Annotated in this window: 55 protein-coding genes and 1 riboswitch (1 of these 56 cut by a window edge); of the genes, 21 read left to right on the top strand and 34 right to left on the bottom strand. The window is 72.4% G+C overall.

What is annotated here, in order from left to right:
- Positions 1-132 precede the first annotated feature (132 nt).
- Together ACFMQL_RS26755 and ACFMQL_RS26750 are read right to left on the bottom strand one after the other, a co-directional pair.
- Positions 133-480, bottom strand: a complete 348-nt coding sequence (locus ACFMQL_RS26755) for a hypothetical protein (protein ID WP_364055461.1) — start codon at positions 478-480, stop codon at positions 133-135.
- Positions 481-811: 331 nt separating this feature from the next.
- Complete coding sequence (locus ACFMQL_RS26750; RefSeq protein ID WP_364055464.1) at positions 812-1,492, bottom strand: TetR/AcrR family transcriptional regulator C-terminal domain-containing protein; 681 nt, start codon at positions 1,490-1,492, stop codon at positions 812-814.
- 84 nt (positions 1,493-1,576) lie between these two features.
- Between ACFMQL_RS26750 and ACFMQL_RS26745 the strand changes: the two genes are divergently transcribed.
- Positions 1,577-2,815, top strand: a complete 1,239-nt coding sequence (locus tag ACFMQL_RS26745) for a hypothetical protein (RefSeq protein ID WP_364055467.1) — start codon at positions 1,577-1,579, stop codon at positions 2,813-2,815.
- 13 nt (positions 2,816-2,828) lie between these two features.
- Here ACFMQL_RS26745 and ACFMQL_RS26740 read toward each other — a convergent pair whose 3' ends face one another.
- Positions 2,829-2,960, bottom strand: coding sequence for a hypothetical protein (locus tag ACFMQL_RS26740; RefSeq protein WP_364055470.1), 132 nt, complete (start codon positions 2,958-2,960; stop codon positions 2,829-2,831).
- Positions 2,961-3,096: 136 nt separating this feature from the next.
- Here ACFMQL_RS26740 and ACFMQL_RS26735 point away from each other — a divergent pair, with 136 nt between their 5' ends.
- Positions 3,097-3,225: a hypothetical protein gene (locus ACFMQL_RS26735; protein ID WP_364055473.1), complete on the top strand. Its 129-nt coding sequence runs from the start codon at positions 3,097-3,099 to the stop codon at positions 3,223-3,225.
- Positions 3,222-4,022: an ABC transporter permease gene (locus ACFMQL_RS26730; protein WP_378787586.1), complete on the top strand. Its 801-nt coding sequence runs from the start codon at positions 3,222-3,224 to the stop codon at positions 4,020-4,022. Before ACFMQL_RS26735 ends, ACFMQL_RS26730 begins: the two co-directional genes overlap by 4 nt.
- 12 nt (positions 4,023-4,034) lie before the next feature.
- Here the strand turns inward: ACFMQL_RS26730 and ACFMQL_RS26725 are convergent, their stop codons facing one another.
- The 3 genes from ACFMQL_RS26725 to ACFMQL_RS26715 form a co-directional block, all read right to left on the bottom strand.
- Positions 4,035-4,640 (bottom strand): TetR/AcrR family transcriptional regulator, encoded by a 606-nt coding sequence (locus tag ACFMQL_RS26725; RefSeq protein WP_364055479.1) that lies wholly within the window; start codon positions 4,638-4,640, stop codon positions 4,035-4,037.
- A 129-nt stretch (positions 4,641-4,769) separates the two neighbouring features.
- Positions 4,770-6,332: an MFS transporter gene (locus ACFMQL_RS26720; protein WP_378787584.1), complete on the bottom strand. Its 1,563-nt coding sequence runs from the start codon at positions 6,330-6,332 to the stop codon at positions 4,770-4,772.
- Positions 6,333-6,543: 211 nt separating this feature from the next.
- Positions 6,544-7,884 carry an MFS transporter gene (locus tag ACFMQL_RS26715; RefSeq protein WP_364055485.1) on the bottom strand — a complete coding sequence of 447 codons (1,341 nt, stop codon included), beginning with the start codon at positions 7,882-7,884 and terminating at the stop codon, positions 6,544-6,546.
- Positions 7,885-8,016: 132 nt separating this feature from the next.
- Between ACFMQL_RS26715 and panB the strand changes: the two genes are divergently transcribed.
- Positions 8,017-8,868, top strand: coding sequence for a 3-methyl-2-oxobutanoate hydroxymethyltransferase (gene panB / locus ACFMQL_RS26710; RefSeq protein WP_364055488.1), 852 nt, complete (start codon positions 8,017-8,019; stop codon positions 8,866-8,868).
- Here the strand turns inward: panB and ACFMQL_RS26705 are convergent.
- Together ACFMQL_RS26705 and ACFMQL_RS26700 are read right to left on the bottom strand one after the other, a co-directional pair.
- Positions 8,859-9,791 carry a serine/threonine dehydratase gene (locus ACFMQL_RS26705; protein ID WP_378787582.1) on the bottom strand — a complete coding sequence of 311 codons (933 nt, stop codon included), beginning with the start codon at positions 9,789-9,791 and terminating at the stop codon, positions 8,859-8,861. The two genes, panB and ACFMQL_RS26705, sit on opposite strands and share 10 nt — an antisense overlap.
- A gap of 29 nt (positions 9,792-9,820) precedes the next feature.
- The gene (locus ACFMQL_RS26700) at positions 9,821-10,996 is read right to left on the bottom strand and encodes an aminotransferase class I/II-fold pyridoxal phosphate-dependent enzyme (RefSeq protein ID WP_364055494.1); all 1,176 of its coding nucleotides are present in this window, start codon (positions 10,994-10,996) and stop codon (positions 9,821-9,823) included.
- A gap of 223 nt (positions 10,997-11,219) precedes the next feature.
- Between ACFMQL_RS26700 and ACFMQL_RS26695 the strand changes: the two genes are divergently transcribed.
- The 5 genes from ACFMQL_RS26695 to ACFMQL_RS26675 all read left to right on the top strand — a co-directional run bounded on the left by ACFMQL_RS26695 (position 11,220) and on the right by ACFMQL_RS26675 (position 15,598).
- The gene (locus ACFMQL_RS26695; RefSeq protein WP_364055497.1) at positions 11,220-11,918 is read left to right on the top strand and encodes an alpha/beta hydrolase; all 699 of its coding nucleotides are present in this window, start codon (positions 11,220-11,222) and stop codon (positions 11,916-11,918) included.
- Positions 11,919-11,963: 45 nt separating this feature from the next.
- Positions 11,964-12,881, top strand: a complete 918-nt coding sequence (locus ACFMQL_RS26690; RefSeq protein ID WP_378787579.1) for an ATP-binding cassette domain-containing protein — start codon at positions 11,964-11,966, stop codon at positions 12,879-12,881.
- Positions 12,882-12,942: 61 nt separating this feature from the next.
- Positions 12,943-13,656 (top strand): ABC transporter permease, encoded by a 714-nt coding sequence (locus ACFMQL_RS26685; RefSeq protein ID WP_378787578.1) that lies wholly within the window; start codon positions 12,943-12,945, stop codon positions 13,654-13,656.
- A 10-nt stretch (positions 13,657-13,666) separates the two neighbouring features.
- A complete protein-coding gene (locus tag ACFMQL_RS26680; protein WP_378787576.1) occupies positions 13,667-14,779 on the top strand; it encodes a sensor histidine kinase in 1,113 nt (370 codons plus the stop codon).
- Positions 14,780-14,992: 213 nt separating this feature from the next.
- Entirely contained in the window at positions 14,993-15,598 is a 606-nt protein-coding gene (locus tag ACFMQL_RS26675) for a response regulator transcription factor (protein ID WP_364055508.1), read from the top strand.
- Positions 15,599-15,741: 143 nt separating this feature from the next.
- Here the strand turns inward: ACFMQL_RS26675 and npdG are convergent, their stop codons facing one another.
- Both npdG and ACFMQL_RS26665 read right to left on the bottom strand, forming a co-directional pair.
- Positions 15,742-16,395, bottom strand: a complete 654-nt coding sequence (gene npdG, locus ACFMQL_RS26670; protein WP_364055511.1) for an NADPH-dependent F420 reductase — start codon at positions 16,393-16,395, stop codon at positions 15,742-15,744.
- Between the two features lie 65 nt (positions 16,396-16,460).
- The gene (locus tag ACFMQL_RS26665; RefSeq protein WP_364055514.1) at positions 16,461-17,603 is read right to left on the bottom strand and encodes a lipase family protein; all 1,143 of its coding nucleotides are present in this window, start codon (positions 17,601-17,603) and stop codon (positions 16,461-16,463) included.
- A gap of 172 nt (positions 17,604-17,775) precedes the next feature.
- On the opposite strand from ACFMQL_RS26665, the gene ACFMQL_RS26660 reads away from it, so the two are divergent.
- The gene (locus tag ACFMQL_RS26660) at positions 17,776-18,354 is read left to right on the top strand and encodes a hypothetical protein (RefSeq protein WP_364055517.1); all 579 of its coding nucleotides are present in this window, start codon (positions 17,776-17,778) and stop codon (positions 18,352-18,354) included.
- Positions 18,355-18,457: 103 nt separating this feature from the next.
- On the opposite strand, the gene ACFMQL_RS26655 is transcribed toward ACFMQL_RS26660, so the two are convergent.
- Complete coding sequence (locus ACFMQL_RS26655) at positions 18,458-19,426, bottom strand: LysR family transcriptional regulator (protein ID WP_364055520.1); 969 nt, start codon at positions 19,424-19,426, stop codon at positions 18,458-18,460.
- Positions 19,427-19,502: 76 nt separating this feature from the next.
- On the opposite strand from ACFMQL_RS26655, the gene ACFMQL_RS26650 reads away from it, so the two are divergent.
- The gene (locus ACFMQL_RS26650; RefSeq protein ID WP_364055523.1) at positions 19,503-19,778 is read left to right on the top strand and encodes a hypothetical protein; all 276 of its coding nucleotides are present in this window, start codon (positions 19,503-19,505) and stop codon (positions 19,776-19,778) included.
- On the opposite strand, the gene ACFMQL_RS26645 is transcribed toward ACFMQL_RS26650, so the two are convergent.
- Positions 19,763-19,939, bottom strand: a complete 177-nt coding sequence (locus tag ACFMQL_RS26645; protein ID WP_364057596.1) for a hypothetical protein — start codon at positions 19,937-19,939, stop codon at positions 19,763-19,765. The genes ACFMQL_RS26650 and ACFMQL_RS26645 overlap by 16 nt on opposite strands.
- Before the next feature lie 32 nt (positions 19,940-19,971).
- Here ACFMQL_RS26645 and map point away from each other — a divergent pair, with 32 nt between their 5' ends.
- On the top strand, positions 19,972-20,820 hold the full coding sequence (gene map, locus ACFMQL_RS26640; protein WP_364055526.1) for a type I methionyl aminopeptidase: 849 nt from the start codon (positions 19,972-19,974) through the stop codon (positions 20,818-20,820).
- A 35-nt stretch (positions 20,821-20,855) separates the two neighbouring features.
- Here map and ACFMQL_RS26635 read toward each other — a convergent pair whose 3' ends face one another.
- The 4 genes from ACFMQL_RS26635 to ACFMQL_RS26620 form a co-directional block, all read right to left on the bottom strand.
- The gene (locus tag ACFMQL_RS26635) at positions 20,856-21,257 is read right to left on the bottom strand and encodes a sensor histidine kinase (RefSeq protein WP_378787571.1); all 402 of its coding nucleotides are present in this window, start codon (positions 21,255-21,257) and stop codon (positions 20,856-20,858) included.
- 504 nt (positions 21,258-21,761) lie between these two features.
- Complete coding sequence (locus ACFMQL_RS26630; RefSeq protein ID WP_364055532.1) at positions 21,762-23,738, bottom strand: cytochrome c oxidase assembly protein; 1,977 nt, start codon at positions 23,736-23,738, stop codon at positions 21,762-21,764.
- Positions 23,735-24,352, bottom strand: coding sequence for a copper resistance CopC family protein (locus tag ACFMQL_RS26625; protein ID WP_364055535.1), 618 nt, complete (start codon positions 24,350-24,352; stop codon positions 23,735-23,737). The genes ACFMQL_RS26630 and ACFMQL_RS26625 overlap by 4 nt, the downstream gene beginning before the upstream one ends.
- Before the next feature lie 409 nt (positions 24,353-24,761).
- Positions 24,762-26,045 carry a tetratricopeptide repeat protein gene (locus tag ACFMQL_RS26620; protein WP_378787569.1) on the bottom strand — a complete coding sequence of 428 codons (1,284 nt, stop codon included), beginning with the start codon at positions 26,043-26,045 and terminating at the stop codon, positions 24,762-24,764.
- Positions 26,046-26,564: 519 nt separating this feature from the next.
- Here ACFMQL_RS26620 and ACFMQL_RS26615 point away from each other — a divergent pair.
- On the top strand, positions 26,565-29,546 hold the full coding sequence (locus ACFMQL_RS26615) for a BTAD domain-containing putative transcriptional regulator (RefSeq protein WP_378787567.1): 2,982 nt from the start codon (positions 26,565-26,567) through the stop codon (positions 29,544-29,546).
- Positions 29,547-29,583: 37 nt separating this feature from the next.
- Here ACFMQL_RS26615 and ACFMQL_RS26610 read toward each other — a convergent pair whose 3' ends face one another.
- Entirely contained in the window at positions 29,584-31,077 is a 1,494-nt protein-coding gene (locus ACFMQL_RS26610; RefSeq protein ID WP_364055544.1) for a helix-turn-helix domain-containing protein, read from the bottom strand.
- A 95-nt stretch (positions 31,078-31,172) separates the two neighbouring features.
- Between ACFMQL_RS26610 and ACFMQL_RS26605 the strand changes: the two genes are divergently transcribed.
- The 3 genes from ACFMQL_RS26605 (at position 31,173) to ACFMQL_RS26595 (ending at position 35,055) form a co-directional block, all read left to right on the top strand.
- Entirely contained in the window at positions 31,173-33,347 is a 2,175-nt protein-coding gene (locus ACFMQL_RS26605) for a molybdopterin cofactor-binding domain-containing protein (RefSeq protein ID WP_364055547.1), read from the top strand.
- Positions 33,348-33,369: 22 nt separating this feature from the next.
- Entirely contained in the window at positions 33,370-33,603 is a 234-nt protein-coding gene (locus tag ACFMQL_RS26600) for an EF-hand domain-containing protein (protein ID WP_364055550.1), read from the top strand.
- A 72-nt stretch (positions 33,604-33,675) separates the two neighbouring features.
- Positions 33,676-35,055 (top strand): NCS2 family permease, encoded by a 1,380-nt coding sequence (locus ACFMQL_RS26595; RefSeq protein ID WP_364055553.1) that lies wholly within the window; start codon positions 33,676-33,678, stop codon positions 35,053-35,055.
- On the opposite strand, the gene ACFMQL_RS26590 is transcribed toward ACFMQL_RS26595, so the two are convergent.
- Positions 35,052-36,092: an excalibur calcium-binding domain-containing protein gene (locus tag ACFMQL_RS26590; protein ID WP_378787563.1), complete on the bottom strand. Its 1,041-nt coding sequence runs from the start codon at positions 36,090-36,092 to the stop codon at positions 35,052-35,054. The two genes, ACFMQL_RS26595 and ACFMQL_RS26590, sit on opposite strands and share 4 nt — an antisense overlap.
- 163 nt (positions 36,093-36,255) lie before the next feature.
- On the opposite strand from ACFMQL_RS26590, the gene ald reads away from it, so the two are divergent.
- Positions 36,256-37,371, top strand: coding sequence for an alanine dehydrogenase (ald, locus tag ACFMQL_RS26585; RefSeq protein ID WP_364055559.1), 1,116 nt, complete (start codon positions 36,256-36,258; stop codon positions 37,369-37,371).
- Between the two features lie 19 nt (positions 37,372-37,390).
- Here the strand turns inward: ald and ACFMQL_RS26580 are convergent, their stop codons facing one another.
- A complete protein-coding gene (locus ACFMQL_RS26580; protein WP_364055562.1) occupies positions 37,391-38,101 on the bottom strand; it encodes a DUF3105 domain-containing protein in 711 nt (236 codons plus the stop codon).
- A 133-nt stretch (positions 38,102-38,234) separates the two neighbouring features.
- Between ACFMQL_RS26580 and ACFMQL_RS26575 the strand changes: the two genes are divergently transcribed.
- Positions 38,235-38,861, top strand: coding sequence for a DUF305 domain-containing protein (locus tag ACFMQL_RS26575; protein WP_378787561.1), 627 nt, complete (start codon positions 38,235-38,237; stop codon positions 38,859-38,861).
- A gap of 12 nt (positions 38,862-38,873) precedes the next feature.
- Positions 38,874-40,442 carry a phytoene desaturase family protein gene (locus ACFMQL_RS26570; RefSeq protein ID WP_378787559.1) on the top strand — a complete coding sequence of 523 codons (1,569 nt, stop codon included), beginning with the start codon at positions 38,874-38,876 and terminating at the stop codon, positions 40,440-40,442.
- Between the two features lie 54 nt (positions 40,443-40,496).
- On the opposite strand, the gene ACFMQL_RS26565 is transcribed toward ACFMQL_RS26570, so the two are convergent.
- From ACFMQL_RS26565 to ACFMQL_RS26535, 7 genes are all read right to left on the bottom strand, one after another.
- The gene (locus ACFMQL_RS26565; protein WP_364055571.1) at positions 40,497-41,552 is read right to left on the bottom strand and encodes a low specificity L-threonine aldolase; all 1,056 of its coding nucleotides are present in this window, start codon (positions 41,550-41,552) and stop codon (positions 40,497-40,499) included.
- The gene (locus ACFMQL_RS26560) at positions 41,549-42,178 is read right to left on the bottom strand and encodes an SDR family NAD(P)-dependent oxidoreductase (RefSeq protein ID WP_364055574.1); all 630 of its coding nucleotides are present in this window, start codon (positions 42,176-42,178) and stop codon (positions 41,549-41,551) included. The genes ACFMQL_RS26565 and ACFMQL_RS26560 overlap by 4 nt, the downstream gene beginning before the upstream one ends.
- Positions 42,175-44,241, bottom strand: coding sequence for a DUF6421 family protein (locus ACFMQL_RS26555; RefSeq protein ID WP_378787556.1), 2,067 nt, complete (start codon positions 44,239-44,241; stop codon positions 42,175-42,177). The genes ACFMQL_RS26560 and ACFMQL_RS26555 overlap by 4 nt, the downstream gene beginning before the upstream one ends.
- Positions 44,242-45,119: 878 nt before the next feature.
- Entirely contained in the window at positions 45,120-45,425 is a 306-nt protein-coding gene (locus tag ACFMQL_RS26550; RefSeq protein WP_378787554.1) for a hypothetical protein, read from the bottom strand.
- A gap of 5 nt (positions 45,426-45,430) precedes the next feature.
- Entirely contained in the window at positions 45,431-46,804 is a 1,374-nt protein-coding gene (locus ACFMQL_RS26545) for a serine/threonine-protein kinase (protein ID WP_378787552.1), read from the bottom strand.
- A complete protein-coding gene (locus ACFMQL_RS26540; RefSeq protein WP_378787550.1) occupies positions 46,804-48,267 on the bottom strand; it encodes a hypothetical protein in 1,464 nt (487 codons plus the stop codon). The genes ACFMQL_RS26545 and ACFMQL_RS26540 overlap by 1 nt, the downstream gene beginning before the upstream one ends.
- Before the next feature lie 53 nt (positions 48,268-48,320).
- Complete coding sequence (locus ACFMQL_RS26535; RefSeq protein WP_364055586.1) at positions 48,321-48,458, bottom strand: hypothetical protein; 138 nt, start codon at positions 48,456-48,458, stop codon at positions 48,321-48,323.
- Between the two features lie 93 nt (positions 48,459-48,551).
- Here ACFMQL_RS26535 and ACFMQL_RS26530 point away from each other — a divergent pair, with 93 nt between their 5' ends.
- Positions 48,552-48,947: a hydantoinase B/oxoprolinase family protein gene (locus tag ACFMQL_RS26530; RefSeq protein WP_364055589.1), complete on the top strand. Its 396-nt coding sequence runs from the start codon at positions 48,552-48,554 to the stop codon at positions 48,945-48,947.
- Here the strand turns inward: ACFMQL_RS26530 and ACFMQL_RS26525 are convergent, their stop codons facing one another.
- The 7 genes from ACFMQL_RS26525 to ACFMQL_RS26495 form a co-directional block, all read right to left on the bottom strand.
- The gene (locus tag ACFMQL_RS26525) at positions 48,948-49,370 is read right to left on the bottom strand and encodes a Uma2 family endonuclease (RefSeq protein ID WP_364055592.1); all 423 of its coding nucleotides are present in this window, start codon (positions 49,368-49,370) and stop codon (positions 48,948-48,950) included.
- Positions 49,367-49,531, bottom strand: a complete 165-nt coding sequence (locus ACFMQL_RS26520; protein ID WP_364055595.1) for a hypothetical protein — start codon at positions 49,529-49,531, stop codon at positions 49,367-49,369. The genes ACFMQL_RS26525 and ACFMQL_RS26520 overlap by 4 nt, the downstream gene beginning before the upstream one ends.
- Before the next feature lie 64 nt (positions 49,532-49,595).
- On the bottom strand, positions 49,596-50,237 hold the full coding sequence (locus tag ACFMQL_RS26515) for an adenosylcobinamide amidohydrolase (RefSeq protein ID WP_364055598.1): 642 nt from the start codon (positions 50,235-50,237) through the stop codon (positions 49,596-49,598).
- Positions 50,234-51,007 (bottom strand): ABC transporter ATP-binding protein, encoded by a 774-nt coding sequence (locus tag ACFMQL_RS26510; RefSeq protein ID WP_364055601.1) that lies wholly within the window; start codon positions 51,005-51,007, stop codon positions 50,234-50,236. Before ACFMQL_RS26510 ends, ACFMQL_RS26515 begins: the two co-directional genes overlap by 4 nt.
- On the bottom strand, positions 51,004-52,032 hold the full coding sequence (locus ACFMQL_RS26505) for an iron ABC transporter permease (RefSeq protein ID WP_364055604.1): 1,029 nt from the start codon (positions 52,030-52,032) through the stop codon (positions 51,004-51,006). Before ACFMQL_RS26505 ends, ACFMQL_RS26510 begins: the two co-directional genes overlap by 4 nt.
- Before the next feature lies 1 nt (position 52,033).
- Entirely contained in the window at positions 52,034-53,008 is a 975-nt protein-coding gene (locus tag ACFMQL_RS26500) for an ABC transporter substrate-binding protein (RefSeq protein WP_378787543.1), read from the bottom strand.
- Positions 53,009-53,045: 37 nt separating this feature from the next.
- Positions 53,046-53,166: riboswitch (adenosylcobalamin-variant (AdoCbl-variant) riboswitch) on the bottom strand.
- Between the two features lie 41 nt (positions 53,167-53,207).
- A complete protein-coding gene (locus tag ACFMQL_RS26495; protein ID WP_364055610.1) occupies positions 53,208-54,071 on the bottom strand; it encodes a Gfo/Idh/MocA family oxidoreductase in 864 nt (287 codons plus the stop codon).
- A 254-nt stretch (positions 54,072-54,325) separates the two neighbouring features.
- Between ACFMQL_RS26495 and ACFMQL_RS26490 the strand changes: the two genes are divergently transcribed.
- Complete coding sequence (locus ACFMQL_RS26490; RefSeq protein ID WP_364055613.1) at positions 54,326-54,907, top strand: histidine phosphatase family protein; 582 nt, start codon at positions 54,326-54,328, stop codon at positions 54,905-54,907.
- A gap of 104 nt (positions 54,908-55,011) precedes the next feature.
- Here the strand turns inward: ACFMQL_RS26490 and ACFMQL_RS26485 are convergent, their stop codons facing one another.
- Positions 55,012-55,181, bottom strand: the 3' portion of a protein-coding gene (locus tag ACFMQL_RS26485) for a sigma factor (protein WP_364055616.1). Its footprint extends 94 nt past the window's final position; the window shows 170 of its 264 coding nt (coding positions 95-264); the start codon falls outside the window, past its right edge; the stop codon is at positions 55,012-55,014.

The raw sequence follows: 55,181 nt of genomic DNA, 5'->3' as shown, positions 1-55,181 counted from the left end.
GGCCGGAGTCACAAGCGCAGGAAGAGGCCGTCGGCGGCGGGTGGCCTGGATGACCGGCGCGTGGACAAGACAGCATCGAGCGGCCCGGGTCACGGGCGCATGGGCAGGACGCCGGTTTCGAGCGGGCCAGGGCTACAGCTGCAGGGACAAGGCGTCGGCTTCGGGGAGGCCGGTGCGGGCGGCGAGGCGGCGGCGGGCGCGGACCTGGGCGCTCGTCCGCGGCCGGGGCTTGGGCTGCCGTCCGCATCCGCAGGGCTCGAAGCCGTCGTAGCGCAGGCCCGCCTCCAGCACCGCTTCGACGGCGCGCCACCGGCGCTCGTCGCCACGGCGAGGCGCGGCGAAGTCGTGCCCGGCGTAGCGCATCGGGCGCGCGCAGCGGGGACAGCGTGGTTCCTGCCGTCGCCTGGGCTGCTTGAAGCTGCGGCGGCACGGCACGCACACGTAGTGGACCTTGTAGTCGACAAACGCGTAGGTGCACATGATTCCGCCAGCCTAACGCGCAGGCGATCATCCGCGCGGGCACCGGGCGCTCGGTCAAGCCCGGCCTGAAGTCCGGGTGGCCCGGACAGGGCGCTTAGGCAGGCCGGCCACGAAGCGCTCGTGCAGCCCGGCCACGAGACGGTCGCGCGGCCGGGGCGCGAAGTGCTTGTGCGGCGCGGTCGCGAGGCGCTCGTGCAGGCCGGCCACGAAGCGCTTGTGCTACCCGGCCGCGAGGCGCTCGTGCAGGCCGGCCACGAAGCGCTTGTGCTACCCGGCCGCGAGGCGCTCGTGCAGGCCGGCCACGAGACGCCTGCGACGACGAAGGGGGCGCTCAGGGGGTGTCTTCGGGGAGGCGGGCTGCGATGCCGTCGAGGATCAGGTTGAGGCCGAGCAGGAAGTGGGTGTCGAAGTCGGCGTCGTCCACCCTGGCCTGGTGGCCGAGCTCTGCCTCGTGCGCGAGCAGGTGATCGGTCACGCGGGCGCGGAGTTCGGCGTCGGCGGCGGGCGTGCGGACGGTGGCCCACCAGGTGTTCTCGGAGGCGACGAAGCCGTACAGGTAGGAGGAGAGCGTGCCGATCGCGGCGGTGAGCTCGGGCGGGCGCAGGCCCTCGCGGGCGAGCGCGCCGTAGACGGCGCGGGAACCGGCGAGCGCGTTCGGGCCGAGCAGGGGGCGGGTGGCGATGAGGGCGGGCATCCACGGGTGGCGGCGCATGACGGCCCTGCTGCGGGTGAGGTGCCCGGTCAGGATCTCGCGCCACGTGCCGTCCGCCGAGGGTTCGCCGATCTCGCTGAAGACCTCGTCGAGTGCGAGGTCGAGGACGTCTTCCTTGCTCCGTACGTACTCGTAAAGGGACATCGTGCCGGCCTGCAGGCGGGCGGCGAGGGCGCGCATGGAGAACCCGGTCACGCCCTCGGCGTCGAGCAGCCCGACGGCGGCGGTGACGATGCGCTCGCGGGACAGGCGAGGGCGGCGCGGGCGGGCGTCCTCGCGGAACCAGATGGACTCCGGCATCTCCCTCCTTCCGTGCACTGTACGGAAATCCGTACAGGTAGCTTAAGCCGCCCGCTGAGGTTCAGACGGAAGGGAAGTGACGTCATGGACTGGGATCGCGAGCATGCCCTGCTGGCCCTGCGGCTCAATCGGCTCATGACCGGCGGCGCGACGGGCACCGCGCTCATCTACGACGGCCCTGCCGAGTGGAGCGAGCAGGTCGCGAACGAGCCGCCCGCGACGGCGGGCGCGCTGAAGGAGGAGGCGGAGCGGCTGCTGGAGCGGGCACCGGACGCCTACGCGGCCGCCCAGGTACGGGCGATGCGCGCGGCCGCGGGTCACCTGGACGGTGAGCGGCGTCCGCTGGCCGAGTACGCGAGCGAGTGCCTCGGCATGGAGGTCCGGTGGGTGCCCGAGGAGGTGTTCGAGCAGGCGCACGACGAGCTGGACCGGGCGCTGCCGAAGACACGGGGTTCACTGGAGGAGCGGTGGCGGGCCTGGCCGGCGGCGTACACGCTGGACCCGATCGAGCGGCTGCCCGAGTTCGCAGAGCCGGCGGTGGCCGAGACGCGGGCGCGGACGAACGCCCGTATCGTGCCGCTGCCGGATGACGAGGTGGTCGAGTGCCGGCTGGTGCAGGGCGTGACGTACCACGGCGCGGGCTCATACGAGGGCGGGCACAAGTCGACGATCCACATCAACAACGACATTCCATTCAACCTGGCCGACCTGCTGTATCTCGTCGCCCACGAGGGTCATCCCGGGCACATCGCCGAGTCGATGCTGAAGGGCGAGAAGGTGCGGTTCATGCTGTCGCCGTCGTTCGCGCTCAGCGAGGGTCTCGGGCTGGTGGCCGAGGAGGTGATCTTCCCGGGGAACGAGGCCCGCGACTGGCTGAACGCGAACATCCTGCCCAAGGTGGGGCTGGAGCCGATCGACGCCGATCTGGCGGCCGTGCACCACGCGAAGAACGTGCTGTGGGGCGTCTGGGGGAACGTCGCGCTGATGGCGGACGAGGGGCGCGGCGAGGCGGAGCTGACCGGCTACCTGCGGCGCTGGGCGCTCGCCGGCGAGGAGGAGGCCGCGGCCGCGCTGGGCATCCTCCGGCCGTCGCCGATGAGTCCGTACATCTTCGGGTATTTCCACGGATGGGAGCTGGTGCGCCGCTGGGTCACCGAGCCTGAGCGGGTCACCGCGCCTGACCAGCCCACCGGTCCTGAGCGGGTCACCGCGCCTGAGCGGGTCACCGCGCCTGAGCGGGCCACTGCGCATCAGCGGGGCACCGGGTCTGAGCGCGTGCGGCGGCTGATCACCGAACGGCTGATCCCCGCCGACCTCACCTGACCCGCAACGGACATCAGCCGGAGTCGCCCTGCGCCGACCGCCGGGCGATGAGCTGCTCCACGCCGTCGAGCAGCAGGTCGAGGCCGAAGGTGAAGTCGGCGTCGTCGATCCACCCGGTGGCGCCGCGCATGACACCGCTGCGCATCGCGGCCGACAGCGCCGGGTACGCATCGGGGTCGAGCAGCTCGGCGAGCAGCTCGCCGTAGTCGGCCGCGCCCTCGACACCGGCCTGGTCAAAGCCGGGGAACCCGGACGCGGCGGAAGGCGAGCTGACGCTGGCCTTGCAGGACCCCGACCACCTGCGCCGCGCCCTGGACGCGCTGCACCGGGCCGGCGTCGCGGTCGAGCGCGTACGGCTGCGCACCCCCACTCTGGACGACGTCTTCATCGAGCTGACGGCGGCGGCATGAAAGCGCTCATCGCACCCGGGATCAGCGCCGCCGGAGACCTGCGCCGCCTGGTGCTCCGCGACCTGCGCCGCGAACTGCGCGTGCTCGACGGCCTCATCATCAGCACGGCCATGCCCGTGATGATCATGGTTCTCTTCGTGTACGTGTTCGGCGGCGCGATCACCACCGGATCGAGCGGCCTCGCCTACATCGACTTCGTGGTGCCCGCCGTGCTGGTCATGTCCGGCGGTTACGGGGCCGCGCTCACCGCCGTGGCGATGTGCGAGGACATGACGGCCGGCATGATCGACCGCTTCCGCACCCTGCCGATCGGCGGCTGGGTGGTGCCCGCGGGGCACGTGGTGGCCTCGGTGATCCGCAACGTGGGCGCATCGGCCATCGCGCTGGCCGTGGCGCTGCTGCTCGGGTTCCGCCCGGACGCCTCGCTCGCCGGCTGGGCACTGACGCTGGCCCTGGTGACGGGTCACGTGCTGGCGGTGTCGGCGCTGGCGGCCGTGTGGGGGCTGCTGGTCAGGTCGACGCAGGCGGCGGGCGCGTTCAGCTTCGTGGTGTTGTTCCTGCCGTACGTGTCGGACGGTGTCGTGCCCGCCGAAACGATGCCGGGCGTGCTGCGGGACTTCGCCGCCGCGCAGCCGTACACGCCGATCGTCGCGGCCCTGCGAGGGCTGCTCCTGGACATGCCCGTGGGGGCGTCGGGCACGGTGGCGGCGGCGTGGCTGGCGGGCGCGGTGGCGCTGGGCGTGCCGGCGGCTGCGCTGTTGTTCCGCCGCAGGACGGCCGGCCGTTCGCCGGCCTGAACGCCGGGACGGTCAGGGGGCCAGGCCGTCGAGGATCGCGTCGACGACGCGCGCCCCCACGTCGGGGTCGAGGCCGAGGCCGAGGCCCGGCCCCCACTTGTTCAGGTACATCATCGTGCCCTGGATCATGGCGAGCGCCAGGTGCGGGTCGAGGTCGCTTCTGAGCTCGCCGGTGGCGATGCCGCGCTCGATGACGCCGAGCACGGCCTTCCTGCGCGGCTCGATGGCGCGTTTGACGAAGCGCTCCATCAGGCGCGGGTAGCGGTCGGCCTCGCTCATCGCGATGTTCATGACGCGGCGGTTGCGGGTGTCGGCGTCGCTGCTCATGCTGTCGACCAGCGCGATGAGATCGTCGCGTACGGACGAGCCGGGCAGCGGCGGCACGGGCCGCTTGAGCGTGGACAGCGCGTCGGCGACCAGCTCTTCCTTGTTGGCCCAGCGCCGGTAGATGGTGGTCTTGCCGACCCCCGCCCGCGCCGCGATCGCCTCGATGCTCAGCTCGGATACGCCCATGCCCTCGGCGATCAGGTCAAGGGTCGCCTCGATGATCGCCTTCTCGGCCTTCTCACTGCGCGGACGGCCCGCGGGGCGGGCGGTCACTGTCTGCTGGTTCGACATCGCGGCCTCACCATACATCTCCGGCGCGGACGGCATCCGCACCATGCCGCCACAGGGGCTCGGAGGCGGCGCGGACGCCTCCTCCCGTGCGCTCCCGTGATGAACGGTATGTGCCCACCGGCATGGCCGTCACCCTCTCGACGACGACAGCACCGGCTCCCTCTTTTCAGCGTGCTTGGCGTTGCGTTGCTTCCCCGGCATCCACCGGGCCACCGCGAAGATGCCGGCCAGAGTGATCGCGGCCGAGACCAGCGCGGTGACGTGCATGCCGTCGATGAAGGCGGTGAACGCCGGCTGGATGAGCGCCTGTCCGCGAGCGCCCAGCTCCTGGGCCACGCCCATCGTGGCCATGATGGACTCGCCCGCGGCGTGCTGGGCACCGGCGGGCAGCCCGGCGAGCGCGGGCGCGATCTCGCCGCGGTAGCTGGACGACAGCACCGAGCCGAGCACGGCCACGCCGAGCGCGCCGGCGACCTGGCGGACGGTGTTGCTCATGGCCGAGCCGACGCCGGCCTTCTCCCTGGGCAGCGACTCCATGATGGCGGTGGTGGCCGGCGGCATGATGTTGGCCATCGCGGCGCCCTGCACGAAGAAGACGATCTCGATCAGCACGATCGGGGTGTTCTGGTCCATCAGGGCGTAGCTACCGAGCGCGAACGTGATCAGGATCATGCTCAGGGTGGCCGACAGCTTGGCTCCCAGACGCTGCGTCACCCGCTGGCTGAGCGGGGCGAAGATGAGCTGCGCCGCCGCGAACGGGATCATCAGCGCGCCCGCCTGCACCGGCGTGTAGCCCAGCACGATCTGCAGGTAGAACGTCAAGAAGAACATCCCGCCCATCATCGCGAAGAAGACGATGCCCATCATGCCGATGGCCGAGCTGAAGCGGATGTCGGCGAAGCTGCGCACATCGAAGACCGGGTGGTCGATGCGCCGCTCCCACCACACGAAGACGCCCAGCACCGCCAGCCCGAACAGGGTCGGGACGAGCACCTCGGCGCCGGCGAACGTGGCCAGCTCGCCGCCGCGGATGATGCCGTACACGACGGCCACGAGCCCGATGATCGACAGCACCACGCCGACGGGGTCGAGCTTGGACGGCTTGGGGTCGCGCGACTCCGGCACGAGGGTCGTGATGAGGATGGTGGCGACGATCACGATCGGCACGTTGATGAGGAAGACCGACCCCCACCAGAAGTGCTCGATGAGCAGGCCGCCGGTTATGGGACCGATCGCGACGGCGAGGCCCACGCCGGCCGCCCACACGCCGATCGCCCTTCCTCGCTCACCCGGCGGGAACACGTTGGAGATGATCGCCAAGGTGGCCGGCATGATGGCCGCGCCGCCGATGCCCATCGCCGCCCTGGCCAGGATCAGCTGGGTCGGGTCCTGGGCGTAGGCGCTGGCCAGCGAGGACAGGCCGAACAGCACCATGCCGATGATCAGCATGCGCTTGCGGCCCGTCCTGTCGCCGATCACGCCGAAGGTGAACAGCAACCCGGCGAACACCAGCGTGTAGGAATTGATGGCCCACTCCAGCTCGCTCTGGGTGGCGCCGAGGCCGGCGGTCTCGTCGGCGATGGTCTTCATCGCGACGTTCAAGATGGTGTTGTCCAGCACGACCGCCAGCAGGCTGAACACCAGGACACCGAGGATGCCCCATCGGCGCGGATGTCCCGTCATCGGATCCATTGGCACAGTTCCTTAATTTCGATACGACCAAGTTTCGCAACGCGACCGTATCGCTTGGTATTCCGATACGCAACGGTCTCGTTTCGTAACTCCGCGGTGAACGGAGGCGCTCAGCACGCCGAACGATGCGGTGAAGCCGCAGGTCAGCGCCACAAAAGGGCGCGGCCGGGGTTCGCGCGAACCCCGGCCGCGGCGACGAGCGTGAGACGGCTCACATCGGATCGGACTCCGCCGCGCCGGCCTTCCCGGCGGCAGGAGCCGCACCCGTCTTCCCAGCGGCAGGAGCCGCGCCGGCCTCCCCGGCCGCGGGAACGGCCGCCGCCTTCTCGACGGGCGCATTCATGGCGGCATCCACCGGCGGCTCCGCGGCGGGCGTCCAGGAGCGCTCGGCCGGTCGGCGGCGCCAGAACGGCAGCGCGACCAGCACCATGGCCACACCGGTCAGCCCGGCCACCGCGAAGGCCCAGGACGGCCCCGTACCGTCGATGACGGAGCCCGCGATGGGCGCGGAGACGGCGCCGCCGATCAGCAGCGCCGTGCCGTGCAGGCCCATCGCCTCGCCCCTGGCCGCGCTCGGCACCCACCGGCTGATCGCGTCGACCGTGGACGACAGCGACGGCGCGCACAGGATGCCGGACGGCAGCAGCGCCAGCACCAGCCAGTGCCAGCCGCCGCCGACCAGGCCGACGGGGATGGTCAGCGCCCCCATGCCGCCGATCAGCAGCAGCGGCGAGAAGCCCCGCGACAGGCCGCCGTAGATGAGGCCGCCGACGAGCGAGTAGCAGCTCCAGATGGCGACCGCGAGGCCCACCCACTCGGTCTGGCCCGCCTCGTTCATGGTGGCGACCAGGGACAGCTCGGTCGCGGTGAGCACGAACGTGGCGGCGGCGATCGTGCCGAGCAGCGCCGCGAACCCGGGTGTGAGCCACTGCCGCCGCGGCACCTTCACGCCCTGCTCGTTGTCCTCCTCCTCGGACCTGATGGGCGGGTTGAGCAGGATCATCCCCAGCCCCGCGATCGTCATGCCGGCGCCGATGGCCAGCATGGTCGCCGTGCTGCCCGCCGTGGTCAGGCCCGCGACGGCCAGCGCGGGACCCACCATGTAGGACAGCTCGACAAGTACGGAGTCGAGCGCGAAACCGCTGCGCCGCTGCTCGACCGGCACCATCGCGGCCAGGCACTGCCGGGTCACGCTGAACACCGGCATGGCGAGCAGCCCCGCCAGCCCCGCCGCGACGACCAGCGCGGGGAACGGCAGCGCCCACGCGCACGACCAGAAAGCCGCCTGGGCCAGGGTGGTGACGATGAGCACGGGACGCAGCCCGTGACGATCGACGAACCTGCCCGACAGCGGGGACCCGACCGCCATGCCGATCGTGTTGACCGCGGTGATCACCCCGGCCTTGCCGTACCCGAGGTCGAGTGTGTTGGCGACGTGGAGCGTCAGCGTCATCGCGGTGGCCGTGGTCGGCACCCGCGCGAGCAGCCCCACCAGGAGCAGCGTGGGCACGCCGGGGATCTTCAGCAGTCTTCGGTAAGGGTCGAGAGCCATGTACGTTCGTTACCTCCGCACCGATTGTGGCAAAGCCCTCCGACGTTTTCGCCACCGGTTTTCCGCGTGCCATCATCAAGAGAGTCCGGGGACGCACCAGGGCGCCTCGAGACGTTTCTGGAGGGTTGTCACATGTCCTCTTCAACCACCCCATCCACCTCTTCAACGACGCTGTACGGCGGCGCGTCCGGACGCCGCGTCACCGTCCGCGACCTCGCCGCCGCCAAGGAGCGCGGAGAGCGGTGGCCCATGGTCACCGCCTACGACGCCATGACGGCCAAGGTGTTCGACGCCGCCGGCATCCCCGTCCTGCTGGTGGGCGACTCGGCGGCGATGGTCGTCTACGGCTACGACTCCACGCTGCCGGTCACCGTCGGCGACCTGCTGCCACTCACGGCGGCCGTGGTACGCGGCTCGTCGCGGGCGCTCGTGGTGGCCGACCTGCCGTTCGGCTCGTACCAGGGCTCGCCGCAGCAGGCGCTGGAGTCGGCGGCCAGGTTCATGAAGGAGGCGGGGGCGCACGCGGTCAAGCTGGAGGGCGGCCGCCGGGTGCTGCCGCAGGTCGAGACGCTGGTCTCGGCCGGTGTGCCGGTGATGGCGCACCTCGGGCTGACCCCGCAGTCGGTCAACGTGATGGGCGGCTACCGCGTCCAGGGGCGCGGCCAGGCGGGTGCCGAGCTGATGGCGGACGCCAAGGACCTGGAGCGGGCCGGGGCGTTCGCGGTGGTGCTCGAATGCGTGCCCGCCGACCTCGCGCAGCGGGTGACGACCTCGCTGGCGATCCCCACGATCGGGATCGGCGCGGGGGCGGCGACGGACGCGCAGGTGCTGGTCTGGCAGGACCTCATGGGGCTGACGCCGCGCCCGGCCAAGTTCGTCAAGCGGTACGCCGACCTCGGGGCCGAGCTGGACCGGGCGGTGCGGGCGTTCGCCGACGACGTGGTCTCGGGCGCCTTCCCGGCGCCCGAGCACACCTACGGCTGACTCCCGGAGACGAGCGTGGCGGGGTCGGTGTTGGCTCCGCACACCACCACCGCCACGCGCTCGCCCGGCTCGGGCCGGTACGCGCCCGACAGCAGCGCCGCGTAGGCGGCCGCACCGGCGTGCTCGGCCGCCACCCGGTGGCGCTCCCAGAGCGTACGCCGGGCCGCGACGATCGCCTCGTCGCTCACCAGCACGCTCTCCACCCGGGGGCCGGACAGGATCTCGAACGCGAGCCCGCCGATCATGCTGGCCCCCAGCGCGTCGGCCGCCATGCCGCCGACCTCCACCTGCACCCGCTCGCCCGCCCGCAGCGCCGCGTTGAGCGTGGGGATGCGCTCGGGCTCGACGGCCACGATGCGCGGCCCTGACACCGACGTGCCCAGCGTGACGCCGGCCGCGAAGCCGCCGCCGCCCACGGCCACCAGCACGGTGTCGACGCCGCCCGTCTGCTCGATCAGCTCGAGCCCGGCCGTGCCCTGCCCGGCCACCACCTCGGGCTGGTCGTAGGCGTGCACGGACAGCGCGCCGGTCTCGGCGGCCCGCTTGGCCGCGGCCTCGGCCGCCTCGGCGTAGATGGCGCCCGTCTGCGTGATGCGCGCGCCCAGCCGCTCCAGCCCGGCCACCTTCACCGGGCTGGTCACCGTAGGGACGAAGATCTCCGCCCGCACGCCGAGCGCCCGCGCGGCGAACGCCACCGCGAGCCCGTGGTTGCCGCCGCTGGCCGCGATCACCCCGGCAGCGGGCAGGTCACCCGCGGACATGATGCGGTTGAAGGCCCCGCGCACCTTGAAGGACCCGCTGTGCTGCAGCTGCTCCAGCTTCAGCCAGAGCCGCGGCGCGACCTCGATCACGGGTGTGCGCAGGACATGCCCGGAGATCCGGGCGGCCGCCGCCGTCACATCGTCATAGGTGACTGTGGTCACGTCTCCCCCTCAGATCGTCGCGATCCAGGCTATGCCAGCGCTCGCGCGAGATCCGCCCACAGATCCTCGGGGTGCTCGATGCCGACGGCGACGCGGACCGTGCCCTCGCCGATGCCGCAGCGGCGCAGCTCCTCGGCGCTGAGCGCACGGTGCGAGGTGGTCGCCGGGTGCAGGACCAGCGTCTCCACGCCGCCCAGCGAGGGGGCGAGCAGCGCCAGGCGTACGGAGCTCATGAACCGCTCCCCCGCCTCCCGCCCGCCGGCCAGGTCGAACGAGAACACGCCACCGCACCCGGACAGCAGCTTGCCCGCCAGCTCATGCGAGGGGTGCGAGGCCAGCCCCGGATAGTGCACGGCGGTGACCGCCGGGTGCTCCTGAAGCCTGGTCGCCAGGTGAAGGGCGTTGGAGCAGTGGCGTTCCATGCGCAGCGCCAGCGTCTGCATGCCGCGCAGCGTGAGCCAGGCGGCGAACGGGTCGGGCGAGGCGCCCAGCTCGATCGCGAAGTGCCAGACCCGCTCGTACAGGGCGGCGTCGGCGAAGACCGCGATGCCGCCCACGATGTCGCTGTGGCCGCCCAGGTACTTGGTCGAGGAGTGGACCACGATGTCGGCCCCGTGCTCGATCGGCCGGCACAGCAGCGGCGAGGCGAACGTGTTGTCCACCACCGACAGGATGCCCAGCTCGCGGGCCACCGCGCACATGCCGGGCAGGTCGGCCACCAGCGTCATGGGGTTGCTGATGGTCTCCAGGTAGACGAGCCTGGTCTGCGGCCGTACGGCGGCGCGCAGCGCGGCGGGGTCGTTCTCCGCCACGTACGTGACCTCGATGCCGAACCTGTCGATCAGCTCGTTGAGCATGGCGGCGGTGCCGCCGTACAGCGAGTTCTGGGCCACCAGGTGATCGCCGGGCTTGAGCAGGCCGAGCAGCACGGTGTTGATGGCGCCCATGCCGGAGCCGGTGGCCACGGCGGCCGCGCCGCCCTCCAGGCCGGCCACGGCCTGCTCGAGCGAGCGCACGGTGGGGTTGCTGTAGCGCCCGTAGACGAACGACTTGTCGGGGTGGCCCATCGACTCGGCCATCACGGCCGGGTCGTCGAAGGAGAACCCCGAGGTCTGGTAGATCGGCACGGCGATGGGGCGGCTGCCCTCGATGGGGACGTGCGGCACGTGCACGGTCCTGGTCTCCGGCCGCGTTTCGGACGACATCTCGGATGTAGCGCCGGATAGTGCGTGGGACTGCGCCTCGGGGCGGAAATCGTTCATACCAGCAGGATCCCTTGTCGGCCGTCCACATGGCAGACCCGGGTACCGAGATGTGGAACACGCTGGGCCCGCCGTCTCTTTCGCGAGCGGTGAACACCCGGCCTGCGCTGGGCCTCCGCCGACGCGGCGGCGGCGCGGGCTCCCGCGGTCTGCGAGGGTGGAGGGCATGCAGACGACGTTCGCACTCGTGCACAGCCCCTCCGTCGGCCCCTCGACGTGGGCGCCCGTGGCCGAGGCATTGGAGCGGCGCGGGCACGCGGCCGTGGTGCCCGACCTGACCGGAATCAGCGCGGGCGGCGCCCCCTATTGGCCGCGCGTGGTCGAGGCCGTACGCGCCGAGCTGGCGGCGAGCGCGCCCGAAGGGCCGGTCGTGCTGGTCGCGCACAGCAACGCCGGGTTCTTCCTCCCCGTGATCAAGGAAGGGCTCGGCGACCGGGTCGTGGCCTGCGTGTTCGCCGACGCGCACGTGCCGCCCGCCGACGGGCTGATCACGACGGCCGAGGAGGAGTTCCTGCCGTTCCTGCGCGACCTGGCCGGCCCCGACGGCGTGCTGCCGCGCTGGACCGACTGGTGGGACGAGGAGGACGTCGTGGCCATGCTGCCCGACCCGGCCGTGCGCGTCCGCGTGGCCGGCGAGCAGCCCCGCCTGCCGCTCGACTACTACACCCAGCCCGTCCCCGTCCCCGCCGGGTGGGACGAGGTCAGGTGCTCGTGCCTGTGGTTCAGCCCCGGCTACGCGGACGCCGCCGAGCGCGCGGCCCAGCGCGGCTGGCCCGTGACCCGGCTGCCCGGCCTCCACCTGCACCAGCTCATCGACCCCGAGGGCGTCGCCGGCGCGCTGCTCGGCTTGTCCAGGAAGTCGTGAATTCTTCACTGCCGTCCGCGGCCGCGCTTCGCGACAGTGGAGCGCATGACAGCGATCGACGTACGCGGGCTGCGCAAGAGCCATCAGGGATTCGAGGCGGTGAAGGGCATCTCGTTCGAGGTGGCGGAGGGGGAGATCTTCGCGCTCCTCGGCAGGAACGGCGCGGGCAAGACCACCACGGTGGAGGTGCTGGCCGGCTTCCAGCGGGCCGACGCGGGCACCGTACGCGTGCTCGGCCTCGATCCCTGGGCCGACCGCGCGGCCGTACGCGGGCGCACCGGCGTGATGCTGCAGGAGGCCGGGTTCTTCCCTGACCTGACCGTCGCCCAGACCATCGACACCTGGCGCGGCTTCACCTCCGCGCCCCGCCCCCGGGACGAGGCGCTGGAGCTGGCGGGCCTGACCGCCAAGGCCGGCACCCGCGTCCGCCAGCTCTCCGGCGGCGAGAAGCGCAGGCTCGACCTGGCGCTCGCCCTGCTCGGCCGCCCCGACCTGCTCTTCCTCGACGAGCCCACCGCCGGTATGGACCCCGAGGCGCGCGCCGCCACCTGGGCCGTCGTCCGCGACCTGGCCAGGCAGGGCACCACGATCCTGCTGACCACCCACTACCTCGACGAGGCGCAGCGCCTGGCGTCCAGGCTGGCCATCATGGACGCCGGCCGCGTCGTGGCGGGCGGCGACATGGCCGAGACGCTGGCGGCGCACGCCGGCAAGGTCTCGTTCCGTATGCCCGCGCACATACCGCCCGGCGATCTTCCGCTGCCCGTCACGGTCGAGCACGGGCGGGCCGTCTGCCGCGCCGAGGACCCCGACCTGGCCGCGCAGACCCTGCTGACCTGGGCCGCGGCGCGCGGGCTGCGCCTTGAGGGCCTGGAGGTACGCCCCGCCACCCTGGAAGACCTGTTCATGGAGAGCGCGACGCTCACCACCGCCGCCACGGAGAGCACGGAGCAGCCGCGATGAGCACGGCCCCCGCCAACGAAGGAACCGCGATGAGCACGACCGCCGCCATGGAGGAGTCGCGATGAGCCTGGCCGCCACCTACCGCCTCGGCACCCGCCTGTTCTGGAGCGACCGTGTCAACCTGTTCGCGTCGGTGATCACGCCGGTCGGCCTGACCATCGGCATCCCCACCCTGCTCCGGCAGGTGACGCCTGCGGACAACGCCGTCCACGTCTTCCAGGGCCTGCTCGCGCTGGTCCTGTCGATCACCGCGTTCATGAGCGTCACCGTGACGCTGACCGCGCGCCGCGACCGGCTCGTGCTCAAGCGGCTGCGGGCGAGCGAGCTGACCGACGGGCAGATCCTGACGGGCCAGATCGCCGGCGCGGCCACGCAGTCCATCGTCATCGTCCTGCTGTGCACGGTGGCCGTGCGGCTCACCGCCGGCATCCCGCTGCCTGCCCACCCGGTGGCGTTCATCGTCGCGACGCTCGCCGGGTCCGCCGCGATGGCGCTGCTCGGAGCGGCGTTCACGGCGCTCGTCCCCCGCGCCGAGCTGGCCTCCGTCTACACCATGCCGGTCTTCATGATCTGTACGGCCGCGACGGGCGGGATGGGGCCGATCCCGCTGCCCGGCCGGCTGCAGGCGGCTTTGGACCTGCTGCCGACCAGCGCCGCCGTGCACGCCATCAGGACCGGCGAGCTGATCGTGCCGCTGCTCGGCATCGCCGCCTGGACGGCGCTCGGGCTGGTCGCGCTGCGGCTCTGGTTCCGCTGGGAACCGCGCAGGTCGTAAGGTCTTCGGCGTGCTTCACTCCGCCGCCCAACGGTTGGCGAGCTGGCTCATCACCGCCGTCGCCTGCGCCTACTCGGCGATCTCGCTCACCTACTTCCCATGGGGCGTGGGGTACGGCCTGTCGGCCGCCGCCTGCATGCTCGCCGTGATCGCGGCGCACTACGTGAACATGCGGGCCGGGCTGCGCGGCGAGTGCCCGCCCCTCCACCCGCTGCCGCTGGTGCTGCAGGCCGTGATCACCTATCTGCCCGACGTGCTGCTGCCCGCCGGCTGGTCGGCGGTGACGGCGCCGCTGCTGGCCGGGACGCTGCTGGTGTTCCTGCCGCTGCCGTGGGGCTGCGCGCTGATCGTCGTCATGATGCTGTACGAGGGCAGCGTGCTCTGGGCCGGCGCCGGGCTCTTCGTCGTCACCGCGTTCTACGTCATGACCGTGCCGACCACGGGGGCCATGACGTACGCGCTGGTCCGGCTCACCCGGGTGACCGCCGAGCTGCAGCAGGCCAGGGCCGAGCTGGCGGACGCCGCCGTGCTCAAGGAGCGGCTGCGGATCTCCCGCGACCTGCACGACGGGCTGGGCCGCAGCCTCACCGCCATCGCGCTCAAGGGCGACCTGGCCGCCCGCCTCATCGAACGCGACCCGTCCGCCGCCCGCACCGAGGTCGGCGAGCTGGTGCAGGTGGCCAGGGAGGCGGCCCAGGACGTCCGCCAGGTGGCGCGCGGCTACCGGGCGATGTCGCTGTCCGGAGAGGTGGACCGTGCGGCGGCGCTGCTGGAATCGTCGGGGGTGAGCGTGCAGGTGCACCTCGCCGACGCGACGCCGCCGCCGAAGTCGGAGGAGGCGCTGGCGTGGGCGGTACGCGAGGGCGTCACGAACGTGCTCCGCCACAGCCGCGCCACGACCTGCACGATCACCACGTCCGTACACGGTGCGAGGGTCCGCCTGGAGATCGCCAACGACGGCGTGCCGACGGAGACCGCCGCCGGGTCCGCTGCCACGACCGGACCCGGCACGGCGGGCGGCGGTCTGACGGGGCTCGCGGAGCGCGCCGCCCAGGCCGGCGGCACCTGCACCGCCACCCGCACGGACGGCGGTTTCGTCCTGGCGATGGAGGTGAGCGCGTGACCCGCCACGCGCCCGCACGAGGCGCAACGTCCGCCGCCCGGCCGCCCGCCCGCGGTCGGCGCGGCCGGGGCGGTGCGGACGGGCACACCGCCCCACCGCCCATCGGCCGGCCGCACGGCCGGGTCGCGGCAGGCGGGCACGCCGTCCGGCCGGTCCCGGCGGGCGGGTCGCGGTGAACCGACAGGTGACGAGGTGGTGGAAAGGAGGGCAGGCGTGATCAGGGTGCTGCTGGCCGAGGACATGCACATGATCCGCGCCGCGCTCACCGCGCTGCTGCGGCTGGAGTCCGACATCGAGGTGGTCTCGGAGGTCACCGGGGGCGACGAGATCGTCCCGGAGGCGCTGCGGGTGCGGCCGGACGTCGCGGTGGTGGACATCGACCTGCCGGTGATCGACGGCATCACCGCCGCCGCCACGCTGCGGCAGCGGCTGCCGTCCTGCCGGATCCTGGTGCTCACGGCCATGGGCCAGCCGGGCAACGTACGCAGGGCGCTGGCGGCGGGCATCGAGGCGTTCCTGGTCAAGGACGCCCCGGGCGACCGCCTCGCCGACGCGATCAGGCGTACGGCCGCCGGGCTGCGCGTCCTGGATCCCGAGCTGGTCTCGGCCGCCATGGAGTACGGCGAAAGCCCCCTCACGCCGAGGGAGACCACCGTGCTCAAGGAGGCCGCCAGGGGCGCGTCGGCGGAGGACATCGCCGCCGCCCTGCACCTGTCCGCCGGCACCGTACGGAACTACCTCACGGGCGCGATCACCAAGACCGGCGCCCGCAACAAGATCGACGCCATCCGCATCGCCCAGGACGCCGGCTGGCTGTGACCCCCCACCCGCGGGCTCGCGGCCTGGCGCGCCTCCACCGCCGCGCCGGCCTCCTGGCGGCGCGGCGTACCCCCCGTTCGTTGCCGCGACGGCCCCGGCACCTCGGCGCCGTGCGGCCTGTCCCGGCCCCTCCCCTGGCCGGGTCAGATGTCAGTGATGCGGATGCCGGCGTGGGCCTTGTAGCGGCGGTTGACGGAGATGAGGTTGGCGGTCAGCGCCTCGACCTGGTGGGCGTTGCGCAGCCGCCCGCCGTACACGCCGCGCACCCCCGGGATGGCCTCGGCCAGCGCCTGGACGGTGTCGGTGGCCTCGCGATCGTCGCCGAGCACCAGCACGTCGAGGTCGACCTTCTCCACCTCGGGGTCGAGCAGCACCACGGCCGACACGTGGTGGAACGCGGCCACCACCCGGCTGTCAGGGAGCACGGCGGCCGCCTGCTCGGCGGCGCTGCCCTCCTCGACCGGCAGCGCGTAGGCGCCCTTCTTGTCGAACCCGAGCGGGTTGACGCAGTCGACGACGATCTTGCCGGCGAGCTCGTCGCGCAGCGACTCCAGCAGTGCCTTATGCCCTTCGTACGGCACCGCCACGATCACGATGTCGGCGCGGCGGGCGACGTCGGCGTTCTCGCCACCGCTCGCGCCGGCGCCGATGGACTCGGCCGCCTCCTGGGCGCGCTGGGCGTTACGAGAACCGATCAACACGGGGTGCCCGGCCAGCGCGAACCTGCGGGCAAGACCCTTGCCCTGGTCTCCGGTGCCGCCGAGGATTCCAATGGATAGTTTGCTCACGTCGGTCATAACGCAGATCATGTCGCGCCCGTTCCCGGCCCCCGCGAAGGAGGGCCGGGACGGGCATGCAGCGGTCAGCAGTTGCCGTGGGCGGGCAGCCCGAGGATGCGCAGGGCCAGCCATTCGATGGCCAGCGGCCCGCCTTCGATGGCGCCCGTCACGTGGTCAGGCGCGGGCAGGGACGCCCACCGCACGTTCACGCCTGCCCGGCAGTACTCCGAGCGCAGGGTGGACCCGACCGACAGCGGGATGATCTCGTCGCCCCGCCCGTGGTACAGGAACATCGGCACGCGCGGCGGCATGCCGCCGAGCCGGTTCTCGGCCAGGCGGGCCTGCCACTTGGGCTGGTTCATCAGGTCGATCGGGCTGATGTCGGAGAAACCGAGCCCGGCGAGCTTGCCGAGGTCGTTCACGCAGTCGTCGGCCGCGTCGGCGAGCAGTTCCCGTCCGCGGTCGTTGAGGTCCGCTTCCAGGTCCAGCTCGGGGTAGGCGGCGTCGAGGCCGATCCCGGCGGCTGCGGCCAGCCCGAAGTTCGGGCCGCCGTCGAGGTTGCGCGCCACCTCGCCCAGGTCGGCCGGCACCCCGCCGGCGGCGACGCCGCGCAGCCGCAGCTCAGGCGCGTACGACGGCTGGAGCTGTGCGGCCCACCCGGCGGACGCGCCGCCCTGGGAGTAGCCCATGATGCCGACCGGCGCCTCGTCGGACAGCCCGGCGCCGGGCACGCGGGTGGCGGCCCTGATCGAGTCGAGCACGGCGTGCCCCTGCGAGATGCCCGCCATGTACGTGTGCTGCCCCGGCGTGCCGAGCCCCTCGTAGTCGGTGATCGCGACCGCGTACCCCTTCAGCAGGAACAGGCTGACCAGCGCCAGCTCGGCCTCGCGGCCCTGGCTCATGCTGACGGACGGCGCGCACTGGTCGCCGAGGCCGTGGGTGCCGACGGCGTACCCGATGATCGGGCGGCGGCCGAGCGGATAGCCCGCCTTGGGCACGAGCAGGGTGCCGGAGACGACGTTGGGCGTGCCGGTGGCGGAGGTGGAGGTGTAGCGCAGGTGCCAGGCGTTGACCGGGACTTCGAGCAGCTTGCCCGGCAGCAGGTAGACGGTGGTGGGCTGGGCGGAGACGACGTCTCCCGGTGCCGCGGCGCGGGCGGGCGCCGCGATGAACGACAGGATCGATAACACGATCAAGGACATGCTGACGCGCACACGTAAGGTCATGTGCCGCCCCTCTCCGTGAGGTCTGCGCTTGGGGGACGGCGCGCCGCGAGCCGATCGTTACCCGTGAGTAACTCCATGTCAAGGCCCGAAATGACGGAGAAATACGTTTCGTGTAAATGCGTCACATGGGAAGCGGCCACCCCGCGACGGGCCCGTCAGGCACCATGGAGGCATGGACTCAGGATCGGTGGCCCTCCTGCGCGAACTCCTGGCCGGCACCGGCTGGCTCGAACGCACCCGCGAGCTGGGCCTGGCCCTGCGCGCCACCCGCTCGCCCGGCGGCCTGCTGGTGGTCGGCACCCCCGACGACGAGCCCTGGCACGTGACCGCCCATCTGGCCGACGAGGCCAGGTACTCCGGCCTGCCCCAGCTCACCCCGACCCTGCTGCGCTGGTCTCCGCCGCCCGACGCGCCGCCCCACCTGCGGGTCGGAATCGAGCGCCTGGAGCAGGCCGGGCGCGGGGAGACGCTGTTCGTGCTGTCGGAGCAGCAGGCGCCGGTGCCGCTGCTGGAGCGCGTGAACGACGCCCGCCGCACAGGGGCCACGATCCTGGCGATCGAAGGCGGCGACCGCGAGCTGGCCGGGCTGGCCCACGACGCGATCGAGGTGCCGCGCGAGGGGCCGATGACGTTCGACGGGGCCCAGCACCTGGTGAGCGCGGCGGCCGGCGAGGCCGGGCAGCGGCCGGGGCTGCGCGAGCGGCTCGCCCGCCTGCTCGACAAGGTCAGCGGCCCCCGCCTGACCGACTGACCGCCCGCCTGAAGACCCCCACCACCGAGACCGGCCGTCTCAGGCCGCCACCGCAGACACCGGCCGCCTCGCGGCCCCTCGCCACCGTCGTGCGGCGCGGCCGTCAAGCCCGGTCGGCGGCCTCCTCGTCGGCAGGGTCGGAGATGCGGGAACGCAAGGTGGCGGCCAGCTCCTTCGTCACTTCCTCGATCGCCTCGATCACCACGGCCTGCACCGGATCGGGCTCCCCCGACCGCCTACGGCTCGCCCGGGTGACGACGTCGAGCCTGCGGGCCCCGATGCCGCGGATGTCGCTCACGCGTACCTCGCCCTCCGGCACGTCGAGCAGCGCCAGCTCCGGCACGATCGCCACCCCGTGCCCGGCCGCGACCAGCGCGAGCGCCGGCCCCCACTCGCCGATGACGTGCGGCTTCTGCGGCTCGATGCCGTGCAGCCCGGCCAGCCGGTCGAGCGCCTGCCCGCACGCCTGCCCGGGATCGGCCGCCACCCACGGCCGCTGCAACAGCTCCTCGACGGTGGACGGCGGATCGGACCAGGACGGCGGCACGACGATGCGGTATGCGTCGACGTACAGCAGGCGGCTGGTCAGCGACGGCTGCGCCAGGACGGGCAGACCCATGTCCTGCTCGGTGATGAGCAGATCGACGGACCCGAGCCGCAGCTCCTGGAGCGCCGGCGGGCCGTAGATCTCGCGGATCGCCGGTGCGATCTTCGGATGGCGGCGGGCCAGCCCTCGCATCGCGGGCACGAGCAGGTGGCTGATCGCGGTGGGGAACGCGGCGATGCGCACGGGCCCGGCCAGGCGTTCGGTGAAGCGGGTGAGCTCGCGTTTGGCCTCGGTCAGCTCCTCCTCGACCCGCTCGGCGTAACCGGCCAGCACGCGACCTGCCGGGGTGAGCGAGACGCTGCGCTGGGAGCGGTCGATGAGGGGCAGGCCGACCTCGCGTTCGAGCTGGGCGAGCTGCTGGGAGACGGCGGAGGAGGTCAGGTGCAGGGCCTGGGCGGCGCGCAGCACGCCACCGCGCCTGGCCACCTCGCGGAGCACGCGCAAGCGCCGGGGGTCGATCTCCACACGGCCAGCCTAAGCCCGCACACCAGGAAGTTGCGGTGATTGTGTCGCGAGGGTGCGAATCCGGAGAATGTTACCCATGGATCTCCTGCTCGACGCCCTCGGCTGGCTGGGTGCCGCCCTGCTGCTGGCGGGCTACGCCCTCGTCTCGTCGTCCCGTCTTTCGGGCGACGGAGTGGCGTACCAGCTCATCAACCTCGCCGGCTCCGTCGGGCTGATGATCAACAGCGCCTATTACGCCGCCTGGCCGTCCGCGGCGCTCAACCTGATCTGGGCCGCCATCGGCGTCACCGCCCTGATCAAACTCGCCAGGGCGGCGCTGCCGAGGACGGCCGGACGTCAGTCGTCGTCCTGATCGGCCTCGTCCCACGCCTTGTTGCGGTCGGCGGCGCGCTGCAACGCACCCGCCGCCTCTTCCTCCGACGCGTACGGACCCATCCGGTCCTTATTGGGGCAACCCTTGTCGGGCTCGACCCGCATGTGCTTGAGACAGAACCACCACTGGCCTTCGCTCACGGGGTCAATTCTGCCCCGTAGACTCGTGTTTCATGACGACACTGCTCCAGCCAGGGCGAGTTTCGCCCATGCGGAAGGTCCCCGCCCACATCGAGCGGCCGGAGTACGTCGGCAAAAAGCGCCCCAAGACCGGCGAGTCCGACGTGAAGACCCCCGAGATCATCGAGCGGATGCGGGTGGCGGGCAGGATCGCCGCCCAGGCTCTCGAGGAGGTCGGCAAGCACGTCCGGCCGGGCGTCACCACCGACGAGCTCGACAGGATCGGCCACGAGTTCCTCCTCGACCACGGCGCCTACCCCAGCACGCTGGGCTACCGGGGCTTTCCGAAGTCGCTGTGCACCTCGATCAACGAGGTGATCTGCCACGGCATCCCCGACGACACCGTGCTGCAGGACGGCGACATCATCAACGTCGACATCACCGCCTACATCGGCGGCGTCCACGGCGACACCGATGCGACGTTCCTGGTGGGCGACGTCGACGAGGAGTCGCGGCTGCTGGTCGAGCGCACCCGCGAGGCGATGATGCGGGCCATCAAGGCGGTCGCGCCGGGCCGTCAGCTCAACGTCATCGGGCGCGTCATCGAGGCGTACGCCAAGCGCTTCGGCTACGGCGTCGTACGCGACTTCACCGGCCACGGCATCGGCACCACGTTCCACTCCGGCCTCATGGTGCCCCACTACGACGACCCCAACCTGAAGGTCGAAATGGTGCCGGGCATGACGTTCACCATCGAGCCGATGCTGACGCTGGGCACGATCGAGTACGAGATCTGGCCCGACAAGTGGACGGCGGTGACGAAGGACCGCAAGCGCACGGCCCAGTTCGAGCACACGATCGTGGTCACCGAGACCGGCAGCGAGATCCTCACCCTGCCCTGACCCGCCCCGGTCGCGGGGGCGAGCCGCCGGGCGCGTCAACCGGGGTCAGCCGCGCTGCGGCGGCACCACCCCGGACACCGTGGTCCCCTCACCGAGCACGCTGTTGACCGACAGGCTCCCCCGGCCTCGGCGAACGCCGCCCGCATGCGGGCGATGCCGCGCCCCGGCGTCGCCGGGTCGAAGCCCTGGCCGTCGTCACTGATCGTCATGCGCAGCCCGCTCTTGCCCACCGTCACGGCGATGGACACCGTCCTCGCCCTGCTGTGCCGCTCGACGTTGGACAGCGCCTCCCGCAAGGTGGTCATGACGCCGCTCGACACGCGTGACGGCACGTCTGTGGCCGGCAGTGCCCAGGTCTCGACCCTGATCCCGGTGCGCTCCGACCAGTCGGCCAGGCAGCTTTCCAGCGCCTCCGCCAGGCTCTGCCCCCCGCGCATCCGTGTCTCTTCCGACAATTGGTTTCGCCTTTCTTGGCACCCGGGCCGCACGCCGGTCCCCACTCCGGCGCTCCCGTCGACGCGGCGCGCATCCCCCTCAAGACCACGCACGCTGCCACTCGGGGTTATACCCGTCTCCCCTGGGAGAAAGGCTACCCGTCGCTCCACGGGCGTGTAGTGGTAAGGAAGAAGCCCATGTCCGAACGGCTACGCGGCCACGGCCCGACCCCGTCCCTCCCCCGCATCCGATCGGCTGCACGCTGAGATCAGCGCCCACACCGGCCCAGGCTCGGCCCGCGCCAACGCGCCCCGCCCACATGCGCACCGCCGACAGGCGCCAACGCGGCCACGCGGCTGAGCCCGGCGCCCTCCCACAAACCCGGCGCGCACACTCGCTCCACCTTCGCGCACAGAGCCGACAGCCGCCTTACCCGATCACACGGCTGAGCCGGGCGCGCCTGCGCGCCATCTCCGATCGGCCACGCGACTGGGCCGGCTGTGCGCCTACTCGCCCTTGTCCGCGCGGTTGAGGCGGGCGAGATAGGCGTTGTAGGCGTCGAGCTCGGCGTCGCCCTGGCCGGTGCGGTCGGCCTTGCGGTCGGCGCGGCGGGCCTGCCGGTCGTCGTTCTGGTACCACTGCACGGCGATGGCGATCAGCACGATGAGCGTCGGGATCTCGCCGAAGCCCCACGCGATGGCGCCGCCGTCGCGCTGGGTCTGCAGCAGCGTGTCGCCCCAGGTGCGGCCGAGCTGCTCGTACCAGCCGGACGCGATCACGGTGCCCATCATCATCAGCGCGATGCCGAAGAAGGCGTGGAACGGCATGGTGACGAACAGCATCAGCAGCCGCCCGACGTGCGGGAGGCGGCTGGGGCCCGGATCGACGCCGATGATCACCCAGAAGAACAGCGAGCCGCTGAGCAGGAAGTGCAGGGTCATCCAGATGTGGCCGAGGTGCTCGTTCATGGCCGACTCGAACAGCGGCGTGAAGTAGAGCGCGTACGTGGACGCGACGAAGATCGCGGTGGCGACCACGGGATGCGAGATGACCTTGGTGAACCGGCTGTGCAGGATCGTGGTGATCCATTCGCGCGGCCCTCTGTCGCCCCTCCTGGCGGCGGGCTTGAGCGCGCGCAGGGCCAGGGTGACGGGCCCGCCGAGGACCAGGAAGATCGGCACCACCATGGACAGCGTCATGTGCTCGATCATGTGCATGTCGAACATGACCTTGGCGTAGCGGGCCAGCCCGCTCTGGGTGCAGAACACCAGCACCGCCACACCGATGTACCAGGAGGCGGTGCGCCCCCACGACCAGTGGTCGCCGCGCCTTCGCAGACGGCGCACGCCGGCCCCGTACAGACCGGCCAGCACCGCCGCCACCACGGCGAAGAACAGGTCGAACCACCACAGCGTGAACACGTTGCCCAGCGTCAGCTCGGGCGGCATGGGGAAGCCGAGCAGCTCGTAGGCGCGGTCGGCCGGGATGCTGTAGTCGGGCGGCGGCGTACGCGAGAGCGCCACGGCCACGCCGATGGTGGCGAACATGAGCACGGCCTCACCGCCGGCCAGCCGGGTGAACGCCCGCGGCTTGTCCGCCTTGAGGTCGGCGAGCGTGCGCTGCCGGTGCCAGTAGCCGACGTAGCCCAGCAGCACGAAGGCCACCATCTTGGCGAGGGCGAGCAGGCCGTACTCGGTGGTCCACAGGTCGGAGACCGCGCCGAGGCGGGCGACCAGCGCGAAGACGCCCGAGAGCCCCACCCCGACGTAGCAGAACAGCGCGAGCCGGGAGAAGCGCTCCGCCGCGATCTCCAGCTGCGGCTGCTTGCGCAGCGCGTGGAGGGCCAGCACGCCGAGCCCGCCGACCCACAGGGCGAGTGAGAGCAGGTGCAGCGCGACCGACGAGGTGGCCAGGTCGTGGTTGGGCGAGGACGAGGTGTGGCCGGTGAGCGGCGCGGGCAGCATCGTCACCAGCGCGAACACCAGCAGCCCCGCCGCGGCCCCCGCGGTGATGGCGCCGCGCGAGAACAGTGCGATGGCCACCCCGAACAGCACCACGAGCGTCAGCGCGACGCCCTGCGTGGTCTGGGTGGCGTAGCTGGTGAGGATCGTGCGGTCGAGGATCTGGGGAATGGTGCGGCCGATGCTCTCGGCGGCGCCGAACAGGATCGAGGCGAACGCCGCTCCCGCCCAGACCAGCGCAGCCCACGAGCTCGCCTTGACGTAGTCGACGGCGCTCTTGCCGAGCACGCCCTTGTCGTTGGGCAGCAGCAGGGCGGCCATGAGCAGCAGGCCGACGGTGACGACGCCGGCCGCGTCCATGAGCAGCTTCGACACCGGCAGGCCCCAGCGGACGAACGCGCCGGAGTCGGGCAGGCCGGGGATGATCCTGGGGAACGCCCTGCCACCCGCGATCATGCCGATGACCAGGGCCGCGACGGCGGCCGCCGCGGTCACGAGGGCGAGGCGCGCCGTCCGGGTCATGGCTGCTTCTTCCTCGCGCTGATGAGGAAGCCGATGCCGATGCCGACGAGCGCGCCGATGACGACGATCAGCCAGACGGGGAACGTGACGTCCTGCTGGGCGTCCTGCTCGGCGGCCGCGTTGCCGGCCTCGATGGAGGCGCTGGGCTGCTCGGCCGGCGGCGAGGCCGCGGTCACGGCGGGCGCGGCCGTCTCGGAAGCGCCATCGGACGGCTCGGCGCCGGGTGACGCCTCCTCGGCCGCCTTCTCCGCGCCCTTCACCCGGAACGGGATCTCCCCCTCGATGGGGTGCCCGTCGGACGACACGACCCGGTAGGCGATCGTGTACGTGCCGTCGGGCAGCGGCCCCTTGACCGCCTGGGTCACCACGGCGCCGTCGACCTCGGGCTCGCCGCTCTGGTGCTCGGCGTCTCCGTCGCCGCGGACGCTGACGAAGGGCATGCGCACCTTGCTGCTGAATTCGAGCCTGACCTCGTCGAGGGACTCCACCTCGGCGCCCTTGGCCGGGTTGCTGCTCTTGAGCCTGTCGTGCGCCAGCGCGGGAGCGGCGGTGCCGAACACGAACAGGGCGGCGGCGAGAATCGCGGTAAGGGCCGCGAGCGGGGATCTGTTCATGACAACCCCAGGCTACCGACGCACCCGGCCGGTCTGGACCTCACTCCTCCAACACACGTCTACAATTCCGCCCCTATGCCCACATTCGGGCAGTCCGCTTTCCGGCCCGCCGCCGCCCCACCTTCCGGCCCGGCCGCTGAGCCGCCGTTCGGGGTCCGCCCCGAGCCGCCGTTCGGGTCGGCCCCGAGCCGCCGTTCGGGTCGGCCCCGAGCCGCCGTTCGGGTCGGCCCCGAGTCGCGTTTCCGGCCGAGTGATCGGCCTTTTCCGGGCGCGCCGCTGACCCGGCCGGGCTCCGGACGCGCCGAACGGGCCCAGCCGAGCTGCGCCGGATGCGCGGCGTGGAGATGGAGGCGAGAACGGTCGTGGCCGGGCGTGCTCACCCGGCCACGACATCAGGCGACGGCGGCGGTCACAGGCCCGCGCAGGCGAGCGCGCGCCGGTAGGCGTCGACCGCGCGGTCGGTATCGCCGAGCTGCTCCATGGTCTCGGCGGTGGCGTACCAGTGGGAGGCCGAACGGCGGGAGTCGGGCAGCGGCTGCAGCCACCGCTCGACGGCGGCGGCGTGCTCGCGGCCCTCGTCGACCCGGCCGGCGGCGCCGTAGATGCGGCCGAGCAGCAGGTTGGCCTCGGCGCCCAGCACATTGCCGTACTGCGGCAGCAGCTCGCGGCACTTGACGGCGTGCTGAGCGGCCTCGTCGAGATCGTTGTTCATGTATTCGGCGCAGGCCAGCTCGAGGTACAGGGTGGCCTGGTCGATGGTGCTCGTGGAGGTCTGCTCGAACTCCTTGATCGCCGCGCGCAGCACGTCGCGAGCGCTCGCCGGGTCCTGCGCGCCGGTCCTGAGCTTGGTACGCGCGGCCTGCAGCCGCATCCTCGCGGTGTTGCGCGGCTGCCCGTGCTCGAGCTGCACGGCCAGGGCCCGCTCGATGAACGTCACCGCCTCGTCGTAGTGACCGGTGGCGCGGGCGATGAAGGAGGCGTTCCAGTTGGCCGCCGCGATCGAGCGCGGGGTGCCGAGCGCGTCAGCGGCGTTGAGCAGCTCGGCCGCGAACTGCCGGGCGCGCAGCATGTCGCCACGCTCGTAGTAGGCGGACAGGAGGGTCGCGCCCAGCTCGACCCGCAGGTCGGTCCAGGGTTCGCGGTTGTTGCCGATGAGCAGCTGCTCGCCGACCTCGACCGCCTCGTGCAGCCGCTCGCTCTCGCGGTACGCCCGGCACAGCGCGATGGCCACTTCGAGAGCGCGCTCCTGTGGCAGTTCTTCCTCGCGCAGCCGCAGCATGATGGAGATCGCCTCGCCGAGATCGCCGGCCGCCTCTGTGGCGAGTGCCAGGCCGAACTCCGCTTCTTGACGAAGCGATGTCAAGCCTGACAAGTTACTGTTCTCCAGGAGTTCCGCGAAACGCGTGCGGGCCTCGGCGACCTCACCGTTTTCGAGTGCCAGCCGCGCATAGCCCAGGGCGAGCTCGATGTCCTCCATCTGCTCGGCGGTGACACCGTTGATCAGGTAGGACAGCGAGCAGTCCAGCTTCGCGGCCAGCAACTCCAATACCGCAGGAGTGGGAGTACGCTTACCGCTTTCGATCAGCGAAACGTAACTGTCCGACAACTCGGGGTGTGCCAACTGAGCCTGCGAAAGACCGCGCTGCCGGCGAACCGTCTTGATGCGGAGTCCGACGAGATCCGATGTGGTCACAACCGCCACTCCCTGAGAAGATGAAGTCCGAGCAACCCACCTAGGCGAGGGAGAACCCCCATGCGCAAGCGCATTGCCCTGTCAGTCCTGGCCGTCGCGATCGGCACCGCGGTAGCCCTTGCGGGTAATGGTACGGCCGCGAATGCCTCAGCGTCTCCCCTCTCGAGCGCACTCTCCGAGTCCTCTTGCTGCTGAGCGACGACCACCGTCCTGGTCGCCGTCCACGAGATGATCGAGGACGTCGTCCGGAATGAACGCCCAGGCGGCACACCGCTCAGGGAAGGCGCCGCACTCGCCTCGCCCGCCGCGGTGCGCGCACGCTCGTCCGCGCCGGTGGGGGGCCTTCGGGTCCCGGCACCTGCTGGTCGCGCGTCGTTCGCCTGAGTCGCTGATCAAGGGCCCACGTGACCCACTACACATCAGACACGGCCGGTTGACAAGCTACCGACCGCATCTACATTCCAGCTACACGCTCGCGTGGGCCCTCCCCTCTCCAGGGATCGCGATTAAGCTCCCTACGTGCATCCCGCCGATCCCCGACCTCCTTCAACGTCCGGCCTGGTCATCGGCCTCCTGGGCCCGGTGGTGGGAACGCGCGACGGCAAAGCGCTCGATCTCGGCCCGCCACTCCAACAGGCCGTCGCCGCGATGCTGGCGACGTGGCCGGGCAGGGTGGTGACCCTACCTCAGCTCATCGCCGGTCTTTGGGGTGAGACCGCTCCTAACAGCTCCCAGCAGAGCGTCTACACCTACATCGCCGGGCTGCGCCGCGCCTTCGAGCCCGGACGCGGCAGGCGGCAACCGCCCCGTACGGTGACCAAGGCCCCCGGCGGCTACCTCTTACGGCTCGACCCGCTCGCGATCGACGCGCACCTCTTCTCCGCCCGGCTGGAGTCGGCGTCGAAGGCACGTACGGCCGGCGACCTCTCCGCCGCGTTGCGCGCCCTCGACGAGGCGCTCGCCTTGTGGCGTGGCCCGGCGCTCAGCGGTGTCCCCGGGCCGTTCGCGGAGGGTGAGCGGGCCCGGCTCGACGAGCTCCACCTGACCGCCGTCGAGGCCAGGGCCGAGGTGCTGACCTTGCTCGGCCGCCCCGAGGACGCCCTCGCCCCGCTGCGCGAGCTGGCCCGCCGCCATCCGCTGCGCGAACGCCCCCACGAGCTGCTCATGCTCGCCCTGCACGCGTGCGGGCGGCAGGCCGAAGCGCTGCGGGCCTTCGAGGAGGCACGGCGCGTGCTGGCCGAGGAGCTGGGCGCCGACCCCGGCGACGGCCTGCGCCACGCCCACCGGCTCGTCCTGTCCGCCTCAGGCGACGACCCGCCCGCCGCCCCTGCCCGGCGCGAACCCGCTTCCGTCCGTTCCCGGGGCGAAGGCGGGCGATCGCCCTCCCACCGCGCCCCGGGCGAGGACGACGTGCAGCCGCCCTCCGGCCGCGCGGACCGTGCGGGCGGCGGGGTGGAGCCCGCCGGAAGGCACGTGCCGCGGCAGCTTCCCCGGGACCCGGCGGCGTTCGTCGGGCGGGCGCGGGAGATCGTCCGGCTGAAGTCCCTGCTCGACCCGTGGGGCGGGGAGCCGCCGCACCCGTTCGTGGTCATCTGCGGCCCGCCGGGCGTCGGCAAGTCCACTCTGGCCGTACACGTCGCCCACGCCGTGCGCGACCGGTTCCCCGACGGCCGGCTGTACGTCAATCTGCGCGGCGGCACGCCGAACGTGCCCAGACCGTCCGCGTACGAGGTGCTCTGCCGGCTGCTGCGCGGCCTCGGCACGCCCGGCGCGGCCATTCCGGCCGACGAGGACGAGGCCGCCGCCCTGCTGCGGAGCACGCTCCACGGCCGGCGGCTGCTCGTGCTCCTCGACGACGCCGCGGATCACGCGCAGGTGAGGCCGTTCGCCGCGCTGCCGCCCGGCACGGCGGTGCTGGTCACGAGCAGGGAGTCGCTGGCGGCAGGCGACGGCTGCGCTCAGGTGCGCCTGGGGCCGATGTCCGACGCCGAGGCCACCGCCATGCTGGCCAAGTACGCGGGCGCCGACCGGGTGTCCGCCGACCTGAAGCAGACCGGGCGGCTGGTCCGCCTGTGCGACGGGTTCCCGCTCGCGCTGCGCATCGCGGGGGCACGGCTGGCCGACCGCCCCGACTGGAGCGTTGCGGCGCTGACGGAGCGGCTCAGCGACGAGCGGCGGCGGCTGCGCGAACTGGAGGCGGGTGACCTGGCCGTACGGTCGAGCCTGGCGGCGAGCTGGAGCGCGCTCAGCGGCAGCACCCGCGAGACCGATGCGGCGGCGGCACGGCTGCTGGCCCTGCTCGGCCTGCTGCACGTGCCCGACGTCACGGTGGAGGCGGCCGCGGCGCTGTCCGGCGATCCGGAGCCCGAAGTGGAGCGGGCGCTGGAGCGTCTGTGCGACGCCCACCTCCTGGAGGCCGGGGAGCCCGGCCGCTACCACCCGCACGACCTGGTCCGGCTGTTCGCCGCCGAGCTGCCGCCCCCGGGCGGGCGGACCGCGCCGCTGCTGCGGGTGCTCGGTTTCTACGCCGAGTCGGCCAGGGCAGCCGCGCGCACCAGCGACCCGCACCGGGTCCACTGCCTGTATCCGCCGATCGACGCGACGGGCCGCACGTTCTGCGACGCGGCGGAGGCGGACGACTGGCTCGGCAGAGAGGAGGCGACGCTGCTGGCCGCCGCGTACCAGGCCATGGCGGACCCCGACGACGGCGTGGCGCGGGCGGGGGCGGCGATCGGCCTGGCCCTGTGGTGGTACCAGCAGAAGAACTACCGCGTGACCGACCTGGTGGCGACGGGCGAGCGGCTGGTCGCGACCGGCGAGCGCCTGCGTGACGAGGTCATCGAGATGCATGGGTACGCGCACATGGCGACCGGGCGCTACTTCCTGAACGATATCGCCTGCTTGGCGCACAACGAGCGGCACCTCGCGCTCGCCAGGCGGCTCGGCGACCGCTTCGAGGAGCAGCGGGCGCACGGCAACCTGGCCGCCACGCTGCTGCGCTGGGAGCGCTTCGAGGAGTCGCTGGACCATGCGCTAGGGCAGCGCGCGATCGCCCGCGAGATCGGCTCGGACGTCGGCGAGCGCTACGCGCTGCTGGCGGCGGCACGGGCGTACGTGGAGCTCGGCCGCGTCGAGGAGGCCGTGGGCGTGCTGGACGAGGGCGCGGCGATGGCCGAGCGGGCGGGCGACGTGCACAGCGCCACGGAGTTCGCGGTGTGGCGCGGCCGGGTCATGATCGCACTGGGCCGGTGCGAGGCGGCTCTCGGCCTGCTCACCGGGGTACTGGAGCGGGGCCGGATCCTGTCCAGGACGACCGAGATGGGCTGCCTGGTGTATCTGGCGCGGGCCCACCGCATGCTGGGGCAGATCGACGAGGCCGTGCGGCGCGGCGTCGAGGCGGTCGCGATGGCCGAGCGGGCCGGGAGCACGTACTGGCTCGAAGAGGCGAAGGCCGAGCGGGCGCTTGCCATCGCGGCGCGCGCGGCCATGACGACCCGATGAGCGGCCATGGCGAGCCGATGAACGGCGAGGCGGCGCGTCACGGCGGTGGGGCGGTGTCCCTCAGGGCGAGGAAGAAGTCGACGCGGTCGGCCATCGTGGACAGGTCGCGGCCGGTCAGCTCCTCGATCCTGCGCACGCGGTAGCGCACGGTGTTGACGTGCACGTGGAGCTGCTCGGCGCAGGAGTGCCAGGAGCCGGCCCGGTCGAGGAAGACGCCGAGCGTGCGCACCAGGTCGGACTGGTGCCTGCGGTCGTAGTCGAGCAGCGGCGACAGCAGCCGCCGGGAGAACGAGCGGCGCACGTCGGATGGCACGGTGGCGAGCAGCAGCGCGTGGGTGTAGATCTCGTCGCTGGTGACGACGCCGCCGTCGCGGTCCTCGGCCAGGCGGCGGGCGTGCCCGGCCTCCTCGACGCCGCCCTTGACGGCGGCGGCTCCGGTGAGCGCGCCGCTGAGCCCGACGCACAGGCGGGTGTCGGGCAGCGCGGCCAGCACCTCGGCGCCCGCGCGCAGCCGGGCGGCCAGCTCGCCGGCGCCGCCGTCGCGCAGCGGCACGACGGCCACCGCGCCGTCGGCGCCCGCGGCGGCCACGACCTCGCGGCCGAGCAGGTTCTCCACGATCCGGCCTCCGAGGGTGGCGGGGTCGGGGCCGCGGGTGGCGCCGGGCCTGACGGCGACGGCGTTGACCACCGCGTACGGCTCGTCCGCGCCGATCCCGCAGGTGCGCAGCCTGGCGTTGAGCTCGGCGGGGTCGGCCCCGGCCAGCGCGGCGACGATGAGCTGCTCGGCGAGGCGGCGTTCGACGCGGCGGCCCTCCTCGACGCGGCCGCGTTCGAGTCCCACGCAGGCGGCCAGCTCGTAGCCGACGTCGGCCCGGTCGAGCAGGTCTCCGTCGCAGGCCAGCGCCCAGCCGGCGGCCCGGTGCCCGCGCCCGACGGCGAAGATCGTGTGGCCTCCGGCGACCACGGGCAGGCTGGGCGCGGTCAGGTACGCCTTGGCCAGCCCCACCGGGTCGTCGGCCGCGCCCACCAGGATCTCGCCCGACGGCGTCAGGACGGCGCCGGTGACGCCCAGCTCGGCGGCGGTCAGCTCGAACAGCTCGGCCAGCCCGGCGCCCTCGGCGAGCGCCGCGACGAGCCTGCGGTGGCGGCCGAGCGCGTCGCGCGCGTCGCCGGCCAGCCGCGAGGCGACCAGCTCGGCGAGCGTGCGGAAGGAGACTTCGGTCGGCACCTCGACGAGCGGCAGCCCGGCCCGCTCGCAGGCGGAGACCAGGTCGCCGGGCACGCGGCCGAGCAGCGCCTGACCGGCGCCGAGCGCGGCGACGCCCGACTCGGCCAGCGCCGCCACGAACCTGTCGGAGTCGCCGGGCGCGTGCCACCACGTCAGCCCGGTCAGCACCAGCTCGCCTCCGGCCAGGTAGCGGCCGGGCTCGGGCAGGTCGGTGATGTGCACGCCGGCGAACTCGCGGGCGGGGTCGCCGGTGAGCAGGGTCAGGCGCAGGTCCTCGATGGCCAGCAGGTCGGAGAGGCGCACCTGTAGGAATGTACAAGGCGGGCAGGACAACCGCTGACCGACATTTCACGTCAGGCGCATAGGACGGACCGGGCGGCCGGTGCTCTACTCGGAAGATGACGCGAACGGCTGACGAGACGGCTGCCGCGATCCTGCACGGGATCGGCGAGAGCGCGCGGCGGCCCGACGCCACGCTGAAGGTGACCGGCGAGTTCGCCTACGCCTCCGACCTGTGGCTGGAGGGCATGGTGTGGGGCGCGACGCTGCGCAGCCCGCACCCGTCGGCGTGGATCCGCTCCATCGACGTGGGCCCGGCGCTGCGGATCCCCGGCGTACGTGCGGTGCTGACGCACGAGGACGTGCCCGGCGAGAAGTACTTCGGCCTTGAGCACAAGGACCAGCCGGTGCTGGCCATCGACGAGGTGCGCTACCAGGGCGAGCCGGTGGCGCTGGTGGCGGCCGACCATCCGGAGACGGCGCGCAGGGCCGCGGCGGCGATCGAGGTCGTCTACGAGCCCCGCCCCGCGGTGACCGATCCGCGTGAGTCGCAGCGGTTCGTCCGCTACCAGCCGGTACGCCGCGGCGACACCTTCGAGGCGGAGGTCGTGGTCCGCGGCGAGTACGAGGTCGGCATGCAGGACCAGGCGTTCCTGGGCCCGGAGGCGGGTCTCGCGGTGCCGGCCGAGGACGGCGGCGTCGACCTCTACATCGCCACCCAGTGGCTGCACGTGGACCGCGACCAGCTCGCGCCCTGCCTGGGCCTGCCGCCGGAGAAGGTGCGGCTGACGCTGGCGGGCGTCGGCGGCGCGTTCGGTGCGCGCGAGGACCTGTCGATGCAGATCCACGCGTGCCTGCTGGCCTTGCGGCTGAACCGCCCGGTCAAGATCTCCTACGGCCGCGAGGAGTCGTTCTTCGGTCACGTGCACCGCCATCCGGCACGGATGCGCTACGAGCACGGCGCCACCCGCGACGGCCGCCTCGTCTACGTCAAGGCGGACATCCTGCTGGACGGCGGGGCGTACTGCTCCTCGTCGCGGGCGGTGGTGGGCAACGCGGCGTCGCTGGGCGTGGGGCCGTACGAGGTGCCGAACGTGCACATCGACGCCACCGGCGTCTACACCAACAACCCGCCGTGCGGCGCGATGCGCGGGTTCGGGGCGGTGCAGGCGTGCTACGCCTACGAGTCGCAGATGGACCGGCTGGCGGAGGCGTGCGGGCTGTCGCCGGTCGAGATCCGGGTGCGCAACGCGGTCTCGCAGGGCTCGCGGCTGGCGACCGGGCAGGTGATCGACTCGCCGGCGCCGCTCGCCGACATGCTGAAGCGGCTGGCGTCGATGCCGCTGCCGCCCGAGCGTACGGACACCGATCTGCGCTCGCTGCCCGGCGGCGTCTCGCAGACCACGCACGGCGAGTCGGTGCGGCGCGGCGTCGGCTACGGCGTCGGCATCAAGAACATCTGCTTTTCTGAGGGCTTCGACGACTACTCGACCGCGCGGGTGCGGGCCGAGCTGGTCGGCGGGGAGCCGCACGTCACCGTGCACACGGCGGCGGCCGAGGTGGGTCAGGGCCTGGTGACCGTGCAGGCGCAGATCGCGCGGACCGAGCTCGGCATCCCGAACGTCACCGTGGCCACGGCCGACACCTCGGTCGGGTCGGCGGGCTCGTCGTCGGCGTCGCGGCAGTCGTACGTGACGGGCGGCGCGGTCAGGGCCGCCTGCCAGGCGGTGCGCGAGCGGTTCAAGGGGCTGCCCGCCAAGGAGGCGCTCGAACGGTTCGGCCCGATCGAGGAGACGCGCGAGTACCGGCACCGGCCGACGTACCCGATGGACCCGGTGACCGGGCAGGGCGACTCGCACACGCAGCTCGCGCTGTGCGTGCACCGCGCGGTCGTGGACGTGGACGTCGAGCTGGGCCTGGTCAAGGTGGTCGAGCTGGCGGCGGTGCAGGACGTCGGGCGGATACTGAACCCGCAGGCGCTTGAGGGCCAGATCCACGGCGGCTCGGCGCAGGGCCTCGGGCTGGCGCTGATGGAGGAGATCCAGGTGCGCGACGGGCGGGTGCTGAACCCGTCGTTCACCGACTATCTCATCCCCACCATCCTCGACATGCCGCCCATGAAGCTGGAGATCCTGGAATATCCGGACCCGGCGGCCCCCTATGGCCTGCGCGGCGCCGGCGAGCCGCCCACGCTCTCTTCAACGCCCGCCATCGCCGCCGCGGTCAGAGCGGCCACGGGACGTCGGTTGACTCGCGTTCCCGTCAGGCCGGAGGATATCGCCTTGTCCGAATGACGGCTCGACAAGGGGGCATCTCATGGCAAGCGCGCGCGAGGCGGCCGAGGCCGAGTTCCGGCGCTTCGACACCGACGGCGACGGCCTGCTGACCGCCGACGAGATCAGGAAGGCCAACGAGGCGCTGGGCGGGCAGGGGGTCACCGAGAGCGAGATCGAGGCGTTCATCGCCTCCGCCGACACCGACGGCGACGGCTCCATCAAGCTGGAGGAGTTCGTGGCGCTGGTCGGCCACGGCCGCCACGAGAAGGCGTGATCTCCCCCGCCGCTGGGTAGGCAACCGGGCACTCCCCCGTGATCGCGAGGGGACACGAGGGGAGTCGTGCCGGTGCTCGACAGGTTCTTCGAGCTGACCGGGCGGGGGAGCACCGTCGGCCGCGAGGTGCGTGGTGGGCTCACCACGTTCATGGCGATGGCCTACATCATCCTGCTCAACCCGATCATCCTGGCCGGCGCGACGGACGTCACCGGCGCCCGGCTGTCCATCGCGCAGCTCACCACCGCCACCGCCCTGGCCGCCGCGATCTCCACGCTGCTCATGGCGTTCGTCGGCAACGCGCCGTTCGGCCTGGCGGCCGGGCTCGGCCTGAACGCCGTGGTCGCCTATCAGGCCGCGCCGCGCATGACCTGGCCCGAGGCCATGGGCCTGGTGGTGCTCGAAGGCGTCGTCATCATCGTGCTGGCCGTCACCGGGCTGCGCACACTGATCATGAACGCGATCCCGCTGGCGCTCAAGCACGCGATCAGCGTGGGGATCGGGTTGTTCATCGCGCTCATCGGGCTCGTGGACGCGGGCTTCGTCGCGCGCGGCTCGGGCACGCCGGTGCAGCTCGGCGCGACGGGCCACCTCACCGGCTGGCCGGTCGCGGTCTTCAGCTTCGGCCTGCTGCTGATGATCCTGCTGTACGTCCGCAGGGTCCCTGCCGCCATCCTCATCAGCATCGCCATCACCGCGCTGCTCGCCATCGTCGTCAACGAGACGGCCACGGTCGAGGAGGGCACGTGGGGCGTGGTCACCCCGCGCCTGCCCGAGTCGCTGGTCGCCGCGCCGGACTTCGGGCTGGTCGGGCAGTTCGACCTGTTCGGCGGGTTCGCCAGGGCGGGGGCGCTGACGGCCACGGTCGTGCTGTTCACGCTGGTGCTGTCGGGGTTCTTCGACGCGATGGGCACGATCATCGGCGTCAGCGACGAGGCCGGCATGGTGGACGACAAGGGCCGGGTGCCCAGGCTGGGCCGCATCCTCACCGTGGACGGCGTGGCCGGCGTGGTGGGCGGCGCGGTCAGCTCCTCGGCCAACACCGTCTTCGTGGAGTCGGCGGCCGGTGTCGGCGAGGGGGCGCGTACCGGTCTGGCCAGCGTGGTGACGGGCGCGCTGATGGCGCTGACGCTGCTGTTCACGCCGCTCGCCGGGGTGGTGCCCGCCGCCGCGGCGGCGCCCGCGCTGGTGCTGGTGGGCGCGCTGATGATGACGCAGAGCAGGAACGTGCCCTGGGACGATCTCGACGTGGCCGTGCCGGCGTTCCTCACCATCGCGCTGATGCCGTTCACGTACTCGATCACCAACGGCGTGGGCGCCGGGGTGATCGTCTACACGCTGATCAAGGCGGTCAAGGGCCGGTTCTCGGAGATCCCGGTGCTGCTGTGGATCGTCTCGCTGGTGTTCTTCGCCTACTTCGCCATCGAAGGGCTGCAGGAGCTGTTCGCCTAGCGGATGTCGGCGCTGTTGCAGGCCACGCCGTTGTTGTCGACGTCGTCGTACCAGGCGTACTCCTCGTGGCGGCCCCTGTGGTACGGGCCGTCGCCGGCCGCCACGGCCTCCTTGCAGCTCGCGAAGCGCTTGTCGGGGACGCGGCCGCCGACGCCCGTCTGCGTGCCCGTCGTGCCCGTCTGCTGGGCGCCTGGCTGGGTCTGCCCCACGCCCGGCTGCGTCTGACCCACGCCCGGCTGCGTCTGACCCACGCCCGGCTGCGTCTGACCCACGCCCGGCTGCGTCTGACCCGTCTGCCCCGTCTGACCTGTTTGCCCCGTTTGGCCCGTGCCGGGGGGCGACTGCACGGCCCCCGGCTGGGTCGGCTGGTCCTGCCCCGGCGTCTGCCCGGTGCCCGGCTGGGTCTGGCCGGGGGACGGCTGCCCGGTGGGGGTGCCGCCCTGCGCGTCGCCCAGCATGCGCGCCGCCAGCGCCTCGGCGTCCTCCTTGGTGAAGCCGGCGATGCTGACGCTGTCGCCCTCCATGGGCTGGGTGACGATGGGCGCGGCCAGCACGATCTTGGGCTGGTCGGCCTGCTCGGGCGCCAGCACGATCGCCACCTGCCGCTGGTCGAGCGCCATCTCGTCGATCAGATCCGTCAGCCGCTCCTTGTACGCCGGGGCGACCGCGATGCGGACCGAGTAGGAGCCGTCACGCTCGCGCAGCGGCTCGATGCGCTGCACCGACGGCACGGTGACCCCGTCTTCGAGCAGATAGCAGGTGCTCTGCTGCTCGTCGAGCACGGCCGGGTCGCCGGGGCAGGGCGCCTGCTTGGTCTCCGTGACCGGCGCGAAGTGGATCGGCACCGCGAGGTGGCGCGGCGGCGTGCCCCCTAACAGGGGCGTGTCAGGATTGCGGGTCATCAGGACGGCGACCGTGCCCAGCACGCCCGCGATGATCACGACGAGGACCAGCGAGACGATCAGCACGATGGTGGTGAATCTGCTGGCCTTAGGCTCCCCCGGATCCGCGATCTGCGGCTCTTCCGGCTTGTCCATCGATGACGTTCCCATCCTGACGGCCCATGTCGACGGTCGGGCTGCCGGTGAGCCTATCGAGATGAGGCCGCAGCGAGGTAATCAAGCGGAAGTTCCATGCTTGACCCGGAAATGGGAAGAAGAGTAGGGGCAGGATCGCACATTTCGGCGAAAGAGTTACGCCATGAAGGTCGCAGTGCCGCGAGAGGTCAAGAACAGCGAATACCGAGTGGCGCTGACCCCGGCGGGGGTGCACGAGCTCGTCCGCCATGGGCACCAGGTACTGGTGGAGCGCTACGCGGGGGTCGGATCGGCCATCCCCGACGAGCAGTACGCCGCGGCGGGCGCCGTCCTGGTGCCCGAGCCCGACGAGCTGTGGGGCGAGGCCGACCTGGTGATGAAGGTCAAGGAGCCGGAGCCTGAGGAGTACCACCGGCTGCGCAAGGGCCAGGTGCTCTTCACGTACCTGCATCTGGCCGCATCGCGCGGCTGCACGAAGGCCCTGCTGGAGTCGGGCTGCACGGCGATCGCGTACGAGACCGTGCAGACGCCCGACGGCGCGCTGCCGCTGCTCGCGCCCATGTCCGAGGTGGCGGGACGGCTGGCCGCGCAGGTCGGCGCCTACCACCTGATGCGCTCGGCGGGCGGCAGGGGCGTGCTGATGGGCGGCGTGCCCGGCGTGCACGCGGCGAACGTCGTGGTCATCGGCGCCGGGGTGTCCGGCATGAACGCCGCCGCCGTCGCCCTCGGCATGCAGGCCGAGGTGCTGCTGCTCGACAAGAACATCGACAAGCTGCGCCAGGCCGACCTCATCTACCAGGGCCACTGCCAGACCGTGGCGTCCAACACGCTGGAGATCGAGCGTGCCGTGCTGGAGGCGGATCTCGTCATCGGCGCGGTGCTCGTGCCCGGCGCGAAGGCGCCGAAGCTGGTGAGCAACGACCTGGTCTCCCGGATGAAGCCCGGCTCCGTGCTGGTGGACGTCTCGATCGACCAGGGCGGCTGCTTCGAGGACTCCCGGCCGACCACGCACGAGGAGCCCGTCTACCGGGTGCACGACTCGATCTTCTACTGCGTGGCCAACATGCCGGGGGCCGTGCCGCACACCTCGACGTTCGCGCTGACGAACGTCACGCTCCCGTACGCGCTGGCCATCGCCGACCTGGGCTGGCAGCAGGCCCTGCGCGCGGACCCCGCGCTCGCGCTCGGCCTGAACACGCACGAGGGCCGCCTCACCAGCGAACCGGTCGCGCAGGCGCACGGGCTGGAGTGGACGGCCCTCGAGGAAGTGCTCGGCTGAACCCTGTGCCGGTGCCGGCCTACTGCTTCGACTCGCTCGGCGACGGCTGCAGGTTCTCCATCGGCGCCTGCTGATCGCCGGTGGGCTCGGGCGGCAGCGGAGCCTGGTCGGCGGTCGTGGTGATCGCGTCGGGTCCGCCGCAGGTCGCGCCCGGCTCAGGCGTGTCGGGGCCGTTCTGGTAGCGCTTGATGAACGCCCCCAGCTTCGGGTCCTCCGGATCGGTCAGCTTGAGCTGGTGCCCCCACGAGGACACCACGATCGGCGAGGGCAGACCCGGGTACGGGCTCATCAGCAGGTAGTCCTGCTGGCCCACCGAGGTCGCCGCCTCCCTGAGCTTCTCGACCTTGTCCTTCGGCAGCTCCGGCTGGTAGGTGATCCAGACCGCGCCGTGCTCGAGCGAGTGGACCGCGTGCTCGTTGTGGATCGGCTTGTCGTAGATGTCACACTGCTGCCAGTAGTTGTTGTGCTCGCCGCCCATCGGCGGCGTCTCCTTGTAGTCGACCGCCGTCCACACGTGCTGGCCCGCGTCGTACTTGGTGCTGACCACGGCGTCGAGTGAGGTCTCCTGCGCCCGCTTGACGAGGTAGAAGCCGACCACGCCGACGAGCACCACGATGATGAGCCCGCCAGTGCCCCACATGAGGAGCGCCGCGCGACGCTCCTTGCGCCGCTGCTCGGCCCGCATCTTCTGCAGATGCTCGCGCCGCGCCTGCGCCTTCTCCTTCGTCATCGTTCCTCCATCGGCGTACCAACCTCGGGTCACCCTATGCCCTCCGGGCGTATGTGGAGAATAAGACCTGCATAAGCATGCGATCACGGCTTCGCACCGGGGTGGGTACGCTGGACGGGCCATGGAAAAGCCCGTGAGGAAACCGTTCCTGATCATCTGCGGCGTGCTGGTGCTCGCCGCGGCCGCGTTCCTGCTGTTCGGCCGTGCCGGCACCCCGGGCGACACCTCGCCCGAGGCCGGGTTCGCCCGTGACATGGCCGCGCATCACGCGCAGGCCGTCGACATGGCGTTCACGATCAGGGACAAGGGCCCCGCCAAAGAGATCTCCAGTCTGGCCTTCGACATCATCAACACCCAGGCCAACCAGCGGGGCATGTTCCTCGGCTGGCTGCAGCAGTGGGGGCTGAGCCAGGCCACCGACCAGCGGCCCATGGCCTGGATGAGCGGCCACGGCCACAGCGCCGCCGCCTCTCCCGGCGTCCAGGGCCAGATGCCCGGCATGGCCACGCCGGAGGAGCTGACCAAGCTCAAGCAGGCAGAGGGGCGCGACGCCGAGGTGCTGTTCCTGCAGCTCATGATCCGCCACCACGAGGGCGGCGTGCAGATGGCCGAGGGGCTGCGGCAGCTGTCCACGCGCACCGAGGTCGTCGGCATGGCCCAGAAGATCATCGACGGGCAGTCCGCGGAGATCAAGCTGATGACCGATCTGCTCGCCAAGCGGGGCGCCGAGCCCCTCCCGTCGATACTCAAGCCCGAATAGGCCGCTGAGCCGATGAGCGCCGACGCGGTCGTCGTGGGATCGGGGCCCAACGGGCTGGTGGCCGCCGTCCTGCTGGCCCGCGCCGGGCTGCGGGTGACGCTGCTGGAGGCCGCCGACCGGTTCGGCGGCGGGCTGGGCTCGGCCGAGCTGACGCTGCCGGGGCGCGTCCACGACGTGGGGGCGACCGTGATGGCGATGGCGCTGGCCTCGCCGGCGTTCCGCGCGCTGGGGCTCAAAGGGGTCGAGTTCGCGCATCCCCCGGTGCCCGCCGCCCATCCCCTCGACGACCGGCCCGCCGTGCTGGTGCATCGCGACGTGCGGCGTACGGCGCGGGGGCTCGGGCGTGACGGTCCTGCCTGGCTGGCGAGCGCGGGCATGGTGGCGCGCGGCGGGCTTCCGCTGGCCGAGCTGCTGCTGAAGCCTCTGGGGCCGTGGCGGATCGCCCCGCCGCTGGGGCGCGGCTCGGGACGGGCGGCACCGGCCGATGAGGCCGCATCCGGGGCGGCGCCGATCGACGAGGCCGCATTCGGGGCCGCGCCGATCGACGGGGCCGCATTCGGAGCGGGAGCGCCGTCCGGGGACGCCTTGGCGGTGGGGGCGTTGCCGGTGTCGGCCTTCGTGCGGGCGGCCGCGTTCGGGGCGATGGCGGCGCTGCCGGCGACGACGTTCGCGCGTACGGCGTTCCGCACGGTGGAGGCGCGCGCGCTGCTGGCGGGGATGGCCGCGCACTCGCTGCTCGACCTGCGCTCCCCGCTCACGGCCGGCTACGGGCTCATGCTGGCGTCGCTGGCCCACCTGGTGGGCTGGCCGCTGGTGCGCGGCGGCTCGCAGGTGCTGGCCGACGCCCTGGTGTCCGAGCTGCGCGCGCTCGGCGGCGAGGCGGTGACCGGCCACCGCGTACGCCGGCTGGCCGAGCTGCGCGCGCCCGTCGTCGTGCTCGACGTGACGCCCCGGCAGTTCCTCGCCATGGCCGGCGACCTCCTGCCCGCTCGCTACCGGCGGCGGCTCGCCCGCTACCGGCACGGGCCCGGCGTGTTCAAGATGGACTGGGCGCTCGACGAGCCGGTGCCGTGGCGCGATCCCGCCGTCGCGGGCGCGGGCACGGTGCACCTCGGCGGCACGCTGGAGGAGATCGCGCTGAGCGAGGCCGAGACGGCCGCCGGGCGGCACTCGCCCCGCCCGTACGTGCTGCTCGTCCAGCCGTACGCGGCCGACCCGGCGCGCGGCGGCCACACGCTGTGGGCCTACTGCCACGTTCCCAACGGCTCCGCGATGGACATGAGCGACGCCATCGAGACGCAGATCGAGCGTTACGCGCCGGGCTTTCGCGACCGGGTGCTGGCCCGCCACGCGATGGGCCCGGCCGAACTGGAGGCGGCCGACGCCAATCTGGTGGGCGGCGACATCGCGGGCGGGCTGGCGAGCCTCGGGCAGTTCGTACGGCGGCCGGTCTGGTCGCCCGCGCCGTGGCGGACGCCGCTGCCCGGGGTGTTCCTCTGCTCGTCGGCGACGCCGCCCGGGCCCGGGGTGCACGGGATGGGCGGCTGGCAGGCCGCCCGCCTCGCCCTGCGCCGCCGCTGACCGGCACGGGCCGGCGGCGGCACGGACCGCACGCCGAGGCGGCGGCACCAGCGGTCACGCCGAGGCGGCGGCCTCTTCGGCGAGGGCGGCGGCGAAGGCGTCCACGTCCTCCTCCGTGGTGTCGAACGCGCACATCCAGCGCACCTCGCCGGTGGACTCGTTCCAGGTGTAGAAGCGGAAGCGCTTGCGCAGCCGGTCGGCGACGTCGGCGGGCAGCACCGCGAAGACCGCGTTGGCCTCGACGGGCCTGCTCAGCCGCACGCCCGGGATGCCCTCGACGGCCGCGGCCAGCCGCCGCGCCATGGCGTTGGCGTGGCGGGCGTTGCGCAGCCACAGGTCGCCGGAGAGCAGCGCCTCGAACTGCACCGACACGAACCGCATCTTCGACGACAGCTGCATGTACGTCTTGCGCAGGTAGTCGACGCCGCGGGCCGCGTCGGGGTTGAGCACGACGACCGCCTCGCCGTACAGCAGGCCGATCTTCGTGCCGCCGAAGGAGAGCACGTCCACGCCGACGTCGGTGGTCAGCGCCCGCAGCGGCACGTCGAGCGCGGCGGCGGCGTTGGCCAGGCGCGAGCCGTCGAGGTGGACGGTCAGGCCGAGGCCGTGGGCGTGGGCGCAGATCTCGGCGAGTTCGCCGGGCGTGTAGACGGTGCCGAGCTCGGTGACGTTGGAGACGGAGACCACCTTCGGCTGGGCGCGGTGCACGTCGCCGAAGCCCCACGCCTGCCGGTCGATCAGCTCGGGGGTGAGCTTGCCGTCGGGTGTGGGCACGGTCAGCAGTTTGATGCCCGCCGCCACCTCGGGCGCGCCGCCCTCGTCGGTGTTGATGTGGGCGGTCTCGGGGCAGATGACCGCCTCCCAGGGGGCGGTCATGGCGCGCAGGGAGACGACGTTGGCCGCGGTGCCGTTGAACACCGGCCATGCCTGCGCCGTCTCGCCGAAGTGCTGGCGGAAGACCTCCCGCGTCGCCTCGGTGTAGACATCGTCGCCATAGGCGACCTGGTGGCCGCCGTTGGCGGTGGCGATGGCCTGGAGGATCTCGGGGTGCACCCCTGCGTAGTTGTCGCTGCCGAACGCCTTCAGCAGGGGGTCGTGCCGGGGATTCAAGAGGTGAGGTCCAATCGCGTGCCGTTGATCTCTTCGGCCGGGCGGTCGTAGAGGCCGCCGATGGCCGCTGCCAGGTCGTCGACGTCGGTGAACCCCGCGAACTTCGCCTCCGGCTTGGCCGCCCTCATGGCGTCGTTGACCAGCGCCTTGACCACCAGGATGACGGCCGCGCCGCCGGTTCCCCTGAGCGCGTCGGCGAGGGAGAGCGTCCACGCCTCCGCCGCCGCCTTGGCGGCCGCGTACGCGGCGCCGCCCGCGGTGGGCGCCTGCGCGGCCTGGGCCGAGACGATCACGAACCGGCCGTTGTCGCTGCGCCGCAGCAGCGGCTCGAACGCCAGCGACACGTGCTGGAGCGTGCGGATGATGCGGTCGTGCAGGAAGTCCCAGTCGTCGAGGTTCGTCTCCGCGAACGAGGGCGCGCCGCGCCAGCCGCCCACCAGGTGGACGACGCCGTCGACGCGGCCGTGCTCGCGCTCGACGCGGGCGGCCAGCTCGTGCACGGCGGCGCGGTCGAGCAGGTCGGTGTCCTTCCTGCCGACCTCGATGACGGTGTGCCCGCCCTTACGGAAATATGCCGACACCGCCGCGCCGGTGGGGCCTCCTGCCCCGGTCACCACGATGATCATGCGCGGAGTCCCTCTGTCGATTCGACCACGTCCGCCAGCTTACGGCGCAGCGCCTCGTAGAACATGCTGAGGGGGAACTCGTCGGGCAGCACCGCGTCCACCTTGGCCTTCTGCTCCTCGGGCAGCGCCTCGACACCCTTGGCCCACACGGACGCGGGGTGCGGCGGCACGTACGCGCTGACCAGCTCGTACGCCGCCAGCCAGTGCGCCAGCTTGGACCGGTCGATGCTGTCGCGGTAGAGCTTCTCCACCTCGCCGCGCAGGTCGGCGACGCCGATCGCGACCCGTTCCCAGTCGATCGAGAGCCGGTTGTCGGTCCAGCGCACGATGTCGTTGCGGTGCAGGTAGGCGAAGAGCAGCTGACCGCCGAGCCCGTCGTAGTTGCGCACCCGCTCCCCCGTGATCGGGAAGCGGAACAGCCGGTCGAACAGGATCGCGATCTGGACGTAGCGGGCGTGCGGCACCCCGCGCTCCTCCAGCCTGACCGCCTCGCCGAACGCGGTGAGGTCGCAGCGCAGCTCCTCCAGCGAGTACAGCCAGTACGGCATCCGCTGCTTGATCATGAACGGGTCGAACGGCAGGTCGCCGTGGCTGTGGGTGCGGTCGTGGACGAGGTCCCACAGCACGTACGTGTCCTGGGCGAGCCGCTGCGAGGCGAGCAGCCGCTCGGCGTCCGGCGGCAGGTCCAGCCGCAGCGTCTCGGCGGCGGCCCCGGCGACCCTGCGGAACCTCGCGGCCTCGCGGTCGGCGAAGATGCCGCCCCAGGTGAAGCGGGCCGGGGTGGTGCGCACGGCGACCGTCTCGGGGAACAGCACGGCCGAGTGGGTGTCGTAGCCGGAGGTGAAGTCCTCGAACGCGATCGGCACGAACATCGGGTTGTCGTAGCCGCCCGCCTCCAGCTCGGCCAGCCAGCCGGGCCAGATCGTGCGGACCCAGACGGCCTCCAGGTTCCTGTTGGGGTTGCCGTTCTGGGTGTACATGGGGAAGACCACGACGTGCTCCAGCCCGTCCTCGCGCTGGGTGTCGGGGTGGAACAGGTCGAGCGAGTCGAGAAAGTCGGGCACGCCGAGCCCCTGGGCGGCCCACTTGCCCAGGTCCGCCCGGACGGCCTCCAGGTAGGCGGCGTCGTGCGGGAAGTGCGGGGCGATCTCGGCCACCCGTTCCGCGATCGTCGCGACCAGCTCGGCGGCGCGCTCCTTGTGCTCGTCCGGCACCGAGCCGTCCTTGACCTGCAGCGGGCGCAGCTCCTCCACGGCCTCCTTCAGGCGGGCGAAGCGGGCGGCCTTGATCTCATCGCGCGGCGCCCGGTCCGTCTCGTCGTCGGGTACGCGGGCGGTCCAGGTGATCACGTTGCCCCAGAGCCTGCGGTGGTCGTGGTCCTCGATCGAGTCGTCGCCGAACAGGTCGGAGTCGGCGAACACCACCACCCGGCCCTTGCCGTGCCGCAGCGCGACGGCCAGCGGGGCGTTCGCCGGCGCCGCCGCGGCCGAGGTGCGGAACAGGACCTCGGCGCCCTCGCCCGCGGCCAGCACGCCCGAGCGGTAGAAGCAGGCCGTACGCACGCCGGCCAGCAGCCCGGACTCCGTGGAGCGTTCCCCCAGCACCCAGGTGGCCACTCCGCGGTAGGAGTGGCCGGGGTCGCGCACGGTGGTGTGCTCGACGCGGACGCCGAAGCGGGCCAGCAGGTCGGCGAGGTTGTTGCCGTACTTGTCCTGCTCCTCCTCGGCCAGCACCACCAGGCCGCCGCCGTCGCGTACGTAGGACTCGATCGCGTCCAGCTCGGCCGGGGTGAAGACGGGGCTGCCCTGTCCGGTCGTGCGCTCCCAGCGCGCGTCCGAGGGGTGGGCGATGACCAGGACGTCCTGGGCTGCGAGCGTCTCCGCGTCGAGCGGGCCGCCCGTGTGAGCGTCGACCGTGTGCCCCAGGTGCCGCAGCAGCCCGGCCGCGCGGGCGTAGCTGGTGTCGTCGGGGTGGGCCGGGTTGACGGTCTCGGCCAGCTCGCGGCGGATGGTCCACGACTCGCTGTGCGCCTCGTCGAACAGCACCCGAGGGAACGATCGCATGAAATTTCTCCTGTTTCTACCGCCTTATGCCGGAAAATATACACACCCTTCCTGCATGCCCCGCCAATCCCTCCCGAATACCGAGACAGGCTTGGGGCCGGCGCAGGCGCCGGCACCACGCGGGACCGGTGCCGGGCCAGGCGCCGCCGCGCCAGGCGGCACCTGGCCCGGACGCGACAGCGAGAGAGGCGGCACCCGGCCCGGACGCGACAGCGCGCGAGGCGACACCCGACCCGGGTGCGACGGCGCGCGAGGCGACACCCGGCCCGGACGCTACGCCGAGCGAGGCGACACCCGACCCGGGTGCGACGGCGCGCGGAAACCCCGCCCGGCGCTTGGCGCGGCGGCACGCCCACGGGTGACGGCTTAGGTGCGCGCGACGGCCGCCTCAGTGTGCAGCGGCATCGGCATGGCGAGCGGTGCGTTGCGCACCTGCGGAGTGGGCAGCGCCGCACGTCGCCGCCGCCGCGCTCCGTCCGCCGCCCGTCCGGCGGCGCGGTCGGGCCAGGCAGCGCGTCGCAGGGCGGACGCCGCAGCGCGGCCGCCGCCGGGCTGCGGCCCGCGCCCTGGCCGCCGCGCACAGCCTGCGGGCCGGACCCCGCCACACAGCCCCGCAAGCGGGGCCGCGCCTGGACGCGGCGCTCAAGCGACCGCCCCCTAATCAGCACACCAAGCACCCCGGCCCCACGCTGAGCACCCCGGCCCCACGCTGAGCACCCCAGCGGCACGCTGAGAGCACCCCAGCGGCACGCTGAGCACCCCAGCGGCACGCTGAGCATCCCGGCGGGCGGCCGGTGGCGGTTCAGCGCCGTGGGTCCGCTGGGTGTGGCCGGTCGTCGCCGGGCGCCCGATGGCGTCGGCGTGTTCGTGCGGGCGGGTCAGGGGATGTGGACGCTCTGGCGGATGCGGGCTTGGGTGGCGTCGTCGCAGGTGGTGCGGGGGCAGAAGTACATGACGAGCATGGTCTTGGGTTCGCGGTCGATCACGTAGCTGACGAAGCCCAGCCGGGTGCCGGTGGCGGGGTCGTGGAGTGAGCCGTCGAAGCGGGCTGCGGGGCTGTTGCCGGCCTGGTCGAGTACGGGCTTGCCGAGGTCGACGCGGCCGGGCAGCAGGGCCTCCATCTTGGGCTTCATCATCTCCGATGTCCCGCCGGCGTCGAGGGTGTCGGAGACCTGGACGTACACGCCGGTCAGGCTCTCCGGGTCGTCTTCGAAGATCTCGGCGATGCGCGACCAGTCGGCGCCGGGCCGGCCACGAAGAGCTGCTCCATTTCCTGTGCGTGCGGGGAGACGATGGCGAAGAGGTCCTGGTGGGTGCGCACGGTCCAGTCGCCCGGGTACTCGAACGTGAGCGGGGCGGCGGCGCTGGTCTTGTAGCGGGTCCAGGTCTCGGCGCGGTTGTTGACGATGACGACCGCTACGAGGGCGAGCGCGGCTAAGGCGGCGATCAGGGTCGTGATCACGACCGGCAGGCGGCCCGGCCGTTTCTGCCCTGTGGTGGTGGCGGCGGTGTGTGCACCAGGTCCCGTTCCCGGCCCGGTGCCGGGGCCCGTGCCGGTCCGGGGTGGCGTGGCGGAGCCCGGAGCGGGGGCGGCCAGGTGTGGTACGGCGTGCGGGCCCGAGTGCGGGCTGGGGCTCGGTCTGGGGATGAGGTTCGGGCCAGAGCCCGGCGCACGGTGCTGCCCGCCGTACAGCTCGCCCGGCACCCCGTACGGGTCGTACGGCGGGCCGCTGATCGCATCCCGCAGCGCGGCCACGAATTCGGTGCACGTGGCGAACCGCTGGTCCGGCGACTTGGCCAGAGCACGGCTCATCACGGCGTCCACCGAGGGCGGCAGCTCCGGCCTGATCTGCGACAGCGGCACGGGCTGCTCGGCCAGGTGGGCCCACAGCAGCGCGATGTCGTTCTCGCGCTGGAACGGCAGCCGCCCCGACAGGGCCTCGTAGACCACGCAGGCCAGCGCGTACTGGTCGCTGCGGCCGTCGATGTGCTCCTTGTTGATCTGCTCGGGCGACATGTACCGGGGCGTGCCGATGAACTGGTCGGTCTGGGTGAGCCCGGAGATGGACGAGCGGTGCTTGGTGATGCCGAAGTCGGTCAGGTAGACGTGGTCGCCGGCCAGCAGAATGTTGGCCGGTTTGACGTCGCGGTGGATGAGGTCGTGGGCGTGGGCCGCGTCGAGCGCGGCGGCCACCTGGGCGAAGATCTGGTTGGCGGGGCCGAGCGGCAGCGGGCCGCGGTCGTAGATGAGGCGGCGCAGGTCGAGCCCGTCGACGTAGCGCATGGCGATGTAGAGCACGCCGTCGGCGTCGGCGTTGGCCTCGTAGATGGGGATGATGTTGGGGTGCTCGATGCTGGCGACCGTTCTGGACTCCAGGATGAAGCGCTGCCTGAACCTGTCGTCGACGCTGAGCACCGGGTTGAGGATCTTCAGCGCCACGCGGCGGCTCAGCCTGGGGTCGAGCGCCAGGTAGACGACGGCCATGCCGCCTTTGCCGACGATGTCCTCGATGTAGTACCCGGCCACCTCCTGGCCGATGAGCGATCTTTCGTTCACTGGCATCACGTCTCGATGGGGTGGCCGCAGTAGCCGCAGAAGCGGTGCGCCGGCCCGAGTCTCATGCCGCACGACGTGCAGTACTTGATCGCCGGGTTGGGCGCGGTCATCACCTGCTGCTGCGAGGCCACCTGGAACGGCTGGGACCGCCGTACGACCACGGTCTGGTCGGCGCCGTCGTCGAGCGGTGGGCCGGCCGCCAGGGGCTGTGGCGGTTCTGTCACTACTTCGGGAGTACGGCGGCGCCACAGCAGATACGCCCCGCCGCCGGCGGCCAGGAAAAGTATCCCGGCGGCCAGGATGAGCGGCCACAGGGGCGTTGAGCGCTCGTCCTGCCGCGCCGCTGCCTGCCTGGTGCCCTGGTCCTCGGGGCCGCCCCGCTTGGCCAGCGAGTCCTTCAGCAGCTCGGCGGCCACCACGTTGCCCGGATAGAGCTCGAGGACGCGCTGGAAGCCGGGCGCGGCCTCGGTGTAGTACTGCGTGTGGTAGCGGGTGAGCGCGGCCTCGAAGGCCGTGTCGATGGCGCCTCTGCGCGGCACGACCTTGGCCTCGCCCAGGAGGCCGGTGACCTCTCTGATGCCGATCATCCGGCCGTCCTTGCCGCCTCCGACCAGCAGGCCGATGACGTGGCCGTCCTTGTCGCCGATCACGGGCGCGCCGATCATCCCCTTGTCGGCCAGGCCGCCGAGCTTGACCGGCTCGTCCACCTTGTTCTCGGGGTCGGCGAACGGGCGCCCGCCGTCGCCCCCTGAGCCGCCCTTGCCGAGGTGGGCGATCTCGACGGTGTGCTTGACCTTGGCCCCGGGGCGGCCCGTGAAGCCGGCCACGCTGACGGGCGCGCCGACCTGGTCGGGCACCTTGTCGGCGAGCGGCGCGGTCGGCATGCCGACGCCGCCGGACATGGGGGTCACCGGCACCAGCACGGCCGGCGAGTCGGGTTTCGGACCGGCCTTGATGCACGTGACCTTGAAGCCGTCAGTGCTGGCCGGCGAGACGTTGGGGTAGGCGGTGATCTCGGTGGTGACGTCGATGATGCAGGTGGCGGTGTCGCTCTCGGGTTTGTAGCACTGCTGGAGGTGGCGGTCGAGGATGGGGTTCTTGAGGCGGTGCTTCTTGTCGTCGGCGGGGATCTTGACCTTGTGGTGCTCGGCGAAGATCTTGTTGGCGGCGTAGACGGCGACGTCGTCGGGATTGATGGCGAGCCGCCGCAGGGCGACGATCGTGCCGTCGGGGCTGATCACGGTGCCCGTTCCCTCGGCGAAGGGGAAGTCGTAGGAGCGCTCCACATGTCTGAGCTCTCCGACGTGGTCGAGCAGGGTGATCTCCACGTGGGAGACGGCCTCGAGCCGTACGACGGCCGGGGTCACCAGGTCGGTGATCCCGCTGGGGTGCTCGTGCGCCGAGGCCGGTAAGCCGATGAGCACCATGGCCACCGCGATGCCACCGGCAAGGGCTCTGCAGCGCGCCATCTCTCCGCTCCAAACGCACGACTAGGACCAGCGTCCCAAGCAGGTGCCGTAAGTCAATAGACCACGATGCAGACAAGCACTTGCTCGGGAACATCACGTACCCGGATGGGCATCACGATCGGCGTCGATGTCGGCGGCACCTTCACCGACGTGGTCGTTCGCAGCACGTCCGGCTCGATCTCCGTGGCCACATGTCTGAGCACCCACTACGACCCCATCGCGGGGATCGTCACCGGTGTTACGCGCGCGCTCGCAGGCCGCGACCCCCGCCCAGGTCGCGGGTGGTGCACGCGACCACGCCGGTGCCCGGCTCCGGCGGTCCCGGCCGGTATTGGGGCGGGCTCGGCTCGCGTACCGTCTTCCGCTTCCTCGCCGGCTGCCACGTCATCACCCGCGCCGACCGCCTCCGCCTGCCGCCGCCCGGCCGCGACGGCGGGCTGCCCGGCCGCACCGGCGGCTTCTGCCGGCGGCGGGCCGACGGGACCGTGGAACGGCTGCCGTCGAAAGTCGACAACGTGCGCTTCGCGGCCGGGGAGGCGTTCATCGTGGAGACGACGGGCGGCGGCGGCCTCGGCCCGCCCGCGGACCGCGATCCTGAGGCCGTCCGCGGCGGCCTCGCCACCGGCGCGATCACCCCCGCAGGCGCCCTGGAGGGCTACGGCTTCATCGCCGAGAACTGATCAGCCGAGGTCGCTCAGATCACCTGGGCCGAAGGTGACGCTGAACGGCTGCGACAGCACGGCCTGGGATCCGGCCTTGATCACAGTGGGCTCACCGTAGGAGTCGCCGTTGAGCTCATAGACGTGGGGCGCGGGTCCCTGGCCGGGGTCGAGGCGCCAGCAGCCGGGAATGCCGGCCGCCGCGTAGGCCGCGGTCTTCAAGGTCCTGTCCGCGGCCGCGGTGCCGGGACCGACGACCTCCACGGCCGGCAGGACGTCCTCCGGCCGGAACGCGAGTTTCACGGACCTCGCCGCGACCTTGGGCACGACCACGAGGTCGGGGATGGAGAAGCCGGTCTCGCTCGCCCGCACGTTGACCGTGGACAGGACCTTCAGATGGGCGGGTTCCGCGGCGTGCGGGATCATCTGCAGTGCGAAGATCATGTCCTGATGAAGGGGGTGGGGGCAGGGCTCACCAGCAGGCTCCCGGTGAAGAGCTCGTACCGGAACCCGTCATCCGGGATCTCAAGCAGGTCGTCGACGGTGAACGGCGCGCTGAGCGCCTCGGTCCGCGCGATGTGCTTGGCCGGTTCGATCGTCGCCATCGCGGTCGCCCACCCAGTATCGGGAAACACGGCCCCGTGCACACGCCGCTTTACCCCGAAGATCTCACCCGGAGTGATGGGAGCGCCACGCTTCGGCGCCGCGTAACACGGCGGTGTGGACGGCGCGGGCCACGCGGGCGCCCCAGTCCGAGCGGGGGCCGCCGAAAACCTCCTGCGGCCCCTCGACCGGTACGGCGACGCAGACGGCGTCGGAGGCGGTGCCGGTGCCTTCGAAGCCCGCCTCCAGCATGGCCTGGGTCTTGGCCTCGGTGACCGTCATCACGGTGTTGACCAGCGCCGCGTCCGTCATGGCGACGGGCAGTTCGACCACGATGTTGATGGTGCCGACGCGGATGGGGGCGAGCTCGGGGTCCTGGTGGCCCTCGGGGGCGGCGGCCCAGGTGGGGACGCGCAGCCCGACGGTGGCCCACGCCTCCACGCCGCCGTCGGTGGCGCGGACGTACCGGTCGACGGAGGCCGCGGTCATCATGCCGACCCCGGCCCCGTGCGAAGGCCCGAGCGAGATGAGGTGATCGACCGGGTCCATCCGCGCGTACCCGGCCACGACCTGGGCGTTCAGCACCCACTCGCGCTCGCCGATGCCGCCGCCGAGCAGCGCGGAGGAGATCATCCGCCAGCCTGGCCCGAACTCCCACAGCAGCGAGCCGAGCCTGGCGCCGTCCTCGACGCGGTAGGTGAGCTTCATGGGCCTCCCCTGACCAGGTGCACGACGGGCCGCCCGTCGGGGCCCGGCTCGATCTTCACATGCGCGTCGAAGTGCCGCCCGACCAGCTCCTCGGTCAGCACGGCGGCGGGCTCGCCGGTGGCGGCGGCACGGCCGCCGGCCAGCAGCATGAGGGAGTCGGCGTAGAGGCCGGCGACGGTGAGGTCGTGCAGGGTGGTCACGACGGTGAGCCCGTCGGCGCGGCGCAGGCGGTCGATCAGCTCCAGCACCTGCTGCTGGTGACCGAGGTCGAGCGCGGTGGTGGGCTCGTCGAGCAGCAGCACCGGCGCCTCCTGCGCGAGCGCCCTGGCCAGCACGGCGCGCTGCCGCTCGCCGCCGGACAGCTCGCCGACCGGCCGCATGGCGAGCTCCGTCAGGTCGAGCCGTTCCAGGACGGACTCGGCGACGGCCCGGTCCCGCGCGCTCTCCCTCCCCAGGTAGGGGATGTACGGCGTGCGCCCGAGCAGCGCGTAGTCGAAGACCGTCATGTCGGGCGGCAGGGCCGGGGTCTGGGGGGCGTACGCGACGAGCCTGGCCCGCTCGCGCGGCTTGAGCGCGGCGGCAGGCCGGCCGTCCAGCTCGACCCGGCCCTGGTGCGCGACGAGCCCCATGACGCTCTTGAGCAGGGTGGACTTGCCGGCCCCGTTGGGCCCGATGACGGCGGTCCACTCGCCGCGCCGCACGTCCAGGCTCACCTGGGAGAGCACCTCGCGCTCGCCGAGCCGTACGGTGAGATCGCGCGCCCTGATCACGTGACCACCCGCCTGGTCATGCGCAGGACGGCGACGAAGAACGGCGCGCCCACGAACATGGTGACCACGCCGATCGGCAGCTCGGCCGGGGCGAGCACGGTGCGGGCGACCAGGTCGGCGAGCACCAGGAACGCCGCACCGCCGATGAGCGACAGCGGCAGCACGATCCGGTACGAGCCGCCGGCCAGCCGCCGCACCACGTGCGGGACGACGATGCCGACGAACCCGATGAGCCCGCTGACCGCGACGGCCGCCGCGGTGGCCAGGGAGGCGGCGAGCAGCACGACGAACCGCACCCGCCCGGCCCGCACGCCGAGCCCGGCGGCCTCCTCGTCGCCGACGGACAGCACGTCGAGCATGCGCCCGTGCAGCAGGAGCAGCACGGCGGAGACGGCGGCGTACGGCAGCACGAGCAGGAGCTGATCCCACCCGCCGCCGAGGTCGCCGAGTATCCACGCGTAGATGCGCTGCAGCTTCTCCACCTCGAGCTGCTGCAGTACGGTCTGGATCGCGGTGAGGAACGAGGTGACCGCGACGCCCGCCAGCACGAGCGTGGCCGTGCCGCCGCTGCGCCCCGCCGTGTTGCCCAGCGTGTACGCGAGGAACACGCCACCCACCGCGCCCGCGAAGGCGGCCACGGGCACGCTGGCGGACGGCAGCAGCACGATCGCCGCCGTCGCCGCGAGCCCGGCCCCCGCCGCCGCGCCCAGCAGGTACGGGTCGGCGAGCGGATTGCGGAAGACGCCCTGGTACCCGGCTCCCGCGATGGCGAGCAGCCCGCCGACCACGGCCGCGACCAGCACCCTGGGCAGCCGCAGCTCGAACAGCAGCCCCTGCTCGACCGGCGCGAGGCCGGAGTCGACGTGGGTGAACGGCAGCCAGTCCGCGACCTGGAGCACCACCTGCCAGGGCGAGATGTCGGCGGCGCCGTCGAGCATGCCGGCGATCATGCAGGCGGCCAGCAGGACCAGGGCGCCGGCGAGCCACAGCGGCCGGGCCCGTGCGGGGCGGGCCTGAGTCGCCACGTCAGCTCGCGCCGTCGGTCTTCGCCCGCGCCGCGTCGGCCACGGCCGCGCCGATGCTCTTGGCCAGGTCGGCGACGCGCGGCCCCCAGCGGGACGCGATGTCGTCGTCCAGCTCGATCACCCGGTCGTTCTTGACGGCGGACAGGTTCTTCCAGCCGGGCCGGGCGGCCAGCGCCTCCTTGTTCTGCTGGCAGCACTTGACGTCGGCGAGGAAGATCAGGTCGGGGTCGGCCTGGGCGACGAACTCGGCCGACAGCTTGGGGTATCCGCCGGCCGCGTCGGGGGCCTTGTCGGCGATGTTGGTCAGGCCGAACATGCCGTAGATCTGGCCGATGAACGTCTTGGACGTCACGGCGTACGGCGTCTGGTCGAGCTCGTGGTAGTAGGTGAGCTCGGCGTCCTTGGGCGCCTTGGACACCACGTCGTCGATGGCGCTCTTCATGTCCGCGACGACCTTGTCGGCCTCGGCCTGGTGCCCGGTGGCCGCGCCCAGCTCGGAGATCTCCTCGTACGCCTCGTCCAGGTTCGTGGCGGCGGGCTGGTGGAGCACGGGCACGTTGACCTTGCCCAGCTCGGAGACGATGTCGTCGATGTCGTCCGATACCACGACGAGGTCGGGCTTCTGGGCGACGATGGCCTCGACGTTCGGTTTGAAACCGGACAGCTCCGTCGTGGGGGCCTCCGGCGGGTAGTTGGAGCGGTCGTCCACGGCGACGACCTGCGAGCCGGCGCCGATGGCGTACAGGGTCTCGGTGTGGGTGGCCGAGAGCGAGACGATGCGCTCGGGCCGCTTGGGGATGGTGACCTTGCCGTTGGCGGCCTCGACGGTGACGGGGAAGCCGCCGGCGGCGGGAGCGGTGGAGGAAGCGGCGGACGAGGGGGCGGCAGGGCCGGCTGTGGTGCCGGTCTGGCCGCAACCGGCCAGAGCGAGCGTTCCCAGCAGCGCGCCCGCGAGAACCGTGCGTACGGGCCTCACGAGAAGTCCTTTCACACTGTTGGAACCGAGAGACCCGCTTGTAGTGACGGATCACCCTTTTCCACGAGGGTTGATGTGCGTCGGCGCAGAGGCAGGCGACCTGGCTATGACAGTTGCGGGACAGCGCCGGAATCTCACCGGACTTCGCTGCGCACTGCGCGTCGGGCAAACGGTATCAATTCCCCGTCCGCCGGAGGAGTCAAGGGGTCAGTTGGGCCTCCGCCTCGGCGATGATCTTCTGGATGCGCAGCCCGTGCGCGGCGTCGAGCGGGTGGCCGCCGCCCTTGCGGACGGTCGCGGCGAACTCCTCGGCGACCGTGGCCAGGTAGTCGTCGTCCTTGTCATGCGGCGGCAGGGCGGCGCTGCCGTTGCGGCCGTACACGGCGATGCTGGACGGCGGCGTCTCGCCGCCCGCGGCCATGCTCAGCGACGCCTCGCTGACGGCGCCGCCCTCGTGTTCGAGCAGCAGGCCGACCCAGCGCAGCGGGTGGCCGTGCGCGCGCACACCCGTGACGGGGCCGAGCGCGGCGTCCAGCAGGTCGATCACGTGCGGTCCCACGTCGAGCAGGGCGCCGCGTTCGAGCCGCCAGGGCGTCGCGAACGGGTGGTCGCCGAGCAGCGCGCCGGAGATGTTGGCGGCGTGACCGCCGAACGGCTCGACCTCGGCGCAGCGGGCCAGGAAACCGCGGGCGGCGGCGGTGTAGCGCATGGAGAAGACCATCTGGGAGGCGACGCCCGCCTCGGCCACCGCGTCCGCCACGCGCCGAGCCGACTCCAGGGAGTCGCCGAGCGGCTTCTCCAGCAGCAGCGCCTTGCCGGCGCGGGCGGCGCGGACGGCGTACTCGGCCTGGACGGCGGGCGGCACGCAGAACGCGACCGCCTCGCAGTGCTCGAACAGCTCCTCGACGCGGGCGAACACCGGCGCGCCCAGCTCGGCGGCGGCCTCGGGACGGCGGGCCCAGACGCCGGCCAGCCTCGTGTGCGGGCTCTTGGCCAGCATGGGCGCGTGCGCCATCCGCGCCCAGGGCCCCGCGCCGATCAGTCCGACCGCCACCGGTTCCATGCACGTCCTCCTTCGCAAGTCATCTGATCTTTCACCTTAGATGACATATCGCCAAAGATCGCCCGCACCTCCACGAACGCACATCAGCCGCCCTGCTGCGTGGGCGGTCGGCGGACGCGGGCGTGCCGGCTCCTCCCGCTCCGCGCGAGCGACCCGCGGGCGGCGGTGCCGATCACCGACCGGCGCGCCGCGAGAAAGAGGCGGGCGGGCACCTGGCGGTGGGGCGCGATCGGGCGTGCCGGATGATGGGAGCCATGAACGAGATGCTGCTGCTTCGGCATGGAGAGACCGAGTGGAGTAAGGCGGGCAGGCACACGGGCCGTACGGACCTGCCCTTGACGGAGCACGGCGAGGAGCAGGCCAGAGCCTTGGCGCCGCTGATCAAGGAGCCTTTCGACCTGGTGCTCGTCTCCCCCGCGCAGCGGGCGAGGCGAACGGCGGAGCTGGCCGGTTTGACCGAGTATGAGGTGGATCCCGACCTGTGGGAGTGGGACTACGGCGGCTATGAGGGCATCACCACGGCGACGATCCGTGAGACGCGGCCCGGTTGGTACTTGTGGCGTGACGGCGTGATCCCCGGCGATGCCGAGCATCCGGGCGAGAGCGCCTCGGAGGTGGCGGTCCGGGCCGACCGGGTGATCGCGCGGGCCCGTGCTGTGCAGGGCCGGGTGGCGTTGGTGGCGCACGGGCACTTCCTGCGGGTGCTGGCCGCCCGCTGGCTGGGTTTGGCTCCCGAGGACGGCCGGTTGCTCAGGCTCGACACCGGTACGTACTCGCGCCTCGGGTACGAGCACGATGAGCCGGTGCTGCTGGCCTGGAACGCCCCCGTCACCTGACCGATCCCGGGCCGGTGGTCGCGCCGCACCGACTCGGACGAAAAGGCTCAGCCGGCCCGGACGCGTAGGGCCGTCCGGGCAGCGCGCGGCTCGGCCGGGGGAGCTCAGCCGACGCGGGCCCGCAGGGCGGACTCGTGCAACGCCCGGCCGGCCAGCCAGCCGCGCAGCGAGCCGAGGGCCGGGTCGTACGACAGCGGCTCCTCCCACAACGCCACGAACACGCGCTGCGTGATCTCCTCCGCCTGCGCCTGGCTGCCGGTGACCTTGACGGCGA

This window comes from Nonomuraea fastidiosa (genome assembly GCF_042751225.1).
Taxonomy (GTDB): Bacteria; Actinomycetota; Actinomycetes; order Streptosporangiales; family Streptosporangiaceae; genus Nonomuraea; species Nonomuraea fastidiosa.
Note: the sequence above shows the minus strand (reverse complement) of the source record. Positions and strands in the feature narration are given on the sequence as shown.

Bases quoted from the DNA above. Each gene is read 5' to 3' on its own strand.
- ACFMQL_RS26755 (WP_364055461.1), bottom strand. From the start codon at position 480: ATGTGCACCTACGCGTTTGTCGACTACAAGGTCCACTACGTGTGCGTG.
- ACFMQL_RS26750 (WP_364055464.1), bottom strand. From the start codon at position 1,492: ATGCCGGAGTCCATCTGGTTCCGCGAGGACGCCCGCCCGCGCCGCCCT.
- ACFMQL_RS26745 (WP_364055467.1), top strand. From the start codon at position 1,577: ATGGACTGGGATCGCGAGCATGCCCTGCTGGCCCTGCGGCTCAATCGG.
- ACFMQL_RS26740 (WP_364055470.1), bottom strand. From the start codon at position 2,960: ATGCGCAGCGGTGTCATGCGCGGCGCCACCGGGTGGATCGACGACGCC.
- ACFMQL_RS26730 (WP_378787586.1), top strand. From the start codon at position 3,222: ATGAAAGCGCTCATCGCACCCGGGATCAGCGCCGCCGGAGACCTGCGC.
- ACFMQL_RS26725 (WP_364055479.1), bottom strand. From the start codon at position 4,640: ATGTCGAACCAGCAGACAGTGACCGCCCGCCCCGCGGGCCGTCCGCGC.
- ACFMQL_RS26720 (WP_378787584.1), bottom strand. From the start codon at position 6,332: ATGGATCCGATGACGGGACATCCGCGCCGATGGGGCATCCTCGGTGTC.
- ACFMQL_RS26715 (WP_364055485.1), bottom strand. From the start codon at position 7,884: ATGGCTCTCGACCCTTACCGAAGACTGCTGAAGATCCCCGGCGTGCCC.
- panB (WP_364055488.1), top strand. From the start codon at position 8,017: ATGTCCTCTTCAACCACCCCATCCACCTCTTCAACGACGCTGTACGGC.
- ACFMQL_RS26700 (WP_364055494.1), bottom strand. From the start codon at position 10,996: ATGTCGTCCGAAACGCGGCCGGAGACCAGGACCGTGCACGTGCCGCAC.
- ACFMQL_RS26695 (WP_364055497.1), top strand. From the start codon at position 11,220: ATGCAGACGACGTTCGCACTCGTGCACAGCCCCTCCGTCGGCCCCTCG.
- ACFMQL_RS26690 (WP_378787579.1), top strand. From the start codon at position 11,964: ATGACAGCGATCGACGTACGCGGGCTGCGCAAGAGCCATCAGGGATTC.
- ACFMQL_RS26685 (WP_378787578.1), top strand. From the start codon at position 12,943: ATGAGCCTGGCCGCCACCTACCGCCTCGGCACCCGCCTGTTCTGGAGC.
- npdG (WP_364055511.1), bottom strand. From the start codon at position 16,395: ATGACCGACGTGAGCAAACTATCCATTGGAATCCTCGGCGGCACCGGA.
- ACFMQL_RS26665 (WP_364055514.1), bottom strand. From the start codon at position 17,603: ATGACCTTACGTGTGCGCGTCAGCATGTCCTTGATCGTGTTATCGATC.
- ACFMQL_RS26660 (WP_364055517.1), top strand. From the start codon at position 17,776: ATGGACTCAGGATCGGTGGCCCTCCTGCGCGAACTCCTGGCCGGCACC.
- ACFMQL_RS26650 (WP_364055523.1), top strand. From the start codon at position 19,503: ATGGATCTCCTGCTCGACGCCCTCGGCTGGCTGGGTGCCGCCCTGCTG.
- map (WP_364055526.1), top strand. From the start codon at position 19,972: ATGACGACACTGCTCCAGCCAGGGCGAGTTTCGCCCATGCGGAAGGTC.
- ACFMQL_RS26635 (WP_378787571.1), bottom strand. From the start codon at position 21,257: ATGCGCGGGGGGCAGAGCCTGGCGGAGGCGCTGGAAAGCTGCCTGGCC.
- ACFMQL_RS26630 (WP_364055532.1), bottom strand. From the start codon at position 23,738: ATGACCCGGACGGCGCGCCTCGCCCTCGTGACCGCGGCGGCCGCCGTC.
- ACFMQL_RS26625 (WP_364055535.1), bottom strand. From the start codon at position 24,352: ATGAACAGATCCCCGCTCGCGGCCCTTACCGCGATTCTCGCCGCCGCC.
- ACFMQL_RS26605 (WP_364055547.1), top strand. From the start codon at position 31,173: ATGACGCGAACGGCTGACGAGACGGCTGCCGCGATCCTGCACGGGATC.
- ACFMQL_RS26600 (WP_364055550.1), top strand. From the start codon at position 33,370: ATGGCAAGCGCGCGCGAGGCGGCCGAGGCCGAGTTCCGGCGCTTCGAC.
- ACFMQL_RS26590 (WP_378787563.1), bottom strand. From the start codon at position 36,092: ATGGACAAGCCGGAAGAGCCGCAGATCGCGGATCCGGGGGAGCCTAAG.
- ald (WP_364055559.1), top strand. From the start codon at position 36,256: ATGAAGGTCGCAGTGCCGCGAGAGGTCAAGAACAGCGAATACCGAGTG.
- ACFMQL_RS26580 (WP_364055562.1), bottom strand. From the start codon at position 38,101: ATGACGAAGGAGAAGGCGCAGGCGCGGCGCGAGCATCTGCAGAAGATG.
- ACFMQL_RS26570 (WP_378787559.1), top strand. From the start codon at position 38,874: ATGAGCGCCGACGCGGTCGTCGTGGGATCGGGGCCCAACGGGCTGGTG.
- ACFMQL_RS26560 (WP_364055574.1), bottom strand. From the start codon at position 42,178: ATGATCATCGTGGTGACCGGGGCAGGAGGCCCCACCGGCGCGGCGGTG.
- ACFMQL_RS26555 (WP_378787556.1), bottom strand. From the start codon at position 44,241: ATGCGATCGTTCCCTCGGGTGCTGTTCGACGAGGCGCACAGCGAGTCG.
- ACFMQL_RS26545 (WP_378787552.1), bottom strand. From the start codon at position 46,804: ATGCCAGTGAACGAAAGATCGCTCATCGGCCAGGAGGTGGCCGGGTAC.
- ACFMQL_RS26540 (WP_378787550.1), bottom strand. From the start codon at position 48,267: ATGGCGCGCTGCAGAGCCCTTGCCGGTGGCATCGCGGTGGCCATGGTG.
- ACFMQL_RS26525 (WP_364055592.1), bottom strand. From the start codon at position 49,370: ATGATCTTCGCACTGCAGATGATCCCGCACGCCGCGGAACCCGCCCAT.
- ACFMQL_RS26520 (WP_364055595.1), bottom strand. From the start codon at position 49,531: ATGGCGACGATCGAACCGGCCAAGCACATCGCGCGGACCGAGGCGCTC.
- ACFMQL_RS26515 (WP_364055598.1), bottom strand. From the start codon at position 50,237: ATGAAGCTCACCTACCGCGTCGAGGACGGCGCCAGGCTCGGCTCGCTG.
- ACFMQL_RS26495 (WP_364055610.1), bottom strand. From the start codon at position 54,071: ATGGAACCGGTGGCGGTCGGACTGATCGGCGCGGGGCCCTGGGCGCGG.
- ACFMQL_RS26490 (WP_364055613.1), top strand. From the start codon at position 54,326: ATGAACGAGATGCTGCTGCTTCGGCATGGAGAGACCGAGTGGAGTAAG.